The sequence below is a fragment of the Flavobacterium pasteuri genome, assembly GCF_048286615.1.
In the GTDB taxonomy this organism is placed as follows: Bacteria; Bacteroidota; Bacteroidia; order Flavobacteriales; family Flavobacteriaceae; genus Flavobacterium.
Map to the genome: position 1 here is coordinate 1 of NZ_JBLVPN010000012.1, position 57671 is coordinate 57671.

General features: G+C 35.9%; 43 protein-coding genes (1 of these 43 running past the window's edge). 15 read left to right on the forward strand and 28 right to left on the reverse strand.

Annotated features, from left to right (window positions below; genetic code table 11):
* From ACNQF6_RS15200 to aspS, 19 genes are all read right to left on the reverse strand, one after another.
* Positions 1–5232: Ig-like domain-containing protein (locus ACNQF6_RS15200; protein ID WP_417966821.1), on the reverse strand; the 5232-nt coding region annotated here is incomplete at its 3' end.
* 629 nt (positions 5233–5861) lie between these two features.
* On the reverse strand, positions 5862–6578 hold the full coding sequence (locus ACNQF6_RS15205; RefSeq protein WP_417966823.1) for a DsbA family oxidoreductase: 717 nt from the start codon (positions 6576–6578) through the stop codon (positions 5862–5864).
* 200 nt (positions 6579–6778) lie between these two features.
* Positions 6779–8149 (reverse strand): NADH-quinone oxidoreductase subunit N, encoded by a 1371-nt coding sequence (locus ACNQF6_RS15210; protein WP_417966825.1) that lies wholly within the window; start codon positions 8147–8149, stop codon positions 6779–6781.
* 13 nt (positions 8150–8162) lie between these two features.
* Entirely contained in the window at positions 8163–9605 is a 1443-nt protein-coding gene (locus tag ACNQF6_RS15215; protein WP_417966828.1) for a complex I subunit 4 family protein, read from the reverse strand.
* A 9-nt stretch (positions 9606–9614) separates the two neighbouring features.
* Positions 9615–11498, reverse strand: a complete 1884-nt coding sequence (gene nuoL / locus ACNQF6_RS15220; protein ID WP_417966830.1) for an NADH-quinone oxidoreductase subunit L — start codon at positions 11496–11498, stop codon at positions 9615–9617.
* 6 nt (positions 11499–11504) lie between these two features.
* Positions 11505–11825, reverse strand: a complete 321-nt coding sequence (gene nuoK / locus ACNQF6_RS15225) for an NADH-quinone oxidoreductase subunit NuoK (RefSeq protein ID WP_066079401.1) — start codon at positions 11823–11825, stop codon at positions 11505–11507.
* 1 nt (position 11826) lies between these two features.
* Positions 11827–12339, reverse strand: a complete 513-nt coding sequence (locus tag ACNQF6_RS15230) for an NADH-quinone oxidoreductase subunit J family protein (protein WP_282713893.1) — start codon at positions 12337–12339, stop codon at positions 11827–11829.
* On the reverse strand, positions 12339–12884 hold the full coding sequence (locus tag ACNQF6_RS15235; RefSeq protein WP_091172451.1) for a NuoI/complex I 23 kDa subunit family protein: 546 nt from the start codon (positions 12882–12884) through the stop codon (positions 12339–12341). Before ACNQF6_RS15235 ends, ACNQF6_RS15230 begins: the two co-directional genes overlap by 1 nt.
* Positions 12885–13000: 116 nt before the next feature.
* Positions 13001–14053, reverse strand: a complete 1053-nt coding sequence (nuoH, locus tag ACNQF6_RS15240; RefSeq protein ID WP_417966833.1) for an NADH-quinone oxidoreductase subunit NuoH — start codon at positions 14051–14053, stop codon at positions 13001–13003.
* The gene (locus tag ACNQF6_RS15245) at positions 14046–15095 is read right to left on the reverse strand and encodes an NADH-quinone oxidoreductase subunit G (RefSeq protein ID WP_099713776.1); all 1050 of its coding nucleotides are present in this window, start codon (positions 15093–15095) and stop codon (positions 14046–14048) included. The genes nuoH and ACNQF6_RS15245 overlap by 8 nt, the downstream gene beginning before the upstream one ends.
* Positions 15096–15151: 56 nt before the next feature.
* Positions 15152–15526: a four helix bundle protein gene (locus tag ACNQF6_RS15250; protein WP_417966835.1), complete on the reverse strand. Its 375-nt coding sequence runs from the start codon at positions 15524–15526 to the stop codon at positions 15152–15154.
* A gap of 5 nt (positions 15527–15531) precedes the next feature.
* Positions 15532–16896 (reverse strand): NADH-quinone oxidoreductase subunit NuoF, encoded by a 1365-nt coding sequence (gene nuoF, locus ACNQF6_RS15255; protein ID WP_417966837.1) that lies wholly within the window; start codon positions 16894–16896, stop codon positions 15532–15534.
* 1 nt (position 16897) lies between these two features.
* Complete coding sequence (locus tag ACNQF6_RS15260; protein WP_305628922.1) at positions 16898–17428, reverse strand: complex I 24 kDa subunit family protein; 531 nt, start codon at positions 17426–17428, stop codon at positions 16898–16900.
* Positions 17429–17478: 50 nt separating this feature from the next.
* Positions 17479–18717, reverse strand: coding sequence for an NADH-quinone oxidoreductase subunit D (locus tag ACNQF6_RS15265; protein WP_417966839.1), 1239 nt, complete (start codon positions 18715–18717; stop codon positions 17479–17481).
* Between the two features lie 35 nt (positions 18718–18752).
* Positions 18753–19274, reverse strand: a complete 522-nt coding sequence (locus tag ACNQF6_RS15270; protein WP_099713780.1) for an NADH-quinone oxidoreductase subunit C — start codon at positions 19272–19274, stop codon at positions 18753–18755.
* Between the two features lie 3 nt (positions 19275–19277).
* The gene (locus ACNQF6_RS15275) at positions 19278–19826 is read right to left on the reverse strand and encodes an NADH-quinone oxidoreductase subunit B (protein WP_131991280.1); all 549 of its coding nucleotides are present in this window, start codon (positions 19824–19826) and stop codon (positions 19278–19280) included.
* Positions 19827–19897: 71 nt separating this feature from the next.
* Entirely contained in the window at positions 19898–20263 is a 366-nt protein-coding gene (locus ACNQF6_RS15280; protein WP_417966843.1) for an NADH-quinone oxidoreductase subunit A, read from the reverse strand.
* A 299-nt stretch (positions 20264–20562) separates the two neighbouring features.
* Positions 20563–20757, reverse strand: coding sequence for a cold-shock protein (locus ACNQF6_RS15285; RefSeq protein ID WP_007137066.1), 195 nt, complete (start codon positions 20755–20757; stop codon positions 20563–20565).
* Between the two features lie 132 nt (positions 20758–20889).
* Positions 20890–22635 (reverse strand): aspartate--tRNA ligase, encoded by a 1746-nt coding sequence (gene aspS / locus ACNQF6_RS15290; RefSeq protein WP_417966844.1) that lies wholly within the window; start codon positions 22633–22635, stop codon positions 20890–20892.
* A gap of 228 nt (positions 22636–22863) precedes the next feature.
* On the opposite strand from aspS, the gene ACNQF6_RS15295 reads away from it, so the two are divergent.
* Positions 22864–23211: a toxin-antitoxin system YwqK family antitoxin gene (locus tag ACNQF6_RS15295; protein WP_417966847.1), complete on the forward strand. Its 348-nt coding sequence runs from the start codon at positions 22864–22866 to the stop codon at positions 23209–23211.
* A 371-nt stretch (positions 23212–23582) separates the two neighbouring features.
* On the opposite strand, the gene ACNQF6_RS15300 is transcribed toward ACNQF6_RS15295, so the two are convergent.
* From ACNQF6_RS15300 to ACNQF6_RS15335, 8 genes are all read right to left on the reverse strand, one after another.
* On the reverse strand, positions 23583–25268 hold the full coding sequence (locus ACNQF6_RS15300) for a sodium/sugar symporter (RefSeq protein WP_417966849.1): 1686 nt from the start codon (positions 25266–25268) through the stop codon (positions 23583–23585).
* Between the two features lie 360 nt (positions 25269–25628).
* On the reverse strand, positions 25629–26648 hold the full coding sequence (gene galE / locus ACNQF6_RS15305; protein WP_417966851.1) for a UDP-glucose 4-epimerase GalE: 1020 nt from the start codon (positions 26646–26648) through the stop codon (positions 25629–25631).
* Complete coding sequence (locus tag ACNQF6_RS15310; protein ID WP_417966853.1) at positions 26645–27724, reverse strand: UDP-glucose--hexose-1-phosphate uridylyltransferase; 1080 nt, start codon at positions 27722–27724, stop codon at positions 26645–26647. Before ACNQF6_RS15310 ends, galE begins: the two co-directional genes overlap by 4 nt.
* A gap of 1 nt (position 27725) precedes the next feature.
* The gene (gene galK / locus ACNQF6_RS15315; RefSeq protein ID WP_417966854.1) at positions 27726–28895 is read right to left on the reverse strand and encodes a galactokinase; all 1170 of its coding nucleotides are present in this window, start codon (positions 28893–28895) and stop codon (positions 27726–27728) included.
* A 96-nt stretch (positions 28896–28991) separates the two neighbouring features.
* Complete coding sequence (locus tag ACNQF6_RS15320; protein ID WP_417966855.1) at positions 28992–31418, reverse strand: DUF4982 domain-containing protein; 2427 nt, start codon at positions 31416–31418, stop codon at positions 28992–28994.
* 34 nt (positions 31419–31452) lie between these two features.
* Positions 31453–32499, reverse strand: a complete 1047-nt coding sequence (locus ACNQF6_RS15325) for a glycoside hydrolase family 53 protein (protein ID WP_417966856.1) — start codon at positions 32497–32499, stop codon at positions 31453–31455.
* 6 nt (positions 32500–32505) lie between these two features.
* Positions 32506–33600 carry a glycoside hydrolase family 53 protein gene (locus tag ACNQF6_RS15330; RefSeq protein WP_417966857.1) on the reverse strand — a complete coding sequence of 365 codons (1095 nt, stop codon included), beginning with the start codon at positions 33598–33600 and terminating at the stop codon, positions 32506–32508.
* Between the two features lies 1 nt (position 33601).
* Positions 33602–34654 carry an aldose epimerase family protein gene (locus tag ACNQF6_RS15335; RefSeq protein ID WP_417966859.1) on the reverse strand — a complete coding sequence of 351 codons (1053 nt, stop codon included), beginning with the start codon at positions 34652–34654 and terminating at the stop codon, positions 33602–33604.
* Between the two features lie 101 nt (positions 34655–34755).
* On the opposite strand from ACNQF6_RS15335, the gene ACNQF6_RS15340 reads away from it, so the two are divergent.
* The 3 genes from ACNQF6_RS15340 to fsa all read left to right on the forward strand — a co-directional run bounded on the left by ACNQF6_RS15340 (position 34756) and on the right by fsa (position 38864).
* Positions 34756–35754, forward strand: a complete 999-nt coding sequence (locus ACNQF6_RS15340; protein WP_417966860.1) for a GntR family transcriptional regulator — start codon at positions 34756–34758, stop codon at positions 35752–35754.
* A gap of 393 nt (positions 35755–36147) precedes the next feature.
* The gene (locus ACNQF6_RS15345; protein WP_417966861.1) at positions 36148–38187 is read left to right on the forward strand and encodes a transketolase family protein; all 2040 of its coding nucleotides are present in this window, start codon (positions 36148–36150) and stop codon (positions 38185–38187) included.
* 20 nt (positions 38188–38207) lie between these two features.
* Positions 38208–38864, forward strand: a complete 657-nt coding sequence (fsa, locus tag ACNQF6_RS15350) for a fructose-6-phosphate aldolase (protein ID WP_121340722.1) — start codon at positions 38208–38210, stop codon at positions 38862–38864.
* A 186-nt stretch (positions 38865–39050) separates the two neighbouring features.
* On the opposite strand, the gene ACNQF6_RS15355 is transcribed toward fsa, so the two are convergent.
* Complete coding sequence (locus ACNQF6_RS15355; RefSeq protein WP_417966863.1) at positions 39051–39740, reverse strand: NUDIX hydrolase; 690 nt, start codon at positions 39738–39740, stop codon at positions 39051–39053.
* Between the two features lie 626 nt (positions 39741–40366).
* On the opposite strand from ACNQF6_RS15355, the gene ACNQF6_RS15360 reads away from it, so the two are divergent.
* From ACNQF6_RS15360 to araA, 11 genes are all read left to right on the forward strand, one after another.
* On the forward strand, positions 40367–43411 hold the full coding sequence (locus ACNQF6_RS15360) for a SusC/RagA family TonB-linked outer membrane protein (protein ID WP_417966865.1): 3045 nt from the start codon (positions 40367–40369) through the stop codon (positions 43409–43411).
* 29 nt (positions 43412–43440) lie between these two features.
* Positions 43441–44988 (forward strand): RagB/SusD family nutrient uptake outer membrane protein, encoded by a 1548-nt coding sequence (locus ACNQF6_RS15365; protein WP_417966866.1) that lies wholly within the window; start codon positions 43441–43443, stop codon positions 44986–44988.
* An 85-nt stretch (positions 44989–45073) separates the two neighbouring features.
* Complete coding sequence (locus ACNQF6_RS15370; RefSeq protein WP_282713482.1) at positions 45074–46621, forward strand: alpha-N-arabinofuranosidase; 1548 nt, start codon at positions 45074–45076, stop codon at positions 46619–46621.
* Between the two features lie 12 nt (positions 46622–46633).
* Complete coding sequence (locus tag ACNQF6_RS15375; protein WP_417966867.1) at positions 46634–48256, forward strand: arabinan endo-1,5-alpha-L-arabinosidase; 1623 nt, start codon at positions 46634–46636, stop codon at positions 48254–48256.
* Positions 48257–48346: 90 nt separating this feature from the next.
* A complete protein-coding gene (locus tag ACNQF6_RS15380) occupies positions 48347–49342 on the forward strand; it encodes a glycoside hydrolase family 43 protein (RefSeq protein ID WP_282713479.1) in 996 nt (331 codons plus the stop codon).
* A gap of 10 nt (positions 49343–49352) precedes the next feature.
* Entirely contained in the window at positions 49353–50339 is a 987-nt protein-coding gene (locus tag ACNQF6_RS15385) for an arabinan endo-1,5-alpha-L-arabinosidase (protein WP_417966870.1), read from the forward strand.
* A 22-nt stretch (positions 50340–50361) separates the two neighbouring features.
* Positions 50362–52329, forward strand: a complete 1968-nt coding sequence (locus tag ACNQF6_RS15390; RefSeq protein ID WP_417966872.1) for a glycoside hydrolase family 127 protein — start codon at positions 50362–50364, stop codon at positions 52327–52329.
* A gap of 85 nt (positions 52330–52414) precedes the next feature.
* Positions 52415–54400 carry an alpha-L-arabinofuranosidase C-terminal domain-containing protein gene (locus ACNQF6_RS15395; RefSeq protein WP_417966874.1) on the forward strand — a complete coding sequence of 662 codons (1986 nt, stop codon included), beginning with the start codon at positions 52415–52417 and terminating at the stop codon, positions 54398–54400.
* 165 nt (positions 54401–54565) lie between these two features.
* Positions 54566–56257, forward strand: coding sequence for a ribulokinase (locus ACNQF6_RS15400; RefSeq protein ID WP_417966876.1), 1692 nt, complete (start codon positions 54566–54568; stop codon positions 56255–56257).
* The gene (locus ACNQF6_RS15405; protein ID WP_121340715.1) at positions 56241–56942 is read left to right on the forward strand and encodes an L-ribulose-5-phosphate 4-epimerase; all 702 of its coding nucleotides are present in this window, start codon (positions 56241–56243) and stop codon (positions 56940–56942) included. Before ACNQF6_RS15400 ends, ACNQF6_RS15405 begins: the two co-directional genes overlap by 17 nt.
* Before the next feature lie 176 nt (positions 56943–57118).
* Positions 57119–57671: the 5' end (the start) of an L-arabinose isomerase gene (gene araA, locus ACNQF6_RS15410; protein WP_121340714.1), read on the forward strand. 956 nt of this gene lie beyond the right edge of the window; 553 of the gene's 1509 nt are visible here — the first part of the coding sequence; its start codon is at positions 57119–57121; the stop codon falls past the right edge of the window.

Genomic DNA, 57671 nt, shown 5'->3' on the forward strand with positions numbered 1-57671 from the left:
ATTGGCACCATCTTCTGTAAGTGGTGTAGCGCTTTGGTCGTCATCATTGGCAACTGGTGCATCATTTACTGCCGTTACTACAAATGTTATAAGAGCTGTATCGCATAAACCAGCTGGGTCACATAAATTATATGTTAATGTTGCTGTTCCGTTGAAGTTGGTTGCAGGATCAAAAACAAGATCACCTGTATTGATGTCTAAAGTCCATACACCTTGTGCGTTTGTAAATGAATCTTGAACTCCAGCTGTAGCTGTGTCTAAATCAACACTAAATTGTCCAACACCATTTAATGGTCCCGAAGGATTCCCTTCTACATCAGTATCGTTTGTCAATAAATTTACAATCCCATTAATATCATCTTCAGATAATGGATTTGCAGATTCATTATCATCATTTGCTATTGGTGCGTCATTTACTGGAGAAACAACAAAAGTAATAAGAGCCGTATCGCATAAAGCCGATGGGTCACACAACTCATACGTTAAGGTAGCTGTTCCGTTAAAGTTATTTGCTGGATCAAATGTTACTTCGCCTGTTGCTGGATTTAATGTCCAAACGCCCTGTGCATTTGTTAGTATACTTTGAACACCTGAAGATGTAGTATTTAAATCTATAGTAAATTGTCCCGATCCATTTACAGGTGCTGTAGGATTACCTGTTAAATCTGTATCATTTGTAAGTACATTAACTGTACCATTAGCTCCATCTTCTGCAAGAGGCGATGCACTTTGGTCATCATTATTTGCAACTGGTGCATATTGATACAATCCAAAAGAATTATCGCAATCTGAATTATTTACACCTACAAATGCTATAGGGTATGCAACTGGTGTAGATGTCTGTGAGTAACCATTTGCAATAGGTGTTTGTAATTGCACAATATAATTTCTATCATAATATGATTGTATTTGTACATTATCAAAAATAACACGTTCTGTTGTAGCAAAAGTAGCGTTATTGGATTCTCTAAAGCGAATACTTGTTGTTGAAGAAATTAAACCTGTGGGGATAGTAAAGGCCTCACTTCCTGTTGCCACTGCTGTTGTGTTATAAGTAGTTAGCGTCGTCCAAGGGCCAGCTGTGGAAGAAGCAACTTGAACTTCTACAAAATCTGTCGTAGCACTATTGAAAGCCGTCTTGTCGTATGTATAAGTAAGAACTGCGCTTGAAGCGTTTGCAATATTAGCAGACCTTAAAGCACCTGCTTGTGTGGTAGCACCATTTCCTTGTATTTGTAAACCGGCAGCAACAACTCTAATATTGTTTGCATTAAAAGCACCCGCATCAACTATTTTAGTCCAATCTGTCGCCCAATTCAAAGTACCATTACTACCTGTTGCACTTCCTGGGGTAGTAAACTCATCGCGCTGACGGAAATCTTGATTAATATTAAACTGATAAAAACCTAAATTTCCTGTATTAGAACTTGCAACAGTTTGTATTAAATTGTCACCAGCACTAATTACACTATTTTTATCTAAATCTTCATAAAGCTGAACATTAATGTTACCAAGTCCTGTTTCACCAGGATTAGATTGACCGTTAATATTAGAATCTAAATACACCGTACCACATACCGTATTTTGACCTGCAACAACTGGAGCAACAGTGCTAATGTATACAGTAGCAATATCGCAAACACCTTGATCCGGAGATGTAGCGCAAATTTGGTAATTAAAAGAATCTGTACCAACAAAACCCGCATTAGGAGTATAAGTAACTGTTCCATCAGGATTTAAAACTGCCAAACCATTTGCAGGTTGAGAAATTAATAGTACACTTAATGGATTTAAAGTAGCTAGAAATGCTGCATCATTATTTGCTACATTTATATTAATTGGTGTAGTTGGTGCGGTAACACGTCTATCGTCTGTTGCGAAAACTAATTCAGATAAACATTTTGGCTCTATTGTATACCCTACATCTAGTGCAGGAGATCCTGCAGGCGTTCCTCCAAAAGGTCTCTGACCCCAAACGGCAGCCATTGGCACCTCATTACAATTGTAAATAGCCATACCGGTATTGTCACGATCTGGATCTAAAATTAATTGAGATTGCAATTGATTTACTGTAAAAGACACATCATAAAAAGCACCACACGGACTTTGATTAGGTCCTGTAGATACATTACCATCATATTTTACATATATAGTAGTATTTGCAGTAGGTGTAATCCAAACTGGACTATAATTTGCAGAACCATCAGATGAACCTGGTGCCCATGCTAAATTAACAAAACTAGATAAACGTGATTCTGGAATTAAATTATAAGCCCAGTCAAAACCAGTACCCGCAGGGTCGGCATCTACAATACCTACCGCAGTGTATGACTCGCTTCCTGCACTTACAAATTTTGTTGCAGAGGCAGTGTTAGCATTATAAAAGTTGATACCGTTATCACCTGGTACTGTTATTGTACCAGAAAGCGGAGCTGTTCCACTTCTTGTCCAATTTATGGTAATAGGATCAGGATTAGGGTTTACGAAATAAATATAAACAGGTGTTGGCGTTGTTGTATCTGTAGAATATACAGGAGAGTAATAGGTACTTCCATAAAATTGACTAGGTAGAATAGGAATATTACGTGTACCATACGTATCTATACCTCCAAAAAGCAAATCTAGACCTACATTTTTATTAGCACTAACACGAGCACCTGCCTTTATATCATTAGCATTATTTACATCCGTAGGTGCTGTTTCATTACCTGGAGTTCTTGCAGTACCATTATAAAACCAAACTTCTCCTTGGTTTAAAGTAGGTGAAGTAACATCATTAGTACCATCCCCGTTATAATCAAGCTGTACAATTGTACCATTTTCTTGTGCTCGTACAAAAAGACCTGTATATTTAAAAGAACCTGTAGGACCAGCCGTAACATTTTCTCCAAAAGGCAAAACAAAAAACTGTCCAAAACGAGAGGTATCGGCCACATTGGTTTTTACGTTTTGTACATTAAATAAAGGTGTTGCTCCCACAAGTCCATTATCCCCAGAAACTTTCACAACCGAAATGTTTGCTGTAGAAAAAACTTTGTCTTTTCCATCAAATACTACTGTTGATGTAGGTCTGTTCCAAGGGAAATTACTATCTATAGTGATTACACCACCGGGAGGAATAATATCTGTAGGATATCCAGGCGCAGTACCATTCGTTAAAATACCATCACCCCAAACAAGTGTTGAGGGCTGTACCGGACTGTCTATACTTACTTCATACCCATCTTCCCAATGGTCATAAAAAATTACCGTTTTAGGATAAGGTACTGCAAAACTTACAATACTCCTAGCTTGAGCAGTTAAGTTATTTGCACTAGCTGCACTTATTAAACTTTGACGCAATTGCGTATCGTTTTCAGGAAAAGGCAGGTAAAATGTTTTGGATTTATTTGCTTCACTACAAGGGTCATCAAGTAATTGAGCTACTTCTACAGTAACAGTAGCCGTTTTACAAGTAACCGGAAACGTGGAACAAACTTGATAAGTAAATGTATCAGTACCAAAAAAGGAACCAAAAGAAACGTATGTGATTTGCCCGTTTGCACCAACTTGCAATAATCCACCTTCAGGCTCCGTAACAATACTCACAGAAGTTGGATCTACATTACATAAATCATTAGTAAGCACATTAAACGCAACCGGAGTACCTTGTGTCGTTGTATAGCTATCGTTTACGGCTATAACGCTTGTGTTTGATATAGTATGTGTAGCAGTAGCAGTAAAACCACAAGCAGTAGCTGTGGCTGTTATTGTTAATGAACCTGTGTACAATGCTGCAAAAGTAACCTCACCAGTAGCACTATTTATAGTATTACCTCCTACTAGACTTAAATTATCTAAACTATAAGAAATACTAGTTGCATTACTAGAAGTTGCAGTATAAGTCGCTGTACCAGCGCCACGACAACGTTCTGAACTATTACCTAATAAAAATACAGGTGTATTTACTGAAGTAATCACAGATACTGTATGTGACGCACTAGGAGAACCACATCCATTTGAAGTTGCAGTTATAACACTATTACCAGTGTAACTAGCAGTGTATGTAACTTGACCTGTTGCAGCATTTATTGTATTTCCAGCAGCTAAACTTGTAGCATCGAGCGTATAGACAATATTAGTTGAATTTGGCGCTGTTGCACTGTATGTTACATTACCAGCTCCTGCACATCTTTGTGAAGCACTACCCAAAGCAAATACGGGCGGACCAGCAAGAGCAGATGTTGTTATTGTGTGTGTTGCAGTTGCACCGGTACAACCAGGAGAAACAGCATTAGCAGTAACTGTACTAGAACCTACCCATGCGGCTGTAAAAGTTACCTCTCCTGTTGCTGCATTTATAGTATTACCAGCTGCTAAACTTGTAGCATCAAGAGTGTATGATATAGAAGTAGAATTAGCAGAAGTTGCAGCATAAGTTGTAACACCTGAAGCTTGACAACGCGTAGAGGAAGTACCTGAAGTAAAGACAACCGGTCCTACTGCACAAGTATAAGTAATAACTACTCTACCCACTGCACCCGCAGCACCCGCAGTACCAGAAATATCATTAGATCCTCCACCACCTCCGCCAGGAAAGAAACCTGTAACACCAGTACTGCCGGTTCCATTACCACCATTACCACCATTTGCAGGAGCTATCCCACCTGCGCCGGCATTACCACCTCCATTAGTACCGTTTGCGGCAGAACCTGCAGAGGAACCACCACCACCACCACCGGTACCACCACCAACTCCACCGGTACCACCAGCAAAACGAAAAGTACCTATAGTTGCTGCAACAGTACCACCTGCACCACCGGCACCACCAACAGCACCACCACGACCACCCTGAGCAAATATATTTGTTGTACTACCTAAATAAGAATTACCACCAACACCCCCAGCATTTGAACCTGAGCCAGCGGTACCAGCTGCACCCACAACCACTGTATAATTGCCAGCGGTAGGATTGGTAAAGACAGTACGTGCATACGCACCACCACCACCACCACCACCACCATTCGTAGCAGTACTCGCTCCTGCACCACCCCCAGCACCCCATACTTCTACAGTGGCACTAGTTGTTCCAGCAGGTAATACAAAGGTAAAAGTACCCGCTGTATTATACTCTTGTACCGTTTGGGAAAAAATTTTGGTGGAGTTACCTAATAAAAGAAGAAAAAAAACAAAAAATAACCTAAAATTAAATAGTGAGTATTTTTGAAAACATCTCTTAGTAAAGTTGTACATACGCTATATTTATTATATGAATATTATATATTTTTATTTAAACCAATTAAATTTATTTTCTTTAATTGAATCAAAATTATCATTATAACTTAATGCTTAAAAACTAGCATTAACCATATTGCTATGATTAATAACTGGAAAGCATCATATTTAAATAGAAACCTAAACTAATGTCGTAACATGATAACTCAATTAGGTTCTAAATGAAATTTTTCTTTTATGTACGTCAAAAAACTATAAACGGTTTTGTAAAATACAAAAAAAAGAACATTTTTATTATTAAGGACAAAGTTTACAAAAAAAAACTTAAAAAAAAACAAAAAAACAAAAAACCTTTATAATTCTAGCTGTTTAATTGATTTGGCACTAGCAAAATGAATTTTTTAAGAAAAAAGCAAAACAAACTGAAAAAAATTCACACATAAAAAACTAATACCGATTTATTTTTTTAAAAGTATTTTTAATATTCATTAAAACTCATTTAAACTACTTGAACACGCTAAGAAGCTTTAAGCGCACATAAAATTAATATTAATAAGAAATACATAGAAATATATTCAATCAATAACAAAAAAGTGTCAACCAATAGAAATAGTCACAAAACACAATAAAATAATAATATTCTAAATTTAATCACAACCCTCGATTCCGCAGCTGTCTCCGTCGGTAGCATTTAATAGCGTTACTTTTGAATCAAACTTTCCTTCTTCCCATACTTTCTCTAATGTTTTCAGAAAAGTTTCCACATGCTGCGCACCAGAAACTGCATATTTATTATCGAAAACAAAGAAGGGAACACCTTGAACACCCACAGATTGCGCCTCTTCAATATCTTGCTGCACTTCATTTGCGTAAGCATTAGAATGCAATACTTCATCAATGGATTCAGCGTTCAGTCCTACTTCCAATCCCAATGCTTTCAATGTATCTAAATCATTTATATTCTTGCCATCGGTCAAATACGCTTTGAACAGTAATTCTTCTAAGTCATTTGCCAAATTATACTTTTTAGCCAAATGCAACAAGCGATGCGCATGCAATGAATTGGCCATAACCGCTTTTTCGAAATGGAAATCCAATCCTGAATTTTTAGCATTTTGAGTCATATTATCAAGCATCTCTTGTGCCCAATCGGTATCTTTTCTATATTTCTCTGCCAAATGCTCGACCATATTATCATCGGGAGAAGCAATAAAACTTGGGTCCAACTGAAAGCTTTTCCATTCAATTTCAACTGCATCTTTATGTTCGAAATTTTGTAAAGCACCTTCTATTCTCCTTTTTCCTATATAACAAAACGGACACATGATATCCGACCAGATTTGTATTTTTAATGTATTTCTCATCTTACTTCTTTTAATTAAACTCAAAAATCAATTGTGTGGTACAAAATTAATCAATTCTATTTTGAGCTTTTTTGTTTTAGTATTTAATTATAGATACTGAAATAATAAATATTTATTCAAATCAATAAAGCACCTTTGAACCAAAAAAAAACCATCAAAATTGCTCTTGATGGTTTTCTACATATTTTTCAAACTTTAGCTTAAGCCAATAAATCCAACACAAATGAAGGGAACAACCCTAATACGACATTCAAAACAATTGCTATAACGGCAACAGCATAAATAATAACCGGAGCTCCTTTTCTTTCTTCGTTTGGTTCTTTAGTGTACATCGCCAAAATTAATTTGAAGTAATAACCAACACTTATAATTGAATTTACTACAGCTACAATTACTAAAGCCAAGTAACCCGCTTGAATCGTTTGATTGAACAAAACCAACTTAGCAAAGAATCCTGCAAAAATTGGAATACCAGCCATTGATAGTAAAGCTGCCGTAAGAATGGCGGCTAACAATGGATTTGTTTTTCCTAATCCGTGGAAATTAACCACATCTTCGTTGTCTCTATTTTTACAAACGTATAAAATTACACTAAAAGCTGCGATTCCTGATAAAGAATACGCTGAGGCATAATACAACAAACTTCCAGCTGATGTAGACAAACTCAATAAAGTCATCAACATAAACCCAGCGTGGGAAACCCCTGAAAAAGCCAACATACGTTTTACATTCGTTTGTCTCAATGCCATAATATTACCAACGGTCATCGAAGCCATAGAAATAATAACCACTACCATTTTGAATGACTCTGAAACATCTGCATTCATAACAGATAATAATTTGTACAAAGTCGCCATCGCAACTACTTTCGCTAAAGTGCTCATCAATGCCGTTGTCAACGCTGGAGAACCTTCGTAAACGTCCGGTGCCCAGAAATGAAATGGAACTGCAGCAACTTTAAATAACATTCCGATTGTTACCAATACAATTCCTATTGGAAACCAAACTGGCAACTCAGCTGATTGTGATAATTCACTAATTTCAGTAACATCAAAACTTCCCATGGCACCGTAAATTAAACAGATACCAAAAAGAATGATTCCCGAAGCAAAAGATCCCATCAAGAAATACTTCATTCCAGCTTCGTTACTTTTTAAATTCATACGGTCACTTGCCGCAAGAATATAAAGCGCAATGGACAATACTTCAATTCCTAAAAAGAACATTGCTAAGTTTCCAAAAGAAACCATTGCCACTGCTCCTGCCAATAAAAATATTTTTATGGCAATATAATCAGAGATTTTAGATTGGTGATTTTCGTAAAAGTTATGTCCTAGAGCTACCAAGAAAATAGTAAGCACGATAAACAAAGACGAAAAAGTACTAGAAAATTTACTCACAACAATCATGTTGTTGTAGTAACTCTCCGTAGAATTAAATTCAGATATGGTTAAACCCAGCACTGCCAATAATCCAAGTATTGTTATTGGAACAATGGCTTTCCTTAAATTAAAAATTTCAAATAAAAGGCATAAAACACCTAATCCTATTATAGCTATTAATGTATTCATTTTTTTATTTGACTTAGTTAATTCGGTTTATTTGAGTTAAAATTTCTTCCAGACTTGGCGTAATCAAATCGGTAATTGGTTTTGGATACATCCCAAAAAAGAACAAAACACCAATTATAAGTACCAATGTTATTCCTTCATTGACAGTTACATCAGCAAAAGGCTTTGAATTGGTTTCTCCCAACATAGCATGTTGAAACATTTTCAACATATAATACGCTCCTAAAATTATGGTTGTTCCTCCTAAAATGGCAAACCAAATATTAATTTGTGAAAGACTGTATAAAACGGTGAATTCTCCAATAAAGTTAAAAGTAGTTGGTAAGGCAACAGATGCTAAAACCAAAATCAAAAACATCGAAGTGAATTTTGGTGATTGCGTACGAATACCGCCCATTTCAGCAATGGCTCTAGTTTCGTATCTTCTAAAGATAATTTCAGCGGCATAAAACAATCCAACAACTACAAATCCGTGTGCAATCATTTGTAAAACTGCACCACGCAATCCGTCTAATGTCAAAGTGTACGTTCCGGCTGCTATTAATCCAACGTGTGCCAAGGAAGAATACGCTAATAATTTCTTTAAATCTTTTTGTTTCAATGCTACAATAGATCCGTAAATCACACCTGCAATTCCAAGTCCTATGAAAATATACATGTATTCTTTGGCTGCCAATGGCGCCAATGGCAATTGCCAACGGACAACACTGTACAATCCCATTTTTAGCATGATACCAGACAAAAGCATGGTACCAACAGTTGGCGCTTTTTGGTACACATTTGCTTGCCAAGTGTGGAAAGGAATTAATGGAATCTTAATGGCATACGCTAAGAAGAAAGCCAAGAATATCCATAATTGTTCCGTTGCTGTTAAGTTCAACTTGTATAAATCTTCTAATAAAAGACTTCCTGCTTTTTGATACATATAAACAAAAGCAACCAACATAAATAAAGAACCTGCAAGTGTGTAGATAAAGAATTTAACTACCGCTTTTTTGCGTTCTTCAGTATCTCCGTTACCCCAAATTAAGGCGATAAAGTAAATAGGAATCAATGCTAATTCCCAGAAAATATAATACAACAAACCATCTGATGCCAAGAAAGTTCCTGCCATTGCAAACGCCATAAACAAGATTAAAGCATAAAATGATTTTGAATTTTTATAGTCATTTCCAAAAGAGGAAAATATAATTATTGGAGTCAAAACTGTGGTCAACAACAGCATTGCCATTGATAATCCATCTGCTTTTAGAGCAAAAGAAATATTAGGCTGCGTAATCCACTGGTTGATGAAACTGATGTTTTCACCTAAATTATAGTGATTTAATAATACAATAGAAGCGCCTGCAGCAGCTAATCCAAAAAACAAAGCCACTTTTGAAGCCAGTTTATCGCCTGCAAGAAAAGTTGCAAACGCACCAACCAAAAGTATAATTAATATTAGAGATACATTCATAGTATAAGATTATTGAGCTAAAAATAAATAAGAAACAATGGCACAAAGCCCTAATACGAAAACAAAAAGATAAAGACCAATGCTTCCATTTTGTATTTTCTTTCCTTGGTAACTTATTTCGTTGGTAACTTTTCCGAATCCAAAAACTAAAGCTGACAAACCAGTTTCTACAGTGTCCCTGAAAAAACGAGACAAGAAATTAATTGGTTTAACAAAAATAGCGTCATAAAATTCATCAACATAATATTTATTGTAAAGCACTTTAGAAAATCCTGTAATAGCAGCATCTTCTGTTGGAACTGTATTTTGTTTGATGTATTTGGCGTATGCAATACCAATTCCTACTAATCCACCCACAACAGCAATAGCCATCAAGATATATTCAGTAGTTCCTAAATGGTGTTCAGCGGTTGCTAATTTTGGTAAAATTGGAATCAAATAATGATTCAACCAACTGTTTCCAGGCAAACTAATCATACCACCGATGGTAGCCAAAATTGCTAAAACAATCAAAGGAATGGTAATCAAAGAAGGACTCTCGTGCAAATGGTGTTTTTGTTCTGCGGTTCCTCTAAATTCTTGGAAGAACGTTAAAAACATTAAACGGAACATATAAAAAGCAGTCATTATAGAGGCAACCGAAGCCACAACCCATAACGGAATATTATGATGGAAAGCCACTAATAAGATTTCGTCTTTCGAGAAAAATCCTGAGAATAATGGAACTCCGGAAATTGCTAAAGAAGCAATCAACATTGTTGCAAAAGTAATTGGCATAGCTTTTTTCAAACCACCCATGTTGAGCATGTCTTGTTCTCCGTGCAAAGCATGAATTACAGAACCTGAACCCAAGAACAAACAAGCTTTGAAGAAAGCGTGCGTGATTACGTGGAAAACAGCTACTTCATAAGCGCCTAAACCTAAAGCCAAAAACATTAACCCTAATTGAGAAACAGTAGAATAAGCCAATACTTTCTTAATATCATTTTGAACTAATCCGATAGTTGCAGCTACTAAAGCAGTAACCGCTCCAACTACAGCAATTATCGATTGCACATCTGGAGTCAAATCAAATAAGAAATTCAATCTGGTAATCATAAAAATTCCTGCAGTTACCATCGTAGCCGCGTGTATCAATGCTGAAACTGGTGTTGGACCAGCCATCGCATCTGGTAACCACGTATACAGTGGAATTTGTGCTGATTTACCGCAAGCTCCAATGAATAAAGCAAATGCAGCAACAGAAAGCCAATACATATCAAGATTTGTTGCACCAGCAATAGCCGTTTTTAAAGTAGCATAATCTAAAGTTGAGAATAAATTTCCAAGAATGAAAATCCCAACTAACAAGCCTAAATCACCAATACGGTTCATGATGAACGCTTTCTTAGCAGCGTCATTGTACTCTTGGTTTTTATGCCAGAATCCAATTAACAAATACGAACAAAGACCTACGCCTTCCCATCCAATGAACATTACTAATAAGTTACTTCCTATTACCAAAGTAATCATGAAGAATATAAACAGATTCAAATACGCGAAAAACTTGTGCATATTTTCATCATCGTGCATGTAACTGATCGAATACAAATGAATCAAAGACCCAATTCCAGTTACGAAAAGCAACCATAAAATAGATAATTGGTCCAATTGAAATCCAAAATCAACATTGAAATTACTGATTTGGATCCAATCAAAAAGTGAAATTCGAATTCCTTCCGGTTGCGCAGCTATTCCACTGAAGAAATAAGCAGTTACAATAAAAGAAACTATCACTGAAAGTGTTCCGATTATTCCTGAAAGTGATTTCCCAAGGCTTTTGCCAAAGAAAACATTGATTAAAAATCCTAAAAAAGGAGCAAGAACTAAAACTAAAGCTATATTGGTATTCATTTCCATTTATCCTTTTAAGTTTTTTAAATTATCGATAGTAATTGAACCTAAATTTCTAAAGATAGAAACCAGAATCGCCAATCCTACCGCAACTTCTGCCGCAGCAACAGCCATCGAAAAGAACACAAAAACTTGTCCTTGCGCATCTTGATGATAGGTCGAAAATGCTACAAACAATAAGTTTACTGCATTCAGCATAATTTCAATTGACATAAATACGATAATGGCATTTCGTCTGTACAACACTCCGAAAACGCCAATACAAAAAAGTATTACGCTTAGGAATATATAATTTTCAATACCAATGTGGTTTAAAATATTGTTCATCTTATTTTTGCAATTTTTCTTTTTTAGACAATAATACAGTTCCAATCATAGCAACCAAAAGTAATATAGAAGCAAATTCAAACGGAACCATATATTCATTCAGCAGTATTTTACCCAATACCTTTATAGATTGATAATCTTCGCCGGTAGTTACGTATTCTCCAACAATAGGTTTTGAGTTGATAAAAATGGTTATCAAAACCAAACAAATCAAACAAAAAGAAACAATAGCACCTAACCTTGTGATCCTTGGTTTATGCACTTCATGTTCTTCATTTAAATTCATCAACATGATGGTGAATAAAAACAAAATCATAATCGCTCCAGAATACACAATAATATGCACTATCGCCAAGAATTGAGAATTCAATAATAGATAATGACCTGCAATCGAAAAGAAACAAATCACTAAATAAATAGCGCTGTGAATCGGATTTTTGCTAAAAATTGTCAAAAATGCGGTTGCTAATGTGATAGCAGCCAATACACAAAAAATTATAAGTATCGTAGACATTAGTTAGCGTTTTTAAGTTGAGCGTTTTTCATTGCCATTTCCAGAGGCATGACCAATTTGTCTTTTCCAAAGATAAAATCTTCTCTTTCGTAACTAGACGGAACTAAAACTTTAGAAGTTGTCAGGTAAATGGCGTCTTTAGGACAAGCCTCTTCACACAATCCACAAAAAATACAACGCAACATATTAATTTCATATATCGACGCATATTTTTCTTCTCTGTACAAATGTTTTTCATCTGCTCTGCGTTCTTCAGCCTTCATCGTAATCGCTTCCGCAGGACAAGACAACGCACATAAACCACAAGCCGTACAGTTCTCACGACCTTGCTCATCACGTTTCAACATGTGCTGACCGCGATACACCGGACTCATTTCACGTACTTGCTCCGGATATTGAATCGTTACTTTTCTAGTAAACAAATGCTGAATCGTAATTATCAAACCTTTGACAATCGCAACAAGATACATTCTTTCCCAAAAAGTCATCTCCTTGTTAGAGACTTGCTTTTTTCTTCCCGATAAGGATATACTTTCTATTGACATTTTTTATTTTTATTTGAAGCTTAATCCTGCTATCCGTTTCAATCTTTATTGTTTTTTAAAGAAAAAACAATAAAGGATTTCCACTGCTATCAGGGCTAGGGCTTTTTCGGTACTGATTAAAATCCTAAATAAGTTGCAATTTCACTTCTCAAAATTACAATTCCGGTAATTATAATATTAATGATCGACAATGGTATTAATATTCTCCAACCCAAATGCATCAATTGATCGTATCTGAATCTTGGAATAGTCCAACGAACCCACATATAGAAAAATATGAATCCGCACAATTTGATAAACAAAGCACCAAATCCTAAAATGTTGGCAATATTTACACCCCAATTTTCAACCACCCAACTCATTCCAGGATAATTATAACCTCCAAAGAATAAAACGGCTAAAATAGTAGAAGAAATGAACATATTCGCATATTCAGCAAATAAATAGAATCCCATTTTCATTGATGAATATTCCGTATGATAACCTCCAATTAATTCACTTTCGCATTCCGCTAAGTCAAAAGGAGTTCTGTTCGTTTCTGCAAAAGCACAAATCAAAAATATAATAAAAGATAACGGTTGGTAAAAAACATTCCAGTTCATACCTGCTTGTTGTGCCGAAATCTCTCTTAAACTCAACGTTCCGGTCATCATTAACAAAGCAATCATCGAAAGTCCCATGGCAACTTCATAAGATACCATTTGCGAAGCAGCACGAACCGCACCCATCAAAGAGAATTTATTATTAGATGCCCAACCACCAATCATGATTCCGTAAACACCTACTGAAACAACTCCAAAAAAGTATAATAATCCAATGTTTAAATCAGTGGCCTGCAATAAAATATCTCTTCCAAACAAATGCAATTTATCTCCCCAAGGAATTACGGCACTGGTCATTAATGCGGTACTCATTGCAATTGCAGGACCTACAAAAAACAAAAATCTGTTTGGTGTATTTGGTTCAAATTCTTCTTTCGAGAATAATTTTAAACCATCGGCAAGCGGTTGAAACAATCCAAAAGGACCGGCTCTATTTGGTCCAACACGATCTTGAAGCCAAGCGGCAACTTTTCGTTCAGCCCAAGTGGAATACATTGCCATTAACATTGTCAAAGCAAAAACTGCAACAATAATGACACTTTTTTCTATGATAATAGTACTATCCATTATTACCCAAGCTTTTTTGATTAATAATGTCTTCTTCGGTCAATGGAATTTCGACCATGCTTATTTTCTTACGGTCTTCTTCTCTACCTAAAAGAATATTTTCTTCAGTAGCGATTTCCACTTTTTGTAATTTTCTGTTGTATTTATTTTGATTGATAACCGAATCTTTTTCGAATGCTCTTGGTCCTTCAATAGTCCAATCAGCTATGTCTTTGTGGTCAAAACGACATCCATTACAAATAAATTCATCTACTTCATGGTACTCATCTTTTCTTCCGGTAACACGTTGGATTTCGTCACCAAACATCCAAACAGTAGTTTTTCCAGAACAAGTAGGGCAATCTCTGTGTGCATTATAAGGCTTGCTGAACCAAACTCTAGATTTAAATCTAAATGTTTTATCAGTTAAAGCACCTACCGGACAAACATCAATCATATTTCCGGAGAATTCATTATCAACCGCTTTTGAGATACAAGTTGATATATTAGAATGATCTCCTCTATCCATTACTCCGTGTACACGATCGTCAGTCAACTGATCTGCAACCATTACACAACGGTAACAAAGGATGCAACGGTTCATGTGCAATTGAATATTTGGACCAATGTTTTCTGGCTCAAAAGTTCTTTTTTCTTCGATAAAACGAGTTTCTGATTTCCCGTGTTCGAAGCTTAAATTTTGCAAATCACATTCTCCTGCCTGATCACAAACCGGACAATCTAATGGGTGATTGATCAATAAAAACTCTGTTACAGATTTTCTGGCTTCGGTTACTCTCGGTGAAGATTTACTGTTCACTTCCATTCCGTCCATACAACCGGTAACACAAGATGCCATTAATTTAGGCATTGGTCTTGGGTCGGCTTCACTTCCTTTGGAAACTTCAACTAAACAACAACGGCATTTTCCACCGCTACCTTTTAGTTTAGAATAATAGCACATCGCTGGCGGAACTACTTCTCCACCTATCATACGTGCTGCCTGCAGGATTGTTGTTCCTGGTTCTACTTCTATGCTTTGACCGTCTATGGTTACTTTCATGTTTAAAGTCTTAACGTCTTAATGTCAAATGTCTTAATGTCGAATACATTTCGACTTCACTTCTTTTGACTGTCATTTAAATATTTTATAAATCCACTTATTAATTTTGAAATATCTGAAACATTCTCAAATAAATCGTCAAATTCTATTTTTGTAATATAATTTAAATCCAATGCTAAATACAATTGTGATCTTACTTCTGCAGAAGATGCTTTAGCCACGTACAAAAAATATATAAATTCTTTATCCGTGTTTCTTTCAAATCCTTCTGCAATATTTGATGAAATTGAAATTGATGCCCTTCTAATTTGCCTAACTAAATCAAAATCTTTTTTAAATTCTGCACCATTGGTTATTTCATAAATCCGTTTGTTGAAAATCCTTGATTTTTTCCAAGAATTAATTTCTTCAAATGAATTAAACCTTCCCATTTCCGTTATGACTTTAAGACATTGGACATTATGACTTTGGAGAAAGGCTCCGCAACAAAATGATCTCTATGTTTTATTTTTTCTGGGAAACGAATATGGTATTCAAACTCCTCTCTAAAGTGACGAATTGCCGCTGCCACTGGCCAAGCTGCTGCGTCACCTAAAGGACAAATGGTATTTCCTTCAATTTTACTTTGAATGCTCAATAGCAAATCGATATCTTCTTCACGACCGTGACCGTTTTCGATTCGGTGTAATACTTTTTCCATCCAACCGGTACCTTCACGACAAGGAGAACATTGTCCACAACTTTCATGGTGGTAAAAACGAGAGAAATTCCAAGTATTACGAACAATACAAGATGTATCATTGTAAACAATAAATCCGCCTGATCCTAACATAGAACCTGTTGCAAATCCACCGTCACTTAATGATTCGTATGACATCAAACGATCTTCACCGTTTGCAGTTTTGTAAATTAAATTCGCAGGTAAAACGGGAACAGAACTTCCTCCCGGTACAAATGCTTTCAAAGGTCTGTCAGAACTCATTCCGCCTAAATATTCATCAGAATTCATGAATTCGTAAACACTTAAACCCAATTCAATTTCATATACACCAGGATTTTTGATATGTCCTGAAGCCGAAATTAATTTGGTTCCTGTAGAACGTCCAATACCAATTTTAGCATATTCTGCACCTGTATTATTGATAATCCAAGGCACAGCGGCAATTGTTTCCACATTATTCACAACCGTTGGATTTGCCCAAAGTCCTGAAATTGCAGGAAATGGTGGTTTGATACGAGGATTTCCTCTTTTACCTTCCAAGGATTCAATTAAAGCAGTTTCTTCACCACAAATATAAGCTCCGGCACCACAGTGAACATAAAGTTCTAAATCATACCCTGAACCTAATATATTTTTACCCAAAAATCCAGCAGCTTTTGCTTCGTTAATGGCTCTTTCTAATATTTTATACACCCACATGTATTCTCCACGAATGTAGATGTAGGATAGGTTTGCACCCAAAGCATAGCTGGAAGTAATCATTCCTTCAATCAATAAATGAGGAATAAATTCCATCAAATAACGGTCTTTGAAAGTTCCTGGCTCTGATTCATCCGCATTACAAACTAAATGTCTTGGTTTTCCTGATTTTTTATCAATAAAACTCCATTTCATTCCTGCTGGGAATCCTGCTCCACCACGACCACGCAATCCTGAAGTTTTCACTTCCTCAACTACTTCGTCTGGCGTTAATGTTTTTAGGGCTTTTTCTACTGAAGCATAACCACCGTTTTGACGGTATACTTCGTAAGTTTTAATTCCTGGAATATTTATTTTGTCTAATAATATTTTTTGTGACATATTATTTATCGTGTAATATTATTGTATCGTTTTTGCAATCTTCAATTAACTGGTCGATTTTTTCTGCCGTCAAATGTTCTTTGTAAAAATCGCCTAATTGCATCATTGGAGCGTAACCACAAGCGCCTAAACATTCAACTCCTCTCACTTCAAACAGACCGTCTGGAGTAGGTTCACCCACTTTTACACCTAATTTTTCACAGGTATAATCCATTAAATCTTCAACCCCGTTCAAACAACAAGGAGAAGTTTGACAAAATTCGAACATGTATTTTCCAACTGGTCTTTGGTTGTACATCGTATAAAACGAAACTACTTCATAAACTTCAATTGGTTTAATCAAAAGGATTTCGGCTACTTTATTCATTAATTCAATACTCAACCAATTCTCGTGAGCATCTTGAACTTCATGTAAAACAGGCAATAAAGCCGATTTTCTTTTGTCTTCAGGATAATGACTAATCAATTCATTGATGCGGGTCATCAATGCTTCAGTCATATTTATTTCTTGTTTGTGATAAGTTCTTTCCATTTTTTTTTAAATCTGAAATCTAAAATTGTTAAGCAACAATCTGATATCTTTTAAGCGTCTAATTCTCCGGCAATAACATTTAAACTTGACAAAATAACAATTGCATCCGATAGTAATGAACCTTTAATCATTTCTGGATACGCTTGATAGTAAATAAAACAAGGTCTGCGGAAATGTAATCTATATGGAGTTCGACTTCCGTCAGTTACCAAATAGAAACCTAATTCTCCGTTTCCTCCTTCAACAGGATGATAAATTTCAGCAACTGGAACAGGAACTTCACCCATAACAATTTTGAAATGGTAAATCAACGATTCCATACTGGTGTAAACATCTTCTTTTGGAGGAAGGTAATAATCCGGAACATAAGCGTGAAAGTCATTTCCTTCCGGCATTTTTGCTAAAGCTTGACGAATGATACTCAAACTCTCCCAAACTTCGGCATTACGAACGCAAAAACGATCGTAAGTATCTCCAGATTTTCCAACAGGAATAATAAAATCAAAATCTTCGTAAGAAGAATACGGTTGCGCTACACGAACATCATAATCAACACCTGCAGCACGTAAATTTGGACCTGTAAACCCATAAGCCATAGCTTGTTCAGCAGTTATCGCTCCAACATTTACAGTTCTGTCAATAAAAATTCTATTTCTTTCGAATAAGTTTTCAAATTCTTTCCAAGCTGCTGGAAAGTCTTGTAAAAACACATCTAATTTTCTAAAAGCTTCTGGTGACCAATCTCTTTCGAAACCACCAATTCTTCCCATATTAGTTGTTAAACGAGCTCCACAAATTTCTTCGTAGATTTCGTATACTTTCTCTCTAAATTGGAACACATATAAAAATCCGGTATACGCTCCGGTATCCACACCAAGGATTGAATTACAAATGATATGATCGGTGATTCTTGCCAATTCCATTACAATAACTCTTAAATATTGCGCTCTTTTAGGAACTTCAATATCCAATAATTTTTCTAATGTCATCCACCATCCCATATTGTTTATAGGAGATGAACAATAGTTCATTCTATCAGTAAGAGGTGTGATTTGGTAAAAAGGACGATTTTCAGCGATTTTCTCGAAAGCTCTGTGAATGTAACCAATGGTTGGTTCCGCTTCTAGAATTCTTTCTCCATCCATCAACAAGATATTTTGAAAAATACCATGTGTAGCTGGGTGAGTTGGCCCTAAATTCAGGATAGAAAGCTCGCTTCCATCTTCATTTAGTTGTTCTTTTATTCTTTTAGCATAGCGATGCTCTGGTGGTAATAATAGTTCTGACATTTATTTAATGTGAAAAATTATAATAGTGTGTGTTTTTAATAATTGTCGGTTGTTCTTCCAAAGAAACGATCATCTTTATCTGTTCTTCCGCTATCTTCCATTGGAAATTCTTTTCGCATTGGAAAAGAAATCATTTCATCCATATTCAAAATACGTTTCAATTGTGGATGACCAATGAAGTTTATCCCATAAAAATCATACGTTTCTCTTTCCATCCAGTTAGAACTTAAGAAAATGTTTGATATCGTTTTTATTTCTGGGTTTTCACCGTTGATAAATGCCTTAATTTTAATTCTTTTGTTTTCGTACCAATTGTGTAAATGGTACACAACTGCAAATTGATGATCCACATCATTATCAGGATAGTGAATCCCACACAAATCAGTTAAAAAATGAAAACGTAATGTTGGGTCATTCTTCAAAAAAAGAATCACTGCTGTAATTTTATCGGCAGCGACTTCAAATGAAAATATATCTCTTTCCTGATTGAATTCAAAAACAGCTGAATCAAATGTTTCAACTAATTTTTCTTGGATTTGTATCGTTTCTAGCGCCATTATTTATTTGATATTATAAGAAGCTAATAATTCTTGGTATTCTGGAGAACTTCTTCTTCTTACTGATTCCGTTTTAACCAACTCTTGCAATTTCATAACTCCATCCACAATTTGTTCTGGTCTTGGCGGACAACCCGGAACATAAACATCAACCGGAATTACTTTATCAATCCCTTGCAAAACAGAATAGGTATCAAAAATTCCACCTGAACAAGCACAAGCTCCAACAGCGATAACCCAACGAGGCTCTGACATTTGTTCGTAAACCTGACGTAAAATTGGCGCCATTTTTTTTGAAATTGTCCCCATTACCATTAGCATATCCGCTTGACGAGGAGAAAAACTCACTCGCTCCGAACCAAATCGTGCCAAATCATAATGCGAAGCCATTGTTGCCATAAATTCAATTCCACAACAAGATGTTGCAAAAGGCAAAGGCCACAATGAATTTGCACGAGCCAATCCCACAACATCATTCAGCTTTGTAGCAAAGAAACCTTCACCAACAACGCCTTCCGGAGGGGCAACCATATTTATATTTGAATCACTCATTTTTTATTATTTTGAATTATAAATTCTGAATTACAATGACATCATTTAAAATCAGCATTTAAAATAAATTTTTATTCCCACTCTAATGCTTTCTTTTTGATGATGTAGAAAAAACCCACCAAAAGCAACATCATAAAAATTATCATTTTTACCATCCCTTCCATTCCCAACTCCTTGAAGTTAATTGCCCATGGATACAAGAAAATCACCTCAACGTCAAACAAAACAAACAAGATGGCTACAAGGAAGTATTTAACTGAAAATGGAATTCTCGCATTTCCAACAGATTCAATCCCACATTCAAAGTTCTTATCTTTGATTTCAGAGGATCTTTTAGGACCTAATTTTCCTGAAACTATAATAGTTCCCACAACAAATCCTACAGCTAGGATAAACTGCATTAAAATTGGTATATAATTTAATTGATCGGATTGCATATTATCGATTTTTTTGAATAAAAATAAGCCACAAAGATAACTTTCAAATTATTAAATAACAATAAAAACTCAAAAATACATCGCAACTACAACGTTATAAATTCACAATTTTTATTAATTATAAATAAGAAAAGATTTTTATCCTAAGATGTGTTTAACGTTTAAAAATTTAACAATTCTAAAAACAAGGCTTATTTATTCCGAAAATGACAACAATCTTGAATAAAAAAAAAACGTTCCGAAACAAATCGGAACGTTTTTTAAACATTCGTAGGCAAAAAAAATTAATTTTTTTATGCTTAGATAACTGCTACTTTCGCAGCAACTTTTCCTTTTCTTCCTTCTTCTTCTTCATAGCTAACTCTGTCACCTTCGCGTAATTCTTCCGCGTTGATTCCTGATGCATGAACAAAAATGTCTTTTCCTGTTTCTTCGTCTGTAATGAATCCGTAACCTTTAGATTCATTGAAAAATTTAACTGTACCTGTACGCATTGTAATAGTAATAATAATTTATAATGGAGCAAATGTAATATTTAATATAATACGAAAGACATTCTTCTCTTTTTATTTTGTAAAAATATTGATATTCAACGTTTTCTAACAAATTTAAACGACAATGTACAACTACGCCAATTTTATATGCAACTCTTTTAACTGGGAATCATCAATAGAGGACGGGGCATCAATCATGACATCTCTTCCAGAATTATTTTTTGGAAAAGCAATGAAGTCACGAATCGTTTCCTGACCACCAAGAATTGCCACTAATCTATCCAATCCAAAAGCCAAACCTCCGTGTGGTGGCGCACCAAACTGGAAAGCATCCATTAAGAATCCGAATTGAGCCTTTGCCTCTTCTTCGGTGAAACCTAAATATTTAAACATCAATTGTTGTGTCGCTTTATCGTGAATACGAATCGACCCGCCTCCAATTTCATTTCCATTCAAAACCATATCATACGCATTAGCACGAACTTTTCCTGGATTCGTTTCCAATAAGTGCATATCTTCCGGCTTAGGAGATGTAAAAGGGTGATGCATCGCATGATAACGACCACTTTCTTCATCGAATTCCAATAATGGAAAATCAACTACCCAAAGCGGCGCAAATTCAGCTGGGTTCCTCAACCCTAATCGTGTTGCTAATTCCATACGCAATGCACTTAATTGCCCACGCGTTTTATCGGCTGGACCAGAAAGCACAAAAATCATGTCTCCTGCTTTTGCACCGGTAATTTTTGCCCATTGGGTTAAATCGTCTTGGTCGTAGAATTTATCTACTGATGATTTATAGGTTCCATCTTCATTGCATTTTACATACACCATTCCTGAGGCACCTACTTGAGGACGCTTCACCCAGTCAATTAATCCATCTATTTCCTTACGAGTATAATTTCCAACTCCTGGAACTGCAATTCCCACCACTAATTCCGCAGCATTAAAAACTGGAAATTCTTTGTGTTGTGTTACTTCGTTTAATTCCCCAAACTCCATTGCGAAACGGATGTCCGGTTTGTCATTCCCGTATGTTTTCATGGCATATTCATAGGTAATTCTTGGAAATTTTTCTACTTCAATGCCTTTTATTTCTTTTAATAAATGTCTTGTCAATCCTTCAAAAACATTCAAAATATCTTCTTGCTCCACAAAAGCCATTTCGCAATCGATTTGTGTAAATTCCGGCTGTCTGTCTGCACGTAAATCTTCATCACGAAAACATTTCACGATTTGGAAATATTTATCCATACCACCTACCATCAATAATTGCTTGAAAGTTTGTGGCGACTGTGGTAATGCATAAAACTGCCCTTCATTCATTCGAGAAGGCACTACAAAATCTCTTGCTCCTTCTGGAGTAGACTTAATCAAATACGGAGTTTCTACTTCACAAAAGTCTAAATCTGAAAGGTATTTACGAACTTCCATCGCTACTTTATGACGAAACATCAAACTGTTTTTCACCGGATTTCTTCGAATGTCCAGGTAACGGTATTTCATTCTGATGTCTTCTCCACCATCCGTTTCATCTTCAATTGTAAAAGGAGGCGTAAGAGATGCGTTAAGAATAGTAAGTTGAGTAACTAAAATTTCAATCTCACCAGTTGATATATTTTTATTTTTGGCTTCACGCTCAATAACAATTCCTTTTACCTGAATCACAAATTCACGACCAAGAGTTTTAGCCAATTCAAAAACTGATTTTTCTGAACGACCTTCGTCGAAAATCAATTGCGTAATCCCATAACGATCTCGTAAATCAACCCAATTCATAAATCCCTTATCACGCGACTTTTGAACCCATCCCGCAAGTGTAACTTCTGTATTAATATGTGAGGCGTTCAACTCGCCACAGTTATGACTTCTATACATTATTCTAATTTTAGATTGTTTTGCCCTTTAGGCTCGAGTGCAAATTTAGGACTAATTATGAATAATGAATTGAGAAATGCCATTTTTTAGTATTAGATTTTTACTGAAAATTTTATTCTCAATGTTAAATTTTACTCCAATGTTACTAAATTGTTAACTTAAAGTTTTTTTATTGTAAAATGTTTTATATATTTGTTAAGCTAATATGAATTTAAAAACCCAAACGCCATGAAAAAATATATAATCTTAACTGCATTAATCTTCACAGGAATAGCATTTGCTCAAGAGAATGATCCAAAATTAGAAGCTGTAGGTGAATTAGTAAAAACAACTTACTACTTTGAAAATGGAAAAGTACAACAAGAAGGTTTCTTCAAAAACGGAAAACTAGATGGAGTTTGGACTTCATATGATACAAATGGTAATAGATTATCTGTTGCTAATTATGAAAATGGAGAAAAAACTGGAAAATGGCTTTTTTGGAATGGTAAAAATTTAAACGAAGTAGATTATTCTAATAGCAGAATTGCTTCTGTAAAAACTTGGAAACAAGATGCATTGGTAATCAGAGACTAATAAATCACCTATCAAAATACAAAAAAAAGCTTCCGAAATTAACGGAAGCTTTTTTTATGTCTAGTATTGGCTAAAAAACAACAAATAATATTGTTTCAATCACCTTGTTAAAATATCACGAAACAAAGCTACCAATCACATAAACATCCAAAATCAGAAGATTAATACGCGCTTCTTCTGTTATTTAAATTGTCTCCCCGAGCTTTATTTACAGTAAATGATTCAGAGATTCTTTTATAAATTCTATTGCTACTTACTACAATTGTATATAAAATCAAATGCCGTTTAGTTCAGTTCTTTGGGGTTCCCAACTGAGCTTAACTAAACGACAATGATGTTATTCTTGTATACTGAAATTAGTCGTTATAATACTACCAGAACTTAGCGTACAAAGCAAAAATGATTAATAAAGTGATTACGATTAATACTGTTGTTTGTGGTTTTACCTTAAACATTTCAGAATCTAATTCAAAAGCTTTTGGATTCACTTTTGGTCCGGCAAAACTCACTGCAATCATGATAAGCATGGTAAACATAAATGATAATCCCATACAAATATGAAATGGTATTTCATATCCGCCTTTTCCATTAGTGTAAGCCGTGTAAAGTAATGTTTCACTACCAAATAATGCCGGTGCAAATTCATTAAACAAAACCGACAATAAGAACCCGGAAATTACCCCTATTATTGCTGCAGTACCAGTAGTTCTTTTCCAAAACATACCAAGGAAAAACATAGCAAAAACTCCAGGACTAATAAAACCTGTATATTTTTGGATATAAGTAAATCCACCTACACCACCAATTCCTAATATATCATTCCAAGTAAACAAAACAGCAAGAAGCATCGCCGCGAAAACAGCATATCTTCCAATATTCACTTGACTTCTGTCGCTCGCATCTTTCTGAATGTATTTTTTATGCACATCTAAGGTATAAATAGTAGAAATACTATTCACTTTTCCAGCCAAAGAAGCAACAATAGCAGCCGTTAAAGCAGCCACAGACAACCCTTTCAAACCTGTTGGTAAAAACGTTAGCACTGCAGAGTACGCCCCATCTTTTCCACCTACCAATTGAGGTAAATGTCCATTTTCGTATAAAACGTAAGCAGCAATACCTGGTAACATAACAATAAGTGGCATTAATAATTTCAAAATACCTGCAAACAAAATACCGGTACGGGCAGTTTGTAAATCGGCACCCAAAGCTCTCTGGGTAATGTATTGGTTACAACCCCAATAGTTAAGATTAATAATCCAGATACCCGCCAAGTAAGACATCATTCCCGGAAAAGTAAGATACTTATTAATATCATTTTGAGAAGAAGTAGCAGTTGGTTCCGGGATAATCATTTTGAAATGCTCCGGAGCTTCTCTCATTAACACCTTGAAACCTGCAATAGCATTTTCTCCAACGCCAAAATATTGTCCAACTGTAGTTAAAGCAATATAAGATGTAACTAGTCCACCGATAATTAAAACCGCAACCTGAATTACATCAGTGTATGCCACCACTTTCATACCTCCTAAAGAGATCACTAAAGCAAAAACAGCAAGCCCAATCATAATCGCGTGTAAATATTCACCACCGGCCAATCCATTAATAGCAACAGCTCCTAAATATAAAATAGAGGTAAGATTTACAAATACATATAAGAACAACCAGAAAACGGCCATAATTAAAGCAGTTGATTCGTTATACCTTGTTTTTAAAAATTGAGGCATGGTATAAATCTTGTTCTTCAAATAAACAGGAATAAACCAAACGGCTACAATAATCAATGCAATAGCGGCAATCCACTCATAAGCGGCAACTGCTATTCCTAAAAAGAACCCCTCCCCACTCATTCCAATAAACTGTTCAGCTGAAATATTAGAAGCAATCAAGGAGGCTCCAATAGCCCACCATGTCAATGTTCCCTCAGCAAGAAAATAAGCTTTGGCATCATGTTCGTTTTTCTCACGTTTGCGATAAACGGTATATCCGTAAGTGGATACCACGATAAAATAGATAATAAATACTGCGTAATCAGCAAAAGCAAGGTTCTGGTTCATGAGTAATTTGTTTTTTAGAAATTAATATAAATGAATGAGATTATTGTCTTGTATTATATATTGTTTTTATAAGTGTAATTATACTATTTTTTTTAAACAAATCACACCTAACTTGGTTAAAAACCATATAATTCCATTATGGAATTGATTATAAAATGTGATATGTATTTTAATCTTATTGTTTTTCTATGAATTCTGAAAGTCAAAAGTAAAATAAAAATATTTATTTACATCATTTATAAATGTATTTTTTACATTTATAAATGATGTGTAGGTTAAATCTTAAAAAAAGCACTTAGACTACTATCTAAATCCAATTTTTATACGTGTTTCACAACAAAAAATGGATTGCATAAATTTTTAACGGCTATTTCTAACCTTTTGTTCCCATTTCCAAGCACTGGCAATCGCTTCTTCCAGAGTTGACTGTGTTTTCCATCCAAGCACAGTATTCGCTTTATCCGTATTGGCATAAACCGAAGTCACATCGCCTTCCCTTCTTGGAACAATGGTGTAAGGTAATTTTTGTCCGCTAACTTTTTCGAAAGCGCTAATCACTTCCAGCACCGAACTTCCGGTTCCGGTTCCCAAATTAAAAACTTCTAATTTCTCAGAATTCTTTTTGTTCACTAATCTTTGTAAAGCAATGACATGGGCTTTCGCCAAATCGACTACGTGTATATAATCGCGAACACAAGTTCCATCAACCGTTGGGTAATCATTTCCATAAACGGATAATGATTCACGCAAACCCATTCCGGTTTGAGTAATAAAAGGAACTAAATTTTGTGGTACGCCCATAGGCAGTTCCCCAATTTCAGCTGATGGATGAGAACCTATTGGATTAAAATAACGCAACAAAATAGCATTGACGTGACTTACTTTAGTGACATCGGTAATAATTTCTTCCCCAATTTGTTTGGTATTTCCATAAGGAGACATCGCAGGCAGAATTGGTGTCGTTTCAGCAATGGGCATCACTTCGGCTTGACCATAAACGGTACAAGAAGAACTGAAAATAAAATTAGCTTCCGGTTTTTTTTGTAATTCCTGCAGAATATAAACCAGTGAAGCAATATTGTTTTCATAATATAGTAAAGGCTCTTTCGCACTTTCACCAACTGCTTTGGAGGCAGCAAAATGAATCACTCCGGCCACATCCTCATGCTTCTGAAAGAAAGCTTGAACCGCTGCTTTATCTCTTAAATCTATTTGTTCAAAAAGTGGTTTTTTACCTGTAATTCGTTCTATCCCATCCAAAACATCAATGGAAGAATTAGACAAATTATCAATAACAACTACTTCAAAATTCTCGTTCTGCAATTCCACTACTGTATGCGAACCAATAAATCCTAAACCTCCGGTAACAACTATTTTCATAACTTGTTTTTGTAATGTACGTTAGACTGCTCTCTTAAAACGGCAGCACTTTTCTCTGGCGTGATGTCTCTTTGTGATTCGCCCATCATTTCATACCCTACCATAAATTTCTTTACGGTTGCAGAACGCAACAATGGTGGATAAAAATGCATGTGGAAATGCCATTCTGGATGCAATTCTCCATCTGTAGGCGACTGATGAATTCCTGATGAATACGGAAATGACGTTTCAAAAAGATTATCATATTTGGTTGTCAATTGTTTTAAAATAACAGCAAAATCAGTTACTTCCGTTTCTGTGAAATCAGTTATTTTACTCACATTTCGTTTGCTGACAATCATCGTTTCATACGGCCAAATTGCCCAAAAAGGAACCAATGCCACAAAATGATCGTTCTCAACAACAATGCGCTCGTCCAGTTTCATTTCTTCCTTTACATAATCCTGTAAAAGCGTTCTGTTATGTTTTTCAAAATAAGCTTTCAAGTTATTTTGTGTTTTCTCCACTTCGGTTGGCAAAGACGATTGCGCCCATATTTGTCCATGTGGATGAGGATTACTGCAACCCATAACACTTCCTTTGTTTTCGAAAATCTGTACATGGTTGATATAATCTACATCCCCTAAATCCGTGTATTCTTTTTGCCAAGTATGAATGATGTTTTCAATGGCATCTGCCGGCATTTCCGGTAAGGTAAGATTGTGTTTTGACGAAAAGCAAACCACACGAGAAATTCCTCTTTCTGGTTTAGCTCTAAAAAAAGTTTGCTTCGCCAGTTCGCTGTCGCTCGGGTCGTTTTTGTTCTCTTCAAATGCAATTTCTTCTTGCTTTAAAGCGGCAAAATCATTTTCAAAAACAAAAGAACTTTCATAATCCGGATTCACCATTCCATTTGCTCGAACATTTCCAGGACACAAATAACATGTTGGGTCATATTCAGGCAATGCATCCGAAATTACTGTTTCATTTTGTCCTTGCCAAGGACGTTTTGAACGGTGTGGAGAAACCAAAACCCATTCGTTAATTAACGGATTATACCGTCTGTGCGGATCTTCATTAATATCAAAATTTTTCATCCTAATTATTATTATAAAGTGATGTTCCGTTTCCGATTTTTACATCGTAAATTTTTAATTCTATTCCAAAAGTCTCTAAGTAAATTGCAGAAAGCTGTTGTTTAATTCGCTCTTCATGTCCTTTTTTGATTAAATTGATGGTACATCCACCAAAGCCACCGCCCATTAATCGGGAACCTACCACGGCTTCTTCCTTTTTAAGTGTATGCACAATCATATCTAGCTCGGCACAACTTACTTCATAATCTTTAGACAAGCCTTCGTGCGTTTCGAACATTAATTTCCCTAAAACTTTAATCTTTCCATTGTCTAATGCTTCACAGGCAAGTTTTACCCGATTAATCTCATTTACCACAAAAAGACACCTTTTGAAAACATTCGCACTCATTGCATTTTGTAACCCTAAAACATGTTGTTCGTTACAATCTCTAAAACTAGTTATCTCAGGAAAATTACTTTTTATAATCGCAATACCTTCTTCACATTGCTGCCTTCTCTCATTATAAGCCGATGTCATTAAGGAATGTTTTACATTTGAATCGAATAAAATCAAAGAATAATCATTAAAATCAGCATTATGATATTCATATTCCAATGTCTTGCAATCAATTTTTATGACTTTATTTTCTAAACCCATAACACTCGAAAACTGATCCATTATACCGCAATTGATTCCTACCCAATGCTCCGCACTTTGCCCCATTAAGGCAATATCCACGGGTTTAATTTTCAAATCAAAAAGTTCGTTGATTCCAAATAAAAAGCCACATTCCAATGCCGCAGAAGAAGATAAACCGGAACCTACAGGAATATTACTGCTGAAAACACAATTGAATCCATCAAATTTAAAACCTTTAATTTTCAATTGATTGATAACTCCACGTATGTAATTCGTCCAAACAGTATCCGTCAATTCCATCTCCGTTGTCAAATCAACTTCAAACGAATCGTCAAGGTCAATCGCAATAATTTTCGAGGTATTGGAATTACTTTTTTCGAAAGCAAAGCAGATGATTTTGTCAATTGCTGCTGGTAAAACATAGCCGTCATTATAATCGACATGCTCTCCGATAATATTAATTCTTCCCGGAGAAAGTACTATTTTTTTGGGTGCTGAACCAAAACTTTCTTCAAAGAAAGCTGTCGTTTTTTTAATTAATGAATCGTTCATTTTCTTTAAATTACCGTTATTTTGAAATTGTTAAAGTATTCGTTTTTAAAGCCGTACTTGATACTTGAACAACTATTTTCTTTTTAAGATTTTTATTTATTTGGCAGCCGCCAAAATCAATTTTCCGCTCTTAAGCCCACCTCCATTTACTTCAAGTTTTATATCACCCGCAGTTGTAGTAGATTTCACGAGGACTACCAACTTTCCACTAAAAAGTTTCATGGTATCTTTATGAAACATCTCGAGTGAAGTAGCATCACCATTACAGGCAGCACGGTAAGTACCCGTTCCTGAAACCTTAAATTTTAACTGATTAGTCGCTGTAGGACAAAGAATTCCATTTTTATCCACTACAGATACGGTCACGAAAGATATATCTTCGCCATCGGCAGTGATTGTTTTCCTGTCCGCATCTAAAACAATTTTATAAGGCTTGCCGGCAGTACGTACTTCTTCTTCAGCAACAGCTTTTCCATTGTCATCATAAGCCACCACTTTTACTGTTCCTGGCTCATATTTCACATCCATCCACATCAGGCGATAGCGATTCTGTGGCGTACTTTTATTTTTTTTCTGCACTCCCATGCTTTTGCCATTTATAAAAAGTTCCGCGCTGTTGTAACTCGTGTATACAAAAACAGGAGTTATCTCTCCTTCACGGCCTTCCCAGTTCCAATGTGGCAAAATATGTAGCGTAGATTCTTTTGTATTCCAACGACTTCTATATAAATAGTAGCGATCTTTTGGTAAACCCGCTAAATCGTTAATTCCAAAATAAGAACTTCTAGATGGCCAACTTTCATCATAAGGCGTAGGTTCACCTAAATAATCAAAACCAGTCCAAACAAACTCTCCAATTACCCAAGGTTTATCATCTTGAAGTACAAAGTCTTCATCAGGCACATTAGACCAGCTGCAGGCTTCCAAATCATAAGAAGAAGACTGAAAATCTTGATATTGCTTCATTTTTTCTTGAACCACAGGGAATTTATAAATCCCTCTGGAGCTAACCGTTGAAGCTGTTTCTGAACCTAAAATAAACCCTTGCGGAAATTTTTTAAATGCTTCATCATATAAATGCACCCGATAGTTCAACCCTGGAACATCCAGTAAAGCTCCAAAACCAGATTCCATAGTTGCTTTTACTTGATCCATACCTACAGTTACCGGACGTGTTGGGTCTTCTCTATGAAATAGTTCCTGCAGCCATTTGGCGCGTTTCACTCCTTCTTCTCCCCATTGATCCGGAACTTCATTTCCGGAACTCCACATCACAATAGAGGGATGATTTCTTGTTGCCTGCACTAAATTGACGATATCTTTTTCAGCATAATCCTCAAAAAAACGATGGTAGCCATTTTCTACTTTTGGCAGTACCCATTCATCAAAACTCTCCGCCAAAAACATAAAACCCATTTCATCCGCCAATTCAAGCTGCTCAAAAGAAGGCATATTGTGCGAACTGCGGATTGCATTACAACCCATGTCTTTTAATATCTTCATTTGTCTGCGCAACGCGGCTTTATTTACGGCAACTCCAAGCGGACCAAGATCGTGATGCAAACAAACTCCTTTAAATTTGGTTATCTTTCCATTAAGACTAAAGCCTTTATTGGCCTCGTATTTTATTTCGCGAATTCCAAAACGTGTTGAAATGGCATCTTTCAATTCTTTTCCAACATACAATTGGGAAACCGCTTTATACAAATAAGGGGTTTCGGGACTCCATAATTTTGGCTTTTCTACTTTTAAATTTTGATCGAATTCTTTTCCGAATTCCAAAGTCGACTCCTCTGAACTAAGTTTTTGTCCTTCGGCATCAAAAATAGTGGTGACTAAACGCATATTCTCCCCAGAAGCTTTGGTTTTAATGTTAACTTTAACAAGTTCTGAACTTATAAAAGGTGTCGTTACAAACTGACCCCATTGGTCAATGCTTTCGTTATTTTTTATAATAACACTTACTTTTCGGTATAAACCGGCACCAGGATACCAGCGGGAAGCAAATTCTTTATTGGTTAGTTTTACTGACAATGTGTTTGCTCCTTCTTGTATAAATTGAGAAACATCAAAATAAAAATAACTATAGCCATACGCCCATTCTCCTACTTTTTTTCCGTTTAAATACACTTGAGGTTCGCTCATTGCCCCTTCAAAAAGCAAAATTATTTTTTTCCCTTTTACATCTTTAGGCAATGTAAATGTATTGCGATACCACGCTGTCCCGATATGAGGTAAAGCACCTGTTCTTCCTGTTTTTTCGGTGGCTATATTTTCTCCGTTTTGAACAATCGCAACTTTTTGTATGTCTACATTTTTATCAAAAGGTCCGTAAATTGCCCAGTCATGCGGAACGGTCACAGATTCCCATTTCGAATCATTAAAATTTACTTTAATTGCCTCTTCAAAATCGCCTTTTTGAAATTTCCAATTGGTATCTAACACTTTAACTTCTCGTGTTTGAGACACAGCCCATTGTGTAAAAGTGAAACATACAAACAGAACGTGTATTACTTTCTTCATTTTCAAACCTTTTTTAAAATTCTATTACTCCAATTTATTCTTTAAACGCATCCAAAGCCGGCGAAGGTTTCCCGTCAGATTGCCAAGCACTTAACGAATAATGACTCCAACTCTTTTCGCCCTGTGGTTCCCAATAAATAACACCAAGTCCTTTGTTATTTGGCACTGCTTTGACCGCTTTGATTGTTGCTGCTAACATTTCGTACGTGTTTTGCACTTTGTCAGATTCACCGCCCACTTCTACAACCATCACTTCTTTGTTATATCTGGTAGCCATGTCGTTAAGATTATTGGCTAAATCCGCAATGGTTTCAGTATAATCTTTCTTGATCCAAAAAGGGTAATAGGACAGCCCAATCACGTCGTACTTTACCTTATTTGCTGTAGCATTATCAAAAAACCATCTGAATTTTTCACTATTGTTACCTTCGTCAAGATGAACGATTACTTTGATTTTAGGATTAATAGCCTTTGTTGCTTCATAGCCTTTGTTGAGTAATTGTGCCAATTGGCTCCAATTTTTAGTACTTCCTTCCGGCCACATCATACCTCCAGGAATTTCATTTCCTACTTGAACCCATTCCGGAGTAACTCCAGTTGATTTTAATGCGCTCAAAACATCAAAAGTATGGTCGTACACATCCGTCATTAACTCTGAAAAAGAATGGTTTTCCCAAGCTTTTGGTTTGAATTGTTTGCCTGGATCGGCCCACGAATCACTGTAATGAAAATCAATCATGATACGCATTCCCATTTTTTGAGCGCGCAAAGCCATGACAACGGTTTCTTCCTTGCTGCAATGTCCACTGGCTTTATCGTCATTTGGATTTACCCAAACACGAAGGCGAATGGTATTCATTCCTCTGTCTTTCAACAGTTGCAAGCAATCTCTTTTAATACCATCAGTATCGTAAAATTTGTATCCTGTGGCTTCCATTTGTGACAACCACCCCACATCGGCTCCTTTTGCAAAAGAACTCTTTGATGTTGTTTGAATATTTTTGGATGTATTACAAGAATAAAGCACTGAAATCATTAAAGACATCAAAACGAATCGGAAATACATTTGTGAATTTTTCATGTGTACTTATTTATTAAACACCTGCAAAACAGGTAATGCTTTATTATTAAAATCATAAAAGGCCTGATTTTCAAAAGTAGAGCCATTTGCGGCTTGATTCCCTTTGAAAGAAATCCATTCACCTCCCCAATACGCAAATCCCAAGCCGAATTCAGACTCTTTTACGACTGTTTTTATTGCCATTACAAAACTTTTTTGCCCATCAGGAGTTGCAGGATAACCTGAAACCAGTTGTGTGTCTAAACCAACAATATTATTGGTCCAGTCATTATATCCTAACGTAAACGGATACGCCGTTTCAGCAATGATTACTTTTTTATTGTATGTTTTTCCTAACGTATTAATGGTCGTTTTGACAACTTCTAAATCTTTTCCGTGCCAAATCGGGTAATAGGATAAACCAATATAATCGTAATCTACACTTTTAATTTTATTAAAAAACCAATTAGTATCCGAAGCTTTAACACCTGCATAATGAATCATTATCTTGGTATTTGGCGCTTTGGTGCGAATAGTTGTGCTTGCCGCAGATAATAAAGCCAAGCATTGAACTTCCTGATTAATTAGATGACCTTGTGGCCAAAGCAATCCACTATTTATTTCATTCCCTATTTGGATAATATCAGGATTAATTTCTGTAATAATTGTCGAAGTATAAGTAGCTACCGCCGTTTTTAAATCTGTAAAAGACAAATTTTCCCATTCAGCCGGTATGGTTTGTACTGCCGGATCAGCCCATGTGTCTGAATAATGAACGGTCAACCAAACTTTCATTCCTGCTTTTTTTACACGTGCCGCCAAAGCTTTTACTTCAGTCATTCCTGAATGTCCGTTTGAAGGATTTTTCCAAAGACGAATTCGTACCGCATTACAACCTGCAGTTTTTAAAGTCGTAAGCATATCTTCCGCTTTGGTATTGTTGTATAAAATAGTTCCCGAACTTTCTATTTCCGGCAGAAAAGAAATATCTGCAGCTCTTATAAAAGTATCTTCCGCAACTGGCGGTTCAACTATTGGCGGCTCATTTGTATCATTGGCTGAACAGGAAAAAAACATTCCCAGGAGTGCAAATACTCCAAAAACCAAAATGTATTTTTTCATATTAAAAAGATTGAAATTTATAAATAGTTTTGTGATAATACAGTTCTTCTTTTCTCAAAACTGAGTTGGGAAAATGCTTGTAATTTGGTGCATTAGGGAAATTTTGCGTCTCAAAACAAATACCGCTCAAAGGGTGGTAATCCGCATTTTCTTTTCCTTTTAAAGTATTAAAACAATTCCCGCCAACATAAATATGAACACCTGGCTGATTGGTATACACTGACATTTTTAAATTATTGCTTTTATTGAAAAGTGAAGCCGCAAATTCATTTTCTTTATTCAAAATAAAGGTATTGTCAATTTTAGAAGGACACTTTCTGGGCGACGTAAAATCAAAAGGACAATTTGCTACGTTCAAAAACCTCCCAGTTGGAATATTCTCATTAGTTGTCTCTAACAATCTGTGCGAGTTAACCATTATTTCTTGTTCAGAAACATTGGATTTGTGCCCATCAAGATTAAAATAACTATGATGTGTCAAATTCACAACCGTATCTTTTGTCGTTGACGCAGTGTAATTCATCATTAATTCATTAGCATCAGACAAAGTGTAAGTCAGCTCAACGGATAGATCCCCTGGAAAATTTTCTTCTTGATCTGGACTAAAACAAGCTAACGTTATAGAAGGATTTTTACCATTATTTACATTCTTAACTCTCCAAATTTTTTGACTAAAACCACCATTTCCTCCATGTAATGAATGACTCTTATGATTTTTTTTTAAGTGAATAGATGTCCCGTTTAATACAAATTCGCTGTCGCTTATTCTTCCTGCAAATCTTCCTACTGTAGCTCCAAAGTAAGGTGCGCTTTCCAGATCAAATGATTTGATATAAGCCTCTAAAGTATCAAAACCCAATACCACATCTACAATTTCACCATTTTTCAGTGGCATTTTTAACGAGGTAATAGTTGCACCATAATTAGTAACTTTGAGCTGCATTCCGTTTTTGTTTGTTAATTCATAAAGAGAAACCTCTTCACCATCTGATGTAAAACCAAATAATTCTACAGCAGAATTAGCTTTAAAATGTGATATGTGTTTTATTTTCATGATTTATTTATGAAATGTGAAAACCAAAAGTAAAATAATTATCATAAGTTACACACCAGTACCTACCAGTTTTTGTATCTTGCGAAAAAACTCACTCCTTTATGAAAATTATTTCGATTCAAAACAATCTTGGAGTTCCTAAATACAAACAGATTATCTTTACTGTCGAGAAGGGAATTGAAGAAGGGAAATTAATAAAAGGAGACAGACTTCCCTCTGTAAACAAAGTCTGTTTAGAGTTTTCATTATCTCGTGATACTGTTTTATTGGCCTATGATGAATTAAAAAAAAGAGGGATTATTTATGCAATTCCCGGGAAAGGATATTATGTAAAAAGTATCGCTATTACCATAAAACAAAGGATATTTTTACTTTTTGATGAATTAAATATTTTCAAAGAAGACATCTACAATTCATTCTTAGAGACCATCGGAGATGATGTTCAGGTTGATATTTTCTTCCATCATTTTAATATTCAAGTCTTTCAAAAACTAATAAATGACAGTAATGGAAACTACACCAAATATATTATCATGCCTACTAATTTAGTCGAGGCGGCATCACTTATAAAAACCCTACCAGTTAATGATGTTTACATATTAGATCAAACTAATCCAGATCTAAAATCGTTCCCGGCAGTTTATCAAAACTTCGTAAAAGACATCTATGACCGATTGCTAGAAGGAAAGTCCAAACTAGATAAATATGAAAAACTAATTATGATTTTTCCTGGATTTAGAGAACCTTTAGGAATGAGAATTGGCTTCGAGAATTTTTGCCGAGATTTTGCTTTTAATTATGAAATTATCACTGAGTTTGAAAATCAGAAGATTAACAAAGGAGAAGTATACATTATTCCAAGCGATAGAGATTTAGTACGTGTAATTGAAAAATCAAAGCTTCAAAACCTACAATTAGGAGATGATTTTGGCATTATTTCCTATAATGAAACCCCTTTAAAAAAAGTAGTTGAAAACGGAATTACAACTATTTCCACCAATTTTGAAGCTATGGGAAGAATTTTGGCGCAAATGATTTTAAAAGGTAAAAAAGAACAAATAGAAAACAAATGCACGTTAATAATTCGAAATTCACTGTAACAATTCAATCTTATTATGACAATACTATTTATAAAAAAATTGTATTGTCATTTTTTATTGGCAAAAAAAATGCGATTCTTATTTTAAAATTGCAAGAAAAAAATTTATTTGCCATTGTTAAAAAAATTTGTTTACATTTGTAAATGTATTTTATACACTTATTATTATTTTACATACATACTCTCTAAAAAAGAAGCTGTTACTAATTAATTTTTGGTTTAAACATAAAATATTTTTTATATGACACTGATTTTGTCAGTTAGTCACTATAAATTTTCTGCCTTCTAATTCCAGTCTAGAAAGAGAAAAAATTACAACCGTTATGAAACTTTGGACACAAATAATAAAACAAATTATACTATTCAAAAAATACTTAATTTTTATAATTTAAACATGAATAAAAAAATTGACAATTTAGCTGCTGATAATAGTAGAGCATTAGCTATTTCAATGGTAGAGAAAGCGAATTCCGGACATCCTGGAGGAGCCATGGGAGGTGCTGATTTTTTGCACATTTTATATACTGAGTACTTAAAATTTGACCCGACCGAAATGGATTGGTCATTCAGGGACCGTTTCTTTATGGATGCCGGACACCTGTCTGCATTGATGTATTCCCAATATTATTTGTTGGGAAATTACAAAAAAGAAGATTTACAAAGCTTCAGACAATGGGGTTCCGTAACTCCGGGTCATCCAGAAGTAGATGTGCTTAGAGGAATAGAAAACACTTCCGGGCCTTTAGGACAAGGACACGCAATGGGAGTGGGTGCAGCTATCGCAGCCAAATTTCTAGATGCCAGATTCAAAGGTATTTTTAATCACAAAATATACGGTTTCATTACTGATGGTGGTGTTCAGGAAGAAATTTCACAAGGTGCGGGTAGAATCGCCGGACATTTAGGCTTGAATAATTTCATCATGTTTTATGATTCGAATGATGTACAGCTTTCGTCTATGACAGATGAAGTAACTTCAGAGAATACGGCTATGAAATACGAAGCTTGGGGCTGGAAAGTCATCACTATTGACGGACACGACCACGAGCAAATTAGAAAAGCATTGAACGAAGCCAATGAAGAATCAGAAAAACCAACCTTAATAATTGGAAAAACGATTATGGGAAAAGGTTGCGTTACCACTAATGGCGATATGTATGAAGGCGAATGTGAATTGCATGGAAAACCTATTGGGGACACTAAAGCCGACTATGTAAAAACCTTACTAAACCTTGGAGCAAATCCTGAAAATCCTTTTGCTATTTATGAAGATGTGGCTACACATTATGATAAAATAAAAGCCAAAAAATCGGAAGAGGCAGCCTACAAAAAGCATCATGTAGCCACTTGGAAAAAAGAAAATCCAAAACTGGCTCAAAAAATGGACTCCTTTCTATCCGGAGAACTTCCAGAACTAGATTTGAGTAATGTAGTCCAAAAAGCAAATGCCGCAACAAGAGATGCTTCATCAGCAGTTTTAGCTTACTTGGCTGAACACGTGGAAAACATGATTGTTTCTTCGGCAGATTTATCCAACAGTGATAAGACGGATGGTTTCTTAAAAAAATCTTCTGTTTTACAAAAAAATGACTTCAGCGGTGCCTTTTTACAAGCCGGGGTGGCAGAATTGACTATGACTTCTATTGCTAACGGAATTGCCCTTCACGGAGGTGTTATCCCAGTAGTAGCAACCTTTTTTGTATTCTCGGATTATATGAAACCTGCCATTCGATTAGCCGCAATTCAGGAATTACCTGTAAAATATGTTTTGACACACGATTCTTTCCGAGTGGGCGAAGACGGACCTACACACCAACCTATTGAGCAGGAAGCACAAATGCGTTTGTTGGAAAAAATAAAAAACCATTCGGGCAACCAAAGTTTATTAGCACTCCGCCCTGCTGATGCTATTGAAACTTCGGTCGCTTGGGATATGGCTTTGAAAAATACCCGTACGCCAACAGCTTTGATTCTTTCAAGACAAAACATAAAAGACATTCCTGCTACAAGAACTTCAAGATATGAAGAAGCAACCGAAGCTAAAAAAGGAGGTTACCTGGTTAAATCTACACCAAATCCTGACATCACATTAATCGCAAATGGATCAGAAGTGGCCACCCTTTTGGAAGCCGCAATTATTTTAGAAAAAGAAAAAAATCTAACTATAAACGTAGCTTCAATAATATCTGAAGGATTATTCAAATCACAACCAAAAGCGTATCAGGAAAGCATTATTCCAAAAGGAAAATTAGTTTTCGGTCTTACCGCAGGACTTCCTGTAAATCTTGAAGGGTTAATTGGCGACAGCGGAAAAATAATTGGATTAGAGCATTTTGGATATTCCGCACCAGCAAGTGTTTTAGACGAAAAATTTGGATTTACAAGTGAAAGCGTTTGCACAGAAATCCTAAACTACATTGAAGAAAGTAAATAAACATTTAAACAAATAAAGACATGAAATTTTTTATAGATACAGCAAATTTAAAAGACATAAAAGAAGCTAATGATTTAGGAATTCTAGACGGTGTAACCACAAATCCTTCGCTAATGGCAAAAGAAGGAATCACCGGTGCCGACAATATTATTGCTCATTATGTAAAAATATGCGAACTAGTTGACGGTGATGTAAGTGCCGAAGTAATTTCGACAGATTTTGCAGGGATGGTTGCCGAAGGTGAAAAACTGGCTGCTTTACATCCTCAAATCGTGGTGAAAATCCCAATGATTAAAGACGGAATAAAAGCCATAAAATACTTTTCGAATAAAGGAATAAGAACCAATTGTACGTTGGTATTTTCAGCTGGACAAGCCTTACTTGCTGCCAAAGCCGGTGCCACTTATGTTTCGCCTTTCATAGGAAGATTAGATGATATTTCTACAGATGGAATGGCATTAATTGCCGAAATCAAGCTGATTTATGATAATTACGGATATGAAACGCAAATTTTGGCGGCATCCGTTCGTCACGTCATGCACATTTTAAATTGTGCTAAAATTGGCGCTGATGTCATAACAGGACCATTGAGCGCAATTGAAGGTTTATTGAAACATCCGCTTACGGATAGCGGTTTGGCTACTTTCTTGGCAGATTATAATAAAGGAAATAGTTAGGAATTTAAATTTTATTTGGGGCTACACTTTGCCATTTTAAGAGTAGTTCGCATTTATAAAACTATTCTGAAAATCATTGAAGTTGTAGTCAATCAAAGAATTGAAGAATAGTTTTTTCATGATTATAAAAAAAGGAAGCCTCATTTACGAGACTTCCTTTTTTAGTTTATGATTATAATGAATGACTTATAGGTTTAAAACAAAATCATTCAAGAGTTTTGCATCATATTTTTCTTTGTCAAAAGTATAAAGATAAGATCCTTTTCTGGAGGACATCATATCTTTCTCTTCGAGTTTTATTAAAATATCCAAAGAGTTTATTTTGCTGATGAAGTTTCTTTTATCCAATTCCTTACTAAGGATCGCTTCGTACAATTCCAACAGTTGACGCATCGTAAATTTCTCCGGTAAAAGTTCAAATCCTACAGGTTTTATGGACGTTCTGTATCGCAATCTTCTTATGGCATGTCTTAACATGGTGTCGTGGTCAAAAATCAATTTTGGAGCATTGGCAACGCTAAACCATTGTGCATGATAGTTTTGAATCAATTCTGCATTATGGTTTTCAATATTAATTAATGCATAATAAGCCACAGAAATAGTTCTTTCTACAGGGTCACGATCAATCTCACTATAGGCATGCAACTGCTCCATATAAATATCCTGAAGCCCAGTGTAGGAATCTAGTATTCTGATGGCAGCACTGTCCAGTACTTCATCTTTTTTAAGAAACCCACCTATTAAAGACCACTTCCCTTTTTCAGGTTCAAAATCTCTTTTAATCAAAAGTATTTTTAATCCTTCGCTATCAAAACCAAAAATGATACAATCCACTGCCAGTAAAACTTTATCAGCAGAACTATAACTATTTAACATAATGTGTTTTTTATTGTAAATATATAAACTTCTCTAAACGTTTCATAATTTATTAATGTTGATTTCACACTTAGTACATCAAAACCCTGTAATCCAATTTTTTTCGTTTACTAAACCGCTACATATTATTCCGCACATTTTATCTTATGGAGACTGGTTTCCTCAACTGATAATAGTAAAACTTCTAACCAGCAAATTAACCCATTTTTTTCTTGTATTTCAATCGATTGCGATGAATAAGAGCCATTTGTAGACTGCTAAATTAATTTTTCACAAAAAAACATACTTGAAAAAGAAGGCTTTTTTTACAATATACCTGTGATTTCCAAATTAAAACTGATCTAAAAGGCAATTATTCAGCTGTTTTATAAAAAAATTTTCATGGGCAATTTTTTGTAGAAATGTTTGTTTTTTCACATAAAGTGTAAATTTTAAACAAATTAACTCTGAAAACAGGTGCGTTTTTTACAAAAACATAATTTTAAAATGTAAATTTTACACTTAATTTAAAAAATGTATTTTTTTTTCCTCTTTTTTTTATCATATTAATTTGTTTTTGTGCATTTTTTTTAATTAAATTTACAAATGTAAAACACACACTTATAATTAACCTAAATAATAACCGAATGAAAACAAACCACCGATTATTTCTTTATTGTAATTTTTTATTACCAAAAAAAGAATGGCTTCTTGCAATACTAGTTATGCTAATGGCAACTATTAATGTTTCAGCTCAAAACACTCAAATTGTTACCGGAATTGTTACCTCAGCAAAAGACAAAATGCCTGCGCCCGGAGTAAATATTTTAATCAAAGGAACTAATACAGTTACTACAACTGATCTTGATGGGCAATATTCTATAAAAGCTGCACCAAGTGACATCCTTGTATTTTCATATATAAGTTATGCAAGCCAAGAAATTGCAGTGGGCACTAAAACCCAAATTAACGTAGCTCTAAAAGACGACCTTACTGCACTTGACGAAGTCGTTGTTATTGGATATGGAACACAGAAAAAATCAGATCTTTCTGGATCAGTTGGAGTTGTAAACATGGAATCTGCTAAAAAAACAGTAACCTATGATGCCGCAAAAATGCTTCAAGGACAAGTTGCAGGTGTAACCGTGCAATCTTCTGGAGAACCGGGTGGATTTGTAAATATTAAAATTAGAGGTCTTAACTCTTTTAGCAATAACAATCCGCTTTTTGTAATAGACGGAATGATTGTAGACTCACCGTTTGATTTTGCTCCGGGAGATATCGAATCTATGCAGGTGCTTAAAGATGCCTCTTCGGCTGCAATTTATGGAGTTCGTGGTGCTAATGGTGTTGTAATCATTACCACCAAAAAAGGAAAAGCAGGAAAACTAAACATCAAATACAAATCTCTTGTTGGTTTTCAAAACGTAGCTAAAACTTGGGATGTAACGGATAGATTGGGCTATCAAAACATAACCAGCGCAGCAGAATTGAATGCTGGATTAAACGTTGCTCCAGGAAATGATCCTAACAACAGCAGTTACATTAATGATGTAAACACAAATTGGCAAGATGCTGCTTATCAAACTGGAATTATAGAAAATCATTCTTTAGCATTTAATGGTGGTACAGAGGATTTAGCCTATAATATGAATATGGATTATTTCAAAAATAGCAGTTATATCAAATCTCCTCAAGATTATGAAAGACTATCTATGAATTTGAATTTGAATGGTAAAAAAGGAAAATTTAAATACGGAACTAAAATAGGATTCACACAATCTGACAAAGAAAACTTTAACAGTTATGTAGGTGAAACTGCTATCGCAGCTTTATTAGGCGCTATTCCTACCATGCCAGTATATGATGAAAACAGATTAGGCGGATACGGAGGTACTGATAATTTAACTCAAAGAGCAATCTCACTTAATATTATTGGATTTAATAATTTAATCACGAACAACGGAAAAAGAAACCGTTTCATTGGTAATATTTGGGGAGAATATGAAATCGCAAAAGGATTAAAATATAAACTGGACGCCAGTTTTGATCGATTAGATTACTTAAATAGAAAGTTTGTTCCGCAAAGTGACTTAGGATGGTATTATATTACAACCAAAGAAGAAGCATCTCTAGATGTATCAACTGGTAATGAGACTAAAACGTTCCTTAACAACCTACTAACCTACTCATTAGACATTAATAAACATAAGTTTGATGCTTTGGCAGGTTGGGTACAAGAAAGAAAAGACTATTACAATCACTGGTCAAGAGGTGTAGGATATGATTTTGGAGAAATTAGCAAATTACAATATGCTGATGATAATAGCACTGGTGAGTCTGAGACTGCTATTACAGGAACTTCATACATAAGCCGTGTCAATTATTCTTTTGATGATCGTTATTTGTTTCAAGCCAACTTTAGACAAGACAAATCGTCTCTTTTTAGTGAAAATTACAACACTACCAATGCGTACTCTTTCTCAGGAGCTTGGAAATTAAGCAACGAAAAATTCATTCACTTACCGGAATGGGTAAACACAATCAAACTTAGAGGTAGTTATGGTAAATTAGGAAACAACACAATTCCTGCCTATTTCTTCGCCACAACAATCAATAGTTTTGCAGGTTACAATTTCAATAACGAATTGGCTCCAGGAACAACAGTTGTCGCTTCTTTAGACCCTAATGTAAGATGGGAAGATAATAAAACAACCGATGTAGCTCTTGAGCTTGGATTGTTTAATAATGCTTTACAGTTTACAGCTGAGTATTTTGTAAAAAATTCTTCTAATTTATTAGTGGGTGTTCCATTACCTTTTTCTACTGGTGCTTTCCCTGCAAGTATTACAACAAATGCTGGTGCAATGAGAAACAAAGGATTTGAATTTTCTGCATCCTACAACAACAATAACAATGCCTTCAAATACAGCATATCTGCTAATTTAGGAACATTGAAAAATGAGGTATTGCAAATTGGTATCAACGGAAATCCAATCTATGGCGCTGCTTCAAAAACAGAAGTTGGTCGATCTATGGGTGAAATTTATGCTTATGAAACCGATGGAATTTTCCAAAACGCTGCAGAACTTGCTGCTGCTCCTACGCAAACTAATGCTGGAGTTGGAGATATTAAATTCAAAGACATCAATGGAGACGGAATGATTAGTGATCTTGACAGAACCTTTCAAGGGGTTACAATTCCAAAATACAGTTACGGGATGAACTTTAGCGGTTCTTACAAAAACTGGGACATCTCAATGTTTTGGCAAGGTGCAGGAGGAAACAAAGTTTTCAATAGCATATACCGTAATTTAATGTCGGGTCAATATGGTAACCACAGCACTGATATGCTTAATTACTGGACACCTACAAATACAAATACTGATATTCCTCGTCCAATTATTGGTGACCCAAATGCAAACGGAAGAGATTCGAACCGATTCATAGAAGATGGAGATTACATAAAACTGCAAACTATGGAAATTGGATATGAAATCCCAGTTCCGACTACCAGTTTTATTCAAAAAGCAAAATTGTTTGTAAACGGGCAAAATCTATTAATTATCAGTAAATACAGAGGAAGCGATCCTGATTTTAATAGCAACGACGGATCATTCTCTAGAGGATATGACGGAGGTTCTTTCCCTAATCCTAGAACGATTTCTTTAGGACTTGAAGTGAATTTTTAAAATTAGCAAACCAATTAAAACGAATCAAAATGAAATATAAAATATTTAATTATCTGGCTGGTTTCTTATCACTTGCAGTGGTAACGACAAGTTGTGTCAACGATGAAGATTTAATTCAACTTGACCCTAATAATGACGCTGCTGATTCATTCTGGAAAACAGATGAGGACGCAATAAAAGGAGTAAATGCAGCTTATGGCAGCTTATTGACTGATGGTACTTATATGCGAAGCACTCCTTTATTGTTAGACTTAAAAGGAGATGACACCAGAAGTAACAGTCCATGGGATGCAATGTACAATGTAGGTCGTTTCAACTCAAATGTTTCAAATTCTGCTATTTATGGCTGGGCTTACGAAACGTATTATCAAGGTATTTATCGCGCTAATCAAGTACTTACAAACGTACCTAATATAAATATTACTGATACCGCGCTTAAAAACAGAATTCTTGGTCAGGCTTATTTCTTAAGAGGATTGTATTTGTTTCATGCTGTAAACATGTTTCAAAACGTACCGCTTCCTACTGAAATTGCTGCTTTCTATCCACAAAAGACAAACCAAGAAGGTTGGGCACAAGTTATTGCCGATTTTAAAGCTGCCGCAGAATTACTTCCTCCTTCCTACTCTAATATTAATGATAAAGGGCGCGCCACTAAAGGAGCTGCCTTAGGATATTTAGGGAAAGCGTACTTGTTTACCAAAGATTTTCCAAATGCTAAAATTGCATTCAAACAAGTTATTGATTTAGGTGTTTATTCTTTAGTCGGTAATTACCGTGATAACTTTACTGACACAAACGAAAACAATTCAGAGTCATTATTTGAAGTACAATTCAGCAGAGATGCAGGTGGAGTTGATTTAGGTTGGGGTGGTGCTCCGGCTTCTGGATGGGGAAAAACATCGGCAAGAGCTATTACTTACGGACCAAGAGCTTTTGGATGGACAGACGTACAGCCAACAAGGACATTATTTAATGAGTACCATGATGAAAAAACTACTGCAAACACAACTGACCCACGTTTAGACGCTACTATGTTCTATAACAAACCAGGTGGAATGCAACTTTACGGACAAAACTTCGCTACTTTTTACGCAGGTAATCCAGGAGATTTGAATGACTTGTTTTGCAGAAAATACCAAAATTCTGATGGGAATTATGCAAACGAATTTGACTGGCGTTCTGGTATTAACGAACGTTTGTTGAGATATGCGGATGTATTGTTAATGTATGCTGAATGTTTAAATGAAACTGGCGATACTCCGGGTGCATACACTTATATTCAAATGGTAAGAAGCAGAGTTGGCTTACCTAATTTAGCTACAGCAAAACCAGGACTAAGCCAAGCTGCAATGAGAGAGCAAATTGGACATGAAAGATTCTTAGAATTCCCGCTAGAAGGACACCGTTTTGATGATATTCGTCGTTGGGGATGGTTACAAGATCCTGCAAAATTAGCTTGGTTGAAAACAAGAGATGTTGAATTCAACTCTTATGCAACAGGAAGAGAATTTTTCCCAATACCACAATTGGAAATGGATAACAATCCAGGAACAATTCAAAACAGTGGCTACTAATATTTATTTGATTTAGTTAGAATTTTAATATCATGTAGTAAGCTTACTAAAAGCTTACTACATGATATTATAACTTAAAAACAACATGAAAAAAATCCTATTAATCTTATTTATTTTTACTTTTTGTACTCAAGTTATTGTTGCACAAAAAGAAACAACAGTACTTACTTTAAAAAATAGTAATGATGGACCAACTATCAGCAAACACATCTACGGACATTTTGCTGAGCATTTAGGAAAATGCATCTATGGTGGGTTTTTTGTTGGCGAAAAAAGTTCTATTCCAAATACAAAAGGAGTTCGTAACGATATTATTACTGCGTTAAAAGAATTAAAAATACCAAATTTAAGATGGCCTGGAGGTTGTTTTGCGGACACTTACCACTGGAAAGATGGTATTGGACCTAAAGAAGACCGACCAAGTATTGTAAATCGTTGGTGGGGAGGAACTACTGAAGACAACAGTTTTGGAACACACGATTTTTTAAATTTATGTGAAGTATTGGGTACAGAACCATACTTGGCCAGCAATGTAGGTAGTGGAACCGTTCAGGAACTTGAGCAATGGGTACAATATGTAAACCACGACAGCGGTAGTCCAATGTCTGAGCTTAGAAAAAAGAATGATCGCGAAAAACCATGGGGTGTTACTTTTTGGGGAGTAGGAAATGAAATGTGGGGATGTGGCGGAAATATGACACCGGAATATTATGCGAACCTTTACAAACAATATGCTACGTTCATGACCGATTGGTCTAATAACGATAAACTTTTCAGAATTGCTTCAGGAGCAAATGTTGCTGATTACCACTGGACCGAAGTTTTAATGCGTGATATTCCTAAAAGTTTAATTGAAGGCGTTGCGCTTCACTCCTACTCTTTTGTAAAATGGGAAAAGAAAGGGTCTTCAACTAAATTTAACGAGGAACAATATTTTGCAACCATGCAAACTGCACTTAAAATGGAAGAATTAGTAACCAAACACTCTGACATTATGGATAAATACGATCCAGAAAACAAAGTAGCACTTATTGTTGACGAATGGGGCGGATGGTATGATGTAGAAGAAGGTACAAATCCTGGATTTCTATACCAACAAAACACCATGAGAGATGCTATGATTGCGGGTACAACACTAAATATTTTTAACAATCACTCTAAAAGAGTGAAAATGGCAAACCTTGCTCAAACTGTAAACGTACTGCAAGCTGTTATTTTAACTGAGAACGAAAAAATGTTGCTTACGCCAACGTATCACGTTATGAAAATGTACACCGTACATCACGATGCACAATTATTACCAATGACGATTAATTCTCCATCATACACACACAATGGTGAAAAACTTCCTGCTTTATCCGCTTCGGCATCCAAAGATAAAAACGGACTAATTCATATTTCATTGGTAAACATTGATTCTAAAAAAGACCACAAAATAGAAATTGACATGCAGGAACTTGGAATTAAAAATGTTACCGGAACTATTCTGGCATCACCAAAATTACAAGACCACAACACATTTGATAACCCGTCAAAAATCAAACCTGCCGTTTTCAAAGGTTTTGAAACAAAAAAGGGTAAACTGGAAATCACTATCCCTGCATTTACTGTAGTGGTTTTAGAAACCAAATAAAAAAACATAATAATGAAAAATTCAAAATTCCTTTCAACATTAGTTTTGTATCTGACGCCTTTTTTAATTGCTGTTTCCATTAGCAGTTGTTCTGGCGATGATCCAGCTTCAGACCCTACACCAACGCCAACTCCCGTTCCTGTTCCTACGCCAACTCCGAGTACTTTTGCCGGACCAACGTATCCGGACAATTACACTCCTATTTCTTCTTGGAGTAATCGTTCTCAATGGAATTTGGCTAACGTACATGATCCTTCTGTTGAAAAGTGTGGCGAATATTATTATATGTATCAAACCGATGCTTCTTATGGTGGTGCTGCTGATGGCCAAGGCCATTTCCCATACAGACGTTCTAAAGATTTAATTACTTGGGAATACATGGGTGCAGCAATGACGCAAGCTCCAGCTTGGGTAAAAGATTCTTTGAACAACAAAAGAGCGCGCATGGTTCCTGCTTTGCCCGCTATTACAAATCCACGTTATGGGTATTGGGCACCTTACATCAAAAAAGTAGGCAGCAAATACCGAATGTATTACAGCATTGTAGTAGATGAACCAATTATAGGTGCTGATTTCACCTATTCATGGTCAGAAAGAGCCTTTATTGGACTGGCTGAATCCAATGATTTAGCCACTAATGTTTGGGTAGACAAAGGAATGGTTGTTTGTTCTGAGCCAGATGGTGCAAAACCGTATTCTTTTACAGGTACCAGAAATTGGGAAAATGCGTATTTTCAATTCAATGCCATCGACCCTACTTTTACTATTACTCCACAAGGAGAACACTATTTAATCTACGGCTCTTGGCATTCCGGTATTGCCGCTTTAAAATTAAATCCTATAACCGGAAAACCAGATCAATTAAAAACATTGAGCGATTATGGAACCCGCATCGCCACTCGTAATAGAGCTAGTCGTTGGCAAGCGTCAGAAGGGCCAGAGATTATATACAACGAAAACACGGGTTATTATTACTTATTTTTGGCTTATGACGGACTTGATGTACCATACAATACTCGTGTTGCCCGTTCCAGAAATATTATGGGACCTTACCTTGGAATCAATGGAGCCGATGTCACCAATGGAGCCGATGCTTGGCCCATGCTAACACATCCCTATTCCTTTAACAATCATACAGGATGGGTTGGATTTTCGCATTGTTCTATCTTTCAAAATCCGGAAACCAAAGAATGGTTTTATGCCTCTCAAGCTCGCTTGCCAGAAGGTGTACCCGGAATTAATGTTTCTAATGCTGTAATGATGGGTCACGTTCGAGAAATTCAATGGACCGAAGACGGTTGGCCAGTAGTTGCTCCGGAGCGCTATGCAGGAGTGCCAAAAACCACCGTTACCGAAGCCTCCTTTATAGGGACTTGGGAACAAATCACAATGAATTACCAATACAAAGTCATCCAAAAATCAGCAACTATATACCTAACTGCCGACAAAAAAGTAAGTGGTGGCGCCACAGGAAGCTGGTCGTATGACAGTACAAACAAAACACTAACTGTAAACGGTGTAAAATGTAAAGTAAGCGATGCCTGGGATTGGGAAAGAGCTACTAGGAAAGTCACCATCACCTATTCAGGATTTACAACAGCTGGAGCACCAGTTTGGGGTAAAAAGATTGATTAATAAATATAAACCGTTGCCTTTTTGCATCATTGAGAAAGGCAACTGTTACAAATAAAACACCCTTTTCATGCTTTTACAGAAAAAATCAAAATGAAAAATACAATTACAACCCTATTGCTTCTAGCATTTCTTTCCTCTTGTAAAACTATAAAAACAGATCGTGTTACGGCTTCCGCCAATGATGGAAATCCGAGTCAATCCATTCAAATCAACAACCCAGTCATAAAAGACAAGTACACCGGCGACCCTGCGGCTTTGGTGTATAAAGACAAAGTTTATCTCTATGCCGGTCATGATGAAGCGCCAAATGATTTCAATTTTTATAAAATGAATGAATGGCTGGTATATTCCTCATCAGATATGGTGAACTGGCAAGAACATCCGGTTCCGCTAAAAGTAACTGATTTTGCTTGGGCAAAATCCGATGCTTGGGCAGCTCAAGTCATTGAACGCAACGGAAAATTCTATTGGTATGTTACGGTTGAACATGGAACGATTCCAGGAAAATCAATTGGAGTGGCTGTTTCTGACAGTCCAACAGGTCCTTTCAAAGATGCATTAGGAAAAGCCATTATTACTAATGACATGACAACCAAAACCAGTATTAGCTGGGACGATATTGACCCAACTGTTATCATAGACAATGATGGTCAAGCCTACTTATTCTGGGGAAATACTGTTTGTCATTACGCAAAATTAAAAGCAAACATGGTAGAACTTGATGGTCCCATTCAAACCATTTCTTTACCAAATTTCACCGAAGCGCCTTGGATTCACAAAAAAAAGGATTGGTATTATCTATCGTATGCGTATCAGTTTCCTGAAAAAATCGCTTATGCCATGAGTAAATCCATCAACGGGCCATGGGAATACAAAGGAATACTAAATGAAATAGCTGGAAACTCAAATACCAACCATCAATCGATTATTGAGTTCAAGGGAAAAGATTATTTCATTTATCACAATGGCGCGACTCAACCCAACGGTGGTAGTTTCAGAAGATCAGTATGCATAGACCGTTTGTATTACAATGAAGATGGAACGCTGAAACGTGTAATTATGACTACAGAAGGTATTCAAAAATAAAAAATTAAGCATGAAATTATATCAAAAAATACAACCGTTACTTCTCTTACTAATCATGACGGCTTCCGCTTGGGCGCAAGACATTACCGTTCACGACCCTGTAATGATCAAACAAAAAGACACCTACTATTTATACTGCACCGGAAAAGGAATCAGTGTTTTTAGTTCCAAAGATTTAAAAAACTGGCAGCCGGAACCCGCTATTTTCAAAGAAAAACCGGTTTGGGTAGATAAAGTAGTCCCAAATTTTGACAACCATATTTGGGCACCGGATGTTTCTTTTCACAACAACACTTATTATTTGTATTATTCGGTTTCTGCTTTCGCAAAAAATACGTCGGCGATAGCATTGACAACAAATACTACTTTAGACCCAAAAGACCCAGCCTACAAATGGGTCGATCACGGAATTGTAATTCAATCAGTACCCAATCGTGATTTATGGAATGCCATAGATCCCAATTTGACTTTTGATGACAACAACACGCCTTGGTTGGCATTTGGTTCTTTTTGGAATGGTTTGAAAATGGTAAAATTAAATTCCGATTTAAAATCAGTTGCAAAACCCGAAGAGTGGTCTACCATTTCAAAACGCAAAAGAACCTTCGAATTAGCGGATACTGATCCGGGAGATGGCGCACTTGAAGCTCCATTTATTTTCAAAAAGAACGGGTATTATTATCAATTCCTTTCTTGGGATTTGTGTTGCCGAGGTGAAAAAAGCACTTACAAAGTAGTCGTAGGAAGGTCTAAAAGCATCACCGGTCCTTACGTGGATAAAGACGGGAAATCATTAAACGAAGGCGGCGGAACTTTACTCATACAAGGAAACGAAAATTGGTATGGAGCCGGTCACAACAGCGCTTATACTTTTGACGGCAAAGATTATATCATTTTTCATGCGTATGATTCCAAGCAAAACGGAAGACCTGTTTTAAAAATAAAGCAATTACAATGGGATACTGATTTATGGCCTTCTGTGGAACCACTGAATTAAAAACAGATTAACACTAGGCAAAATGACCTTTATAAAAAAAATAATACTAGCAGCTTCCTTATTAATGACCGTTTATGGACATAGCCAACAGCGTTCCAAAAAATCGGATTCGTCAAAAAAGTCAGGCTATAGCATCACTCCAGTAAACATTCAAAATGTCAAGGTTACTGATGCTTTTTGGTTGCCCATCATCAAGAAAATACAAGAAAAAACCATCGAATACGCTATCCACAAATGTGAAGAAGAAGGCCGCATGGACAACTTTTTAATTGCAGGTGGTAAAATGGAAGGAACTGTAAAAGGGCAAATGCCTTTTGACGATACCGATGTCTATAAAATTATCGAAGGCGCTTCGAATACTTTGATTAGTGAACCCAATCCAAAACTCGAAATACTATTAGATTCACTAATTAGCATTGTAAAAATTGGTCAGGAAAAAGACGGTTATTTAACCACTTGGAGAACCATAAATCCTGCGAAACCGCCAGCTCCATGGGTTCCCGTGATTGAAGGAAAGCGTTGGGAATCACTTCAAATCAGTCATGAATTGTACAATTCCGGTCATCTGATTGAAGCGGCTGTAGTACATTACGAAGCTACTGGAAAGAAAAAATTCTTAGACATTGCCATCAAAAATGCGGATATGTTAGTGCGCACTTTTGGCGACAGAGCAGATCAAGTTCATAGTGTTCCAGGACATCAAATTGTAGAAACGGGTTTGGTAAAACTATACCAAGTTACCAATAACAAAGCCTATCTGAACTTGGCAAAATACTTTTTGGACAACCGCGGAAATCCAAAAAACCACACCTTATACGGTGCGTACTCCCAAGATGACATTCCTGTTGTTCAACAAAAAGAAGCGGTGGGACATGCCGTAAGAGCAGTCTATATGTATGCTGGAATGACGGATATTGCTACTTTAGAAAATGATGCTGCTTACGGGAATGCGGTAAATCATTTGTGGAATAATATGGTCAATAAAAAAACATACATCACCGGAGGTATTGGTGCGAAACACGATGGAGAAGCTTTTGGCGAAAATTACGAATTACCCAATCTTACCGCTTACAACGAAACTTGCGCTGCAATTGGAAATGTGTATTGGAACCACAGACTGCATAATATTTCTGGAAGTTCCGATTATTTTGATGTGATTGAACGCTCTTTATACAACGGATTGATTTCGGGATTGTCATTGGACGGAAAAAAATTCTTTTATCCAAATGCATTGGAATCGGATGGTGTTTATAAATTCAACCGCGGAGAATGCACGCGTCAATCTTGGTTTGACTGTTCTTGTTGTCCAACGAATTTGATTCGATTTATCCCTTCGATTCCGGGATTGATATATTCTAAAAGTAAAGACGTACTTTATGTGAATTTATACGCTTCGAATACAGCGAAAATAACATTGGACAAAACTGATTTAGAAATTTCACAGCAAACCAATTATCCTTGGGACGGAAAAGTTGCCCTTACTATTTCTCCAAAAAAAGAAAGTGAATTTACTATAAAATTACGCATTCCAAGTTGGGCGAGAAATCAGGTTTTACCGGGAGATTTATATACTTATGCGACTACCTCAACTGCAAAAACAACCGTTACTATAAACGGAAAAGCATTTGCATACCAAGAAGATAAAGGATACATCACCATTACCCGAAAATGGAAAAAAGGGGAAAAAATTGTCCTTGATTTCCCAATGGAAGTAAAACAAGTAGTAACCAATGCGAAGGTGGAAGGCAACAAAGGGAAAGTCGCTTTGGAATACGGACCTATTGTATATGCAATTGAAGAAGCTGATAATGCTACTAATTTCGACGCCATAACCATTGGTGCAAACGATACTTTCAAAGTTAAAAAAGAAGAAAACCTTTTAGAAGGTGTAAATACAATCCAAACACAAAAATTAAAAGCCATTCCGTATTATTCCTGGTCAAACAGAGGCGTTGGAAAAATGAAAGTTTGGATTGATTACAAAGAGTAAAAAGACAAAGAGATAATAGACGAATCATTAAAGTTTAAATGCGTACATCCACAACTTTAAACTTTAAACCTTAAACCAATAAAAAATGAAACCAAATTTAATTACCAAAATCACCCTTTGTGGGCTTTTACTAAATGGCTTTTATGCCAATGCACAAAAAACGAATCTGGAAGTTAATACCGCTACTACGGTTACTAAAATTCAACCAACAATGTACGGTGTGTTTTTTGAAGACATCAACTTTGCTGCCGATGGTGGTTTGTATGCCGAAATGATTAAAAACCGTTCGTTTGAATTTGAAGCGCCGCTTATGGGTTGGGAACAACCGAATAGTGATAAACATTCTTTCAATACAACATCCGGAATTGCTACAACTGTCAAAGCATTAGAAAACAAAACCAATCCAAGTTTTTGCAGAGTATTAATCAATGATGCCAAAGGATTTTCGATGATTAATGAAGGATTCCGTGGTATGGGAATCAAGAAAGATGCTAAATACAATCTTTCGCTAAAAGCGGCAAATCACAATGGCGCTATCAAAAAAATCATCATTCAATTTATTGATAAAGACAAAAAAGTACTAGGAGAAACTAGCATTGTTCCAACAGCAAAAGACTGGAAAGGTTATAACGCTCAATTTACTGCTACTCAAACCGAGGCAAAAGCACAATTGAAAATCACCTTCGAAGGAAACGGAACGATTGATTTAGACATGATTTCTTTGTTTCCGGAAGACACTTGGATGAACAGAAAAAACGGAATGCGCAAAGACATTGTGCAACTTTTGTATGATATGAAACCGGGATTTTTGAGATTTCCAGGAGGTTGTATTGTTGAAGGAAGAACTTTGGCACAGCGTTACCAATGGAAAAAAACCGTGGGTGATGTGGAAAAAAGAGAAACTTTAATCAACCGTTGGAACACTGAATTCACTCACAAACCGGCACCGGATTATTTCCAGACTTTTGGATTGGGATTTTTTGAATATTTCCAACTTTCCGAAGATTTAGGCGCACAACCCTTGCCTATTTTGAGCTGTGGAATGGCGTGTCAGTTCAATACCGGAGAATTGGTTCCAATGGAAGAATTAGATCCTTACGTGCAAGATGCTTTGGATTTAATAGAATTTGCAAATGGTGGTACAGAAACCCCTTGGGGAAGAATTCGTTCTGAAATGGGACATCCAAAACCATTTAACCTAAAATACATTGGTGTTGGAAATGAGCAATGGGGACCAGATTACATCGAGAGATACAAAGTATTTGAAAAAGCCATTAAAGCAAAATATCCAAAAATGATTATTGTTTCCGGAAGCGGACCATTTCCAGAAGGAGATTATTTTGAATACGGAATGCAAGAACTTAAAAAATTGAATGCTGAAATCGTTGATGAGCATTATTATAAAAGCCCACAATGGTTTAGAGAAAATGCTACTCGTTACGACAGTTATGATCGAAAAGGCCCTAAAATTTTCGCAGGAGAATATGCGGCTCAAAGTGTGGCTATAGCAAGTCCTGACAATAGAAACAACTGGGAATGTGCTTTCTCTGAAGCTGCTTTTATGACCGGTTTAGAAAGAAATGCCGAGATCGTTAATTTAACTTCTTACGCACCATTGATGGCGCATGAAGAAGCGTGGCAATGGACACCAGATTTACTTTGGTTCAACAATCTGGAAGCGTATGGGTCTGCTAACTATTATGTGCAAAAATTATTTGCCATCAATAGAGGAACTGATTTAATAGCAATTACCAAAGACGGAAAACCGGTAACTGGGCAAAACAATCTGTTTGCATCTGCAGTGAAAGATAGCAACTCTAAAGAAGTAATTGTAAAATTAGTAAACACATCTGCGACTGCACAAGAAGTAAATGTAGACTTAAAAGGAACCAAATTACAAGCTAAAGGAACTATAATAACCCTTACAAGTCCAAACTTACAAGATGAAAATTCATTTGCTAATCCTAAGAAAATAAGCCCTACCGAAAAGGGATTTAATTTAAAAGGGGACAAAGCACAAACGAGCCTTCCACCCTATTCTGTTACTGTTTTGAAGTTAAAAATGAAATAATCGCAACAGAATAAATGTATATCATAAGTTTGTTTTTTATTTTACTCGTAAAACGCTGTTTTAATGCGTTTTTGATAAAAATTATAATACCAAATTAAATTAAGTGTTTTTTATACACTTATAAAATAAATATATTATATTTGTAATTCTTTAAAAGATTTTGGGATGAAAAATTATGTTATAGGATTAGATTACGGAACAGATTCTGTTCGAGCGATGTTAATAGACACTGAAAATGGGCAAGAGTTAGCATCAAATGTTTGTCAATACAAGCGATGGACAACTAAAGAATATTGTAATGCATCCGCAAATCAGTTTCGCCAGCATCCTTTAGATCATATCGAAGGATTAGAAACGACCATAAAATATGTTGTTCAAAACAGCAATATAGATCCTTCACTAATACGAAGCATTTGCATTGACACTACTGGTTCATCACCAGTACCCGTCACTAAAGATGGAATTCCTTTGGCTTTGACTGAAGGTTTTGAACACAATCCTAATGCGATGATGGTGTTGTGGAAAGATCACACTTCAATCCATGAAGCAAACGAAATTAATGAACTTGCCGAAAATTGGGGTGGAGAAAATTTCACCAAATATGTAGGTGGAATTTATTCATCAGAATGGTTCTGGGCAAAAATTCTACACATCGCAAAAGTAGATGCAGCTGTAAAAGATGCCGCTTACACTTGGATGGAACATTGCGATTTGATGACGTATTTATTGATTGAGAATAAAGATTTAAAAACATTCAAAAGAAGCCGTTGTGCAGCGGGTCATAAAGCCATGTGGCACGAGGACTGGAACGGATTGCCTCCAGAAGAATTCTTAGGTCAATTGCATCCATATCTTGCCGCACTTCGCGGAAGATTATATGATGAAACCTATACTTCTGATTTGGTAGCCGGAAACTTAAGTCAAGAATGGGCAACACGATTAGGACTTACAACCGATACTTTAATTGCTGTTGGGACTTTCGACGCACATTCTGGAGCGGTAGGAGCAAAAATTGAAGAAAACACTTTGGTTCGCGTGATGGGAACCTCAACCTGTGATATCATTATAGATTCGAAAGAGTCAATCGGAACAAAAACCGTTCGTGGCATCTGCGGACAAGTTGATGGTTCTGTAATTCCAGGATTTATAGGTCTGGAAGCTGGTCAATCTGCTTTTGGAGATTTATTGGCTTGGTACAAAGAGTTACTACTTTGGCCAACAGAACATTTATTAGCTACTTCTACCCTTTTGACTGAGGAACAAAAAAAGCAGTTAAGAGCTGAAATGAGTGATAATTTAATCGTTGAATTGACCGCCGAAGCAGAAAAAATTCCTTTATCCGAAACTGTTCCAATCGCTTTAGACTGGATTAACGGAAGAAGAACTCCAGATGCTAACCAGGAAATTAAAAGCGCTATTTCTAATTTATCTTTAGGAACGAAAGCACCACATTTATTCAAATCTTTAGTAAACGCCATCTGTTTTGGTTCTAAAAAAATAGTAGATCGTTTTGAAGAAGAAGGGGTGAAAATAAACAGCGTTATCGGAATTGGTGGTGTAGCGAGAAAATCGCCTTACATCATGCAAACCTTGGCAAATGTGTTGAATAAACCAATTAAAATTGCGGCTTCGGACCAAACACCTGCGTTGGGTGCAGCAATATACGCAGCAGTTGCAGCAGGAATTTATCCGAATGTAATTGAAGCAAGTCAAAAAATGGGAAGTGGTTTTGACGGTGAATATTTTCCTCAATTAGACAAAGTTGCCGCCTATAATAAATTGCTTTTGGCGTATGAACAACTAAGTTCTTTTGCCGATCCATCTATTAAAAAACTACACCATGAGCAGTATGTATAATGCTTTAAAACAAGAATGCTACGACGCAAACATGCAATTGAATGCATTGAATTTAGTAGTCTATACTTTTGGAAACGTGAGTGCCGTAGATAGAAAAAATGGTGTTTTTGCGATAAAACCCAGCGGTGTTCCTTACGAAGATTTGAAACCCGAAGACATTGTTATTGTAGATTTTGACAATAACATTATCGAAGGTACTATGCGTCCGTCATCGGATACAAAAACGCACGCTTATTTATATAAAAACTGGCCAAACATTGGTGGTGTAGCACACACTCACGCCACATATTCTGTAGCTTGGGCACAGTCGCAAAGAGACATTCCAATTTTTGGAACGACTCACGCCGATCATTTAACCACTGATATTCCTTGTGCTGCGCCAATGGCAGACGCACTTATCGAAGGCAATTATGAACACAATACCGGAATTCAGATTTTGGATTGTTTCAAAGAAAAAAACCTTTCGTACGAAGAAGTGGAAATGATTCTCATTGGAAATCACGGTCCTTTTGCTTGGGGAAAGAACGCAGCGAAAGCAGTTTACAATAGTAAAGTTTTAGAGGTAATTGCCGAAATGGCACACTTGACTTTGCAAATAAACCCGAATGCGCCAAGATTAAAAGATTCCTTAATAAAGAAACATTACGAACGCAAACACGGAAAAGATTCGTATTACGGACAATAATAGATTTTTGAATGATGATTAACGATTTTTGATTTCAGATTTCACAGCACTAGATTTCTCGTTTTATACGAGTCTAAACTTCTGAAATCAAAAATCTTAAATCATTTTATAACTCAATGTTATTTTCCAGAATAGGTAAAACAATGTTATTCAATACTATATAAAATAATAAAATAATGATAGATATATCTCAAAAAGAAGTTTGGTTTGTAGTAGGTAGCCAAGAATTATATGGCGAAGAAACGCTAAGAAAAGTAGCCGAGCATTCACAACACATTGCAAAAGGGTTACACGCTTCGTCTCATATACCAGTAAAAATTGTATATAAAGATGTGGTGAAATCTCCAGCACAAATTACAAATGTATGTTTAGAGGCCAATTCGAACAAAAACTGTATTGGTATTATTGCTTGGATGCATACTTTTTCGCCAGCTAAAATGTGGATTGGCGGTTTAAATATTCTTAAGAAACCATTGTGCCATTTGCATACACAATTCAACGCTGAAATTCCATGGGCTTCTATGGATATGGATTTTATGAATTTAAACCAATCGGCTCACGGAGACAGAGAGTTTGGCTTTATCATGTCCAGAATGCGTAAAAAACGTAAAGTGGTTGTTGGACATTGGGAAGACGAACGCGTTCAAAAGAAATTAGGCATTTGGTCCAGAGTCGTTTTAGGTTGGGATGAGTTCCAAAACTTAAAAGTGGCAAGATTTGGAGACAATA

Bases quoted from the DNA above. Each gene is read 5' to 3' on its own strand.
- ACNQF6_RS15205 (WP_417966823.1), bottom strand. From the start codon at position 6,578: ATGAGAAATACATTAAAAATACAAATCTGGTCGGATATCATGTGTCCG.
- ACNQF6_RS15210 (WP_417966825.1), bottom strand. From the start codon at position 8,149: ATGAATACATTAATAGCTATAATAGGATTAGGTGTTTTATGCCTTTTA.
- ACNQF6_RS15215 (WP_417966828.1), bottom strand. From the start codon at position 9,605: ATGAATGTATCTCTAATATTAATTATACTTTTGGTTGGTGCGTTTGCA.
- nuoL (WP_417966830.1), bottom strand. From the start codon at position 11,498: ATGAATACCAATATAGCTTTAGTTTTAGTTCTTGCTCCTTTTTTAGGA.
- nuoK (WP_066079401.1), bottom strand. From the start codon at position 11,825: ATGAACAATATTTTAAACCACATTGGTATTGAAAATTATATATTCCTA.
- ACNQF6_RS15230 (WP_282713893.1), bottom strand. From the start codon at position 12,339: ATGTCTACGATACTTATAATTTTTTGTGTATTGGCTGCTATCACATTA.
- ACNQF6_RS15235 (WP_091172451.1), bottom strand. From the start codon at position 12,884: ATGTCAATAGAAAGTATATCCTTATCGGGAAGAAAAAAGCAAGTCTCT.
- nuoH (WP_417966833.1), bottom strand. From the start codon at position 14,053: ATGGATAGTACTATTATCATAGAAAAAAGTGTCATTATTGTTGCAGTT.
- ACNQF6_RS15245 (WP_099713776.1), bottom strand. From the start codon at position 15,095: ATGAAAGTAACCATAGACGGTCAAAGCATAGAAGTAGAACCAGGAACA.
- ACNQF6_RS15250 (WP_417966835.1), bottom strand. From the start codon at position 15,526: ATGGGAAGGTTTAATTCATTTGAAGAAATTAATTCTTGGAAAAAATCA.
- nuoF (WP_417966837.1), bottom strand. From the start codon at position 16,896: ATGTCACAAAAAATATTATTAGACAAAATAAATATTCCAGGAATTAAA.
- ACNQF6_RS15260 (WP_305628922.1), bottom strand. From the start codon at position 17,428: ATGGAAAGAACTTATCACAAACAAGAAATAAATATGACTGAAGCATTG.
- ACNQF6_RS15265 (WP_417966839.1), bottom strand. From the start codon at position 18,717: ATGTCAGAACTATTATTACCACCAGAGCATCGCTATGCTAAAAGAATA.
- ACNQF6_RS15270 (WP_099713780.1), bottom strand. From the start codon at position 19,274: ATGGCGCTAGAAACGATACAAATCCAAGAAAAATTAGTTGAAACATTT.
- ACNQF6_RS15275 (WP_131991280.1), bottom strand. From the start codon at position 19,826: ATGAGTGATTCAAATATAAATATGGTTGCCCCTCCGGAAGGCGTTGTT.
- ACNQF6_RS15280 (WP_417966843.1), bottom strand. From the start codon at position 20,263: ATGCAATCCGATCAATTAAATTATATACCAATTTTAATGCAGTTTATC.
- ACNQF6_RS15285 (WP_007137066.1), bottom strand. From the start codon at position 20,757: ATGCGTACAGGTACAGTTAAATTTTTCAATGAATCTAAAGGTTACGGA.
- aspS (WP_417966844.1), bottom strand. From the start codon at position 22,635: ATGTATAGAAGTCATAACTGTGGCGAGTTGAACGCCTCACATATTAAT.
- ACNQF6_RS15295 (WP_417966847.1), top strand. From the start codon at position 22,864: ATGAAAAAATATATAATCTTAACTGCATTAATCTTCACAGGAATAGCA.
- ACNQF6_RS15300 (WP_417966849.1), bottom strand. From the start codon at position 25,268: ATGAACCAGAACCTTGCTTTTGCTGATTACGCAGTATTTATTATCTAT.
- galE (WP_417966851.1), bottom strand. From the start codon at position 26,648: ATGAAAATAGTTGTTACCGGAGGTTTAGGATTTATTGGTTCGCATACA.
- ACNQF6_RS15310 (WP_417966853.1), bottom strand. From the start codon at position 27,724: ATGAAAAATTTTGATATTAATGAAGATCCGCACAGACGGTATAATCCG.
- galK (WP_417966854.1), bottom strand. From the start codon at position 28,895: ATGAACGATTCATTAATTAAAAAAACGACAGCTTTCTTTGAAGAAAGT.
- ACNQF6_RS15320 (WP_417966855.1), bottom strand. From the start codon at position 31,418: ATGAAGAAAGTAATACACGTTCTGTTTGTATGTTTCACTTTTACACAA.
- ACNQF6_RS15325 (WP_417966856.1), bottom strand. From the start codon at position 32,499: ATGAAAAATTCACAAATGTATTTCCGATTCGTTTTGATGTCTTTAATG.
- ACNQF6_RS15330 (WP_417966857.1), bottom strand. From the start codon at position 33,600: ATGAAAAAATACATTTTGGTTTTTGGAGTATTTGCACTCCTGGGAATG.
- ACNQF6_RS15335 (WP_417966859.1), bottom strand. From the start codon at position 34,654: ATGAAAATAAAACACATATCACATTTTAAAGCTAATTCTGCTGTAGAA.
- ACNQF6_RS15340 (WP_417966860.1), top strand. From the start codon at position 34,756: ATGAAAATTATTTCGATTCAAAACAATCTTGGAGTTCCTAAATACAAA.
- ACNQF6_RS15345 (WP_417966861.1), top strand. From the start codon at position 36,148: ATGAATAAAAAAATTGACAATTTAGCTGCTGATAATAGTAGAGCATTA.
- fsa (WP_121340722.1), top strand. From the start codon at position 38,208: ATGAAATTTTTTATAGATACAGCAAATTTAAAAGACATAAAAGAAGCT.
- ACNQF6_RS15355 (WP_417966863.1), bottom strand. From the start codon at position 39,740: ATGTTAAATAGTTATAGTTCTGCTGATAAAGTTTTACTGGCAGTGGAT.
- ACNQF6_RS15360 (WP_417966865.1), top strand. From the start codon at position 40,367: ATGAAAACAAACCACCGATTATTTCTTTATTGTAATTTTTTATTACCA.
- ACNQF6_RS15365 (WP_417966866.1), top strand. From the start codon at position 43,441: ATGAAATATAAAATATTTAATTATCTGGCTGGTTTCTTATCACTTGCA.
- ACNQF6_RS15370 (WP_282713482.1), top strand. From the start codon at position 45,074: ATGAAAAAAATCCTATTAATCTTATTTATTTTTACTTTTTGTACTCAA.
- ACNQF6_RS15375 (WP_417966867.1), top strand. From the start codon at position 46,634: ATGAAAAATTCAAAATTCCTTTCAACATTAGTTTTGTATCTGACGCCT.
- ACNQF6_RS15380 (WP_282713479.1), top strand. From the start codon at position 48,347: ATGAAAAATACAATTACAACCCTATTGCTTCTAGCATTTCTTTCCTCT.
- ACNQF6_RS15385 (WP_417966870.1), top strand. From the start codon at position 49,353: ATGAAATTATATCAAAAAATACAACCGTTACTTCTCTTACTAATCATG.
- ACNQF6_RS15390 (WP_417966872.1), top strand. From the start codon at position 50,362: ATGACCTTTATAAAAAAAATAATACTAGCAGCTTCCTTATTAATGACC.
- ACNQF6_RS15395 (WP_417966874.1), top strand. From the start codon at position 52,415: ATGAAACCAAATTTAATTACCAAAATCACCCTTTGTGGGCTTTTACTA.
- ACNQF6_RS15400 (WP_417966876.1), top strand. From the start codon at position 54,566: ATGAAAAATTATGTTATAGGATTAGATTACGGAACAGATTCTGTTCGA.
- ACNQF6_RS15405 (WP_121340715.1), top strand. From the start codon at position 56,241: ATGAGCAGTATGTATAATGCTTTAAAACAAGAATGCTACGACGCAAAC.